This window comes from Phreatobacter sp. GW821-FHT04C01 (assembly GCF_059420385.1).
Genome location: NZ_JBWKTP010000004.1, coordinates 303,096 through 360,766 on the forward strand (window position 1 = coordinate 303,096; position 57,671 = coordinate 360,766).

Consider the following 57,671-nt stretch of genomic DNA (forward strand, 5'->3'; position numbering starts at 1 on the left):
CGTCAGCAATGTCGGCCTGCGCAATGTCACCATCAGCGGGCAGGACAACACTGGCGCCATCGCCGGCGTCAACCGCGGCACCATCACGCGGGCCTGGGCCGACGGCAAGGTCGACGGAACGTTCAACACCGGCGGCCTCGTCGGCTACAATCTGGGCACGATCAGCCAGTCGTTCTCCAATGCGGGCGTCACCGCGCGGGATCGCAACAATATCGGCGGCCTCGTGGGCCGGAACGACGGCACGCTCAGCCAGGTCTATGCGACGGGCGGGGTGATCGGCGGCGACGTCATCGGCGCCCTCGTCGGGTTGAACGGCGCCACCGGCACGATCAACATGGCCTTTGCCACGGGCGCCGTCGGCTCCACACCCGGCGCAGCCTCGCTCGGCGGCCTGATCGGCTCCAATGCCAGCGCGACCGTCACCAACGCCTTCTTCGTCACCGAGACCACCGGCCGCGGCGCGGCGGTCGGGGCAGGGACCGCCATTGTCGAGATCAGGCTTTCGCTCTCGGACTTCCTGAACGGCGGGCCGCGAACCGGCTTTGGCGGCGGCACCGGCGGGCTGATGCCCTATCTGACGAATTTCTACCCCAACGGCGCCGAGATGATCTCCGGCATCGCCTACAAGGATCTCGGCGTCACCCCGCTGGTTTCGGGCATCCCGCAACCCAATTATGCGAACAACCACGGCTATGTCGCAACGGTCATCGAGGGCATCGAATATGGCCGCGTGACGACGGGCGCCAACGGCTATTATGCGACGCTGCTGCCGGTCGGGACGCTGGCATCGGGCGCACGTGTCCTCACCTTCACCAATCTCGACCTCAGCGCCAACACATCGGGCGCCAAAAACGCGGCGACACTCACCGTCGCGACCGGGGCCGGCCTGATGACCGGTCTCAACATCTATGGCTCGATCCTGACCGCGCAGACCTCGGCGACGCTGTTCTCGCAGGTCGGCGCGATCGATGCCAGCGGCGCCGCCGGGTCCAGCCCGACGGCGCTTGCCGCGCTCGCCGGCACCACCGGGCGCGGTTATCTCGCCACCGGGGCCAGCTTCACCATCGACGTTGCGCAGAGCCTGAACGGCCAGCAATTGCTGGTGAAGACGCAGGCTGGAGCGCCGCTCACCGTCGCGGCGACCATCGACCTCAGGAATACCAGCGCGCTCGCGCTCTATTCCGGCGGTGCGCTGGCGATCAACGCCAATGTCACGACCTATGGCGCCGGCTCGGTGTCCATGTCGAACGGCGCCGGCAGCGATTACAGCTTCGGCAATACCGCGAGCATGTCGTTTTACGACGCCGGTGGCGCAAGGTTCAGCCCGCCGCCCGGTTTCGGCGCCATTTACGATCAGCTCACGCACCAGTATCTCACGATCAACGGCGCGAAATATTACATCGCCTATTCGAAGTTCCAGATCGACGAGATCGACGGCCAATATGCCCATAGCGGCGCCGCCATCGCGGCCTATGGCACCGGCCTCGGCGGCAATTTCGCGCTCGCCTACAATCTGGATCTGGCCGGCACCACGTATAGCCGGACACTGGTGGGGCGTGACGCCGGAACGGCCTTCTCAGGCAAGTTCACCGGTCTCGGCCACACGATCAGCAATTTCGCCATGTCGGTGGCCGCCGATAATGTCGGGCTGTTCGGCTATGTCGACGGCGGCACGATCCGCGATATCGGCATCGTCAACGGCACTGTGATAGGCGGGCGCCTGACCGGCTCGCTGATCGGCTACATGGTCAATGGCACGGTGCTGAACGCCTATTCCTACGCCAATGTCACGGGGAGCACCTCTGTCGGAGGGCTGGTCGGCAGCGCCTCCGGCGCGAGCGTGATCGCCGGGGCCTATGCGCGTGGTTCGGTTGCGGGCGATGCGCTGCTCGGCGGTCTCGTCGGCTATAGCGAAGCAAGCATCAGCAACAGCTACGCCACCGGCACGGTGACCGCGAGCGGCACGATGCAGCTCTCCCAAGTGGGGGGCCTGGCCGGGCGGTCGCTGGGCCAGATCTCCGGCTCTTTCGCCACGGGTTCGGTGTCGGGCGTCGACAATGTCGGCGGCCTCGTCGGCTCCTCGTCCGGGACGATCGTCGAGAGCTATGCCTCGGGCGGCGTTCGCGGATCGACCGCGGTGGGAGGGCTCATCGGCAGCAATGGCGGCGGGGTGACGGAGACCTTCGCGACCGGCGCGGTGATCGGGCAGGCGGCGGTCGGCGGGCTGATCGGCGGGCAGTCCGCCGGGATGGTTACGGCTTCTTTCTTCGACATGGGAACGACGGGCCAGACCGTTGCCGTCGGCGTGATCGATTCCGGATTTGTCTCCGCGGCTGGCCGGACGACGGCGCAGCTCCAGACCGGTGGTCCCGCGGCGCTCGGCTTCGATCCAGCCGTCTGGGGTGGCGCGGCCGGCGGGCTCTATCCCTATCTCAAGAGCTTCTACGGCAGCGGCGTCCAGGCGATCTCGGGCACGGCCTATCGGAGCGACGGAACGACCGGCTTCGGTTCGGACGCGACAGGTTTCGTCACCGTTTCACTGGCGAGCGGCGGCGGCGTCAGCGGCAGCGCCGCGACCGGCGCCAACGGCTATTATTACATCCTGCTGCCGGCCGGTGCGTTGTCCGGCAATGCCGTCGCCTATATGACGACGAATGCCGCGACCGGCGCGCAAAACAGCGCGACGGTGAAAATGGGCATCAGCGGCACGACCGCCGGTGTCGATCTGCAGAACGGCTGGCGCATCGTCGGCGCCGACGCGTCGATCGGTGCGTTGTCGGCGGTCAACAGCCTCTATACGGCCGCGACATCGGGCACGCCGATCGCGGCGGCGAGCTTCATCAACCAGCGGATCGACAGCGCAGCGTCTGGTTTCATCATCGACCAGGCCGTGTCGCTGACCGGCACGCTGGCCCTCACGTCGAACGGCAGCGTCACCCAGACCGCGGCCGTCAGCGCGGGCAGCCTGCAGCTCGGCGGCACCGGCACGTTCACCCTGGCCAATGCCGGCAACCAGGTCGGCACGCTTGCCGCCGATGTCGGCAAACTGACCTTCGCCAATAGCGGCGACCTGACGATCGGCAGGATCGCCAGCGCCGGCTTCGTCACGGCCGGGATCGCCTCCGGCGATACGGTGTCGGTCAGCGCCGGCGGCGCCATCACCATCGCGGCGGATGCGACGGTTTCGGGCGTTTCGCCGGTGCTCGCCGCCAGCGGCGCCTTCATCAACCTGCGTGGCGCGGACGCCGTGTCGGCGACCTCGGGCCGCTGGCTGATCTATTCCAGCGCGCCGTCTGCCGGTACCTTCGCCGGGCTCGACAGCGGCAATACCGCGATCTTCAACCAGACGGCGGCAAGCCTTCCACCCGGCAGCGTCGGCCAGTCCGGCAACCGCTACATCTTCGCCTATCAGCCGAGCCTGACCTTCACCTCGATCGACAGCACCAAGGCCTATGGTGACGACGGCGCCGCCGCGCTCGCCAGCCGCTATCAGGTCAGCGGCCTCGAGGGCGTCAGCGGCGCCTATCTCGCCACCGACCCCGGCAGCGTCTTCTCCGGCGCGCCGGTGCTCACCTCGGCGGGCACCGCGGCCTCGGTCGCGGCCGGCGGCGGCTATGCCATCTCGATCGCGCAGGGCACGCTGGTATCGACCGCCGGCTACACCTTCAGCTTTGCCAGCTCGGGCACGCTGACGGTCACCCAGCGCGCCATCACGGTGACGGCGGACGGCAAGAGCCGTATCTATGGCGATGCCAATCCGGCGCTGACCTATGCGATCACCAGCGGCAGCCTGGTCTCCGGCGACATGCTGGCCGGCGCGCTCACGACGGCCGCGACCACGACCTCGAATGTCGGCATTTACGCGATCGGGCAGGGCACGCTCGCCAATGCCAATTATGCGATCACCTATGCCAGCGCCGACCTGACGGTGACGCCGCGCGCCATCACGGTGACGGCGGACACCAGGAGCCGTGTCTATGGCGACGCCAATCCGGCGCTGACCTATGCGGCGCCGGGCCTCCTGTTCTCGGACACGCTGAGCGGATCGCTCGCGACGGCTGCGACCAACACCTCGGGCGTCGGCACCTACGGCATCACCCTGGGCACGCTCGCCAACGCCAATTACACGATCACCTATGCCGGCGCCGACCTGACGGTGACGCCACGCGCCATCACGGTGGTGGCGGATGCCAAAGCCCGTGTCTATGGCGACGCCAATCCGGCGCTGACCTATACCCCGACGGGCTTGCTGTTCTCCGACACGCTGACCGGATCGCTGGCGACCGGCGCGTCGGCGACCTCGGGCGTCGGTTCCTATGCGATCACGCAGGGGACGCTGGCCAATGCCAATTACGCGATCAGCTATACCGGCGCGAACCTGGCGGTTACCCAGCGCGCCATCACGGTGACGGCGGATGCCAAGAGCCGCGCCTATGGCGATGCCAATCCTGGCCTCAGCTATCAGGTGACCGCGGGCAGCCTCGTCAATGGCGACGGCCTCGCGGGCGCACTCGCGACCGGTGCGACCGTGACGTCCGGCGTCGGCACCTATGCGATCGGCCAGGGCACGCTCGGCAATGCCAATTACGCCATCACCTATGCGGATGCCAACCTGACCATCACCCAGCGCGCCATCACGGTGGCGGCGGACGGCAAGAGCCGCGTCTATGGCGATGCCAATCCGGCGCTATCCTATGCGATCACCAGCGGCAATCTGGTGACCGGCGACGTGCTGGCCGGCGCGCTCACGACGGCGGCGACCACGACCTCGAATGTCGGCACTTACGCGATCGGGCAGGGCACGCTCGCCAATGCCAACTACGCGATCACCTATGCCAGCGCCGACCTGACGGTGACGCCGCGCGCCATCACGGTGACGGCGGACGCCAGGAGCCGTGTCTATGGCGACGCCAATCCGGCGCTGACCTATGCGGCGCCGGGCCTCCTGTTCTCGGACACGCTGAGCGGATCGCTCGCGACGGCTGCGACCAACACCTCGGGCGTCGGCACCTACGGCATCACCCTGGGCACGCTCGCCAACGCCAATTACACGATCACCTATGCCGGCGCCGACCTGACGGTGACGCCACGCGCCATCACGGTGGTGGCGGATGCCAAAGCCCGTGTCTATGGCGACGCCGATCCGGCGCTGACCTATACCCCGACGGGCTTGCTGTTCTCCGACACGCTGACCGGATCGCTGGCGACCGGCGCGACGGCCACCTCCGGCGTCGGCTCCTATGCGATCACGCAGGGGACGCTCGCCAATGCCAATTACGCAATCAGCTATACCGGCGCGAACCTGGCGGTGACCCAGCGCGCCATCACCATCACGGCGCATGATCTCAGCCGTGTCTATGGCGATGCCAATCCGGCCCTGACCTTCAGCGTCGGCGGTTCCGGCCTGGTCAACGGCGATGTCCTGTCCGGCGCTCTGGCGACGGCTGCGGGCACCTCTTCGAATGTCGGCGGCTACGCCATCGGCCAGGGCACCCTCGGCGGCGCCAACTACACGATCACCGGCTTCACCGGCGCCACCCTGACGGTGGCGGCGCGGCCGGTGACCATCACCGCAGTGGACGTGACCAAGAGCTTCGGCCAGCCGGATCCGGCGCTCGGTTATGTCGTCGGCGGCATGGGCCTGGTCAATGGCGACCAGCCGACCGGCCGCCTGACCCGCGACGCCGGCGAGACCATCGGTTCCTACGCGATCCTCGCCGGCTCGCTCGCCTTGTCCGCCAATTACCAGCTGAGCTTCAGCCAAGGCCGCTTCACGGTCGCGCCGACCCCGGCGGCGGTGGCGATCAGCCAACTCGCGACGCTGTTCGCGCCGCCGCCTTCGCCTGTTGGCGCCGGCGGCGATGCGGTGCTGGCCGGGCTGACGGCGGCCGGCCCCGATGGCGGGGCCAGTTGCCGGCCACAGCCGGCGGGAGGGCTGACCTGTCCTTGACCATGACCATGGCCTTTGAAATGTCAGTCGTACAAGCGTCCCCGGTCCGCAAGGCAAGGCGTCCGCATGCGCGTGCAGCCGGTGTCCTGCTCGTCGCCGCGATGGCGGCCGGCGTGCCCATGTTCGCCTATGCGCAGGTGCCGTCTCCCAGCCAGGTCACGCCGCGCAGCCTCGCGCCCGATATCCAGCGCAGTCCCACCGGCGTGGTGTTGCCGGAGGCGCCGGCCGGGCAGGTGCCGCCCGGTGCCGCCGGCGTGACCCTGCGGGTCGGTGGCGTCGCCGTCGAGGGCGGCGATCCGGCGCTCGCGGCCGAGACCGCCGCCATCACGGCTCCGCTGCGCGGGCGCACGGTTTCGATCGCGGCGATCTATGCCGCGGCGGCGGCCATCGAGCAGCTTTACGCCGCGCGCGGCTACTTCCTGACCCGCGTGGTCATACCGCCGCAGGATGCGCGCCATGGCGGCACGCTGCGCCTCAGGGTCGTCGAAGGTTTCGTCGAAGCTATCGATACCTCGCGGCTGTCGCCCCGCGTGCGCGGCCGCGTCGACGCCGTCACCGCAAGCCTCGTCGGCATCCGCCGGCTGACGCTCGCCATGTTCGAGCGCAAGCTGCTGCTCGCCGGCGATACGCCCGGCCTTGCGCTACGCTCGACGCTCGAGCCCGGTGGCAGCCCCGGCGCGGTGAGGCTGATCCTCAACGGCGCGCACCGGCCGCTCGGGGCCGATCTCTCGATCGACAATTCCCTGCCGAAATCGCTCGGAACGACCTCGGCGACACTCTCCGCCGCGTTCCAGTCGGTCGCTGGCCTGGGCGAGCTCGCCTATGTCACCGCCTCCGGCTCGCCGTCGAACGGCTGGCTGGCCTCGGAAGGACCGCGGCGCCTGGTGGCGGCCGGCATCATCCTGCCGATCGGCGCCGACGGACTGACTTTCAACGCCGAAGGGACGCTGTCCGACACCCATCCGCGGACCGCCCCGGGCATGCTCGAAACGGCGAGCACCTTGCGCCGCCTGGCGTTCCGGCTGGCCTATCCGCTGATCCGCAGCCGCAGCACGAACCTGACCCTGCGCGGTGCCCTCGAAGTCACGGATGAGCGGCAGAGCGCGCCGCTCTTCGACCTCACGCTCTATGACGATCGGCTTCGCCCGATCCGTATCGGCGCCGATCTTGTCCATGTCGTCGCGTTGACCGGGACCAGTGTCAGTTTCAGCCTGGATTTCTCGCAAGGTTTCCATTGGCTGGGCAGCCGCGGCCGGGCCGATGCGACGTTCAACCAGCCGCTTTCCAGGGCGCTCGGCAACGACGTGTTCAGCAAGCTGGAATTCCGCGCCCGGCTGAACCAGGCGCTGCCATGGAGTTTCGCGCTGGAACTCAGCGGCCGCGCCCAATATGCCCTGACCGGGCCGCTGCTCAACAGCGAGCGCTTCACGCTCGGCGGGCCGCGCAGCCTCAGCGCGCTCGATTCCGGTCTGCTCGCCGGGGACAGCGGCTGGCTGGTACGCGCCGAACTGCAATATTCGGCCTTGATCCCGCCGGGACCGGCCGGGCAGGGCGCCGTGGTGCCCTATCTCTTCGCCTCCCGGGGCCAGGCGGTCAACCTGCGGCCGACGGCGGTCGAGCACCGCACGGTCGGCGCCACCAACCTGGGCGCGGGTGTGCGCTCGACCGTGATCCCGGGCGACCTGCCCTTTGCGCCGCGCGCGATCGACCTGGGGCTCGAAGGCGCGCGCGAGATCGCCGACGGCCCGGGCAATGACGGCTGGCGCGTCAATGCCAACGCGTCCTTGAAATTCTGACCAGCGCGGGATCGGCGGCGCGCACCCTGCACGCCGCGGCCCGTTCATGAAAGACGACAGTGATGACAGTTTCCATGCCATGCCACAGCCTTCGCACCGTCCTGTCCACCGCGGCCGCTTGCGCGATGCTCGCCATGCCGGCTTTCGCCCAGGCGCCCCGGCCGGCGGAAGCACCACGGCCGGCAGCAGCCACCGCCGCTGCCGCGCCGGCCGCGCCGGCGCCGACGCTGCCGGGCGGCGCGACCTCCTTGCAGGAGAGCCACGGCGACTGGGTGGTGGGCTGCGCGGTACAGGGCAATGCCAAGCGCTGCGGGCTCACCCAGGAGCAGACCAATCAGCAGACGCGACAGCGTGTCCTGGCGATGGAAGTGACGCTGGTCGGCGATCGCATCGAGGGCGTTCTGCTGCTGCCCTTCGGCCTGGTTCTGGACCAGGGCGTCGTGCTCCAGGTCGACGAACTGCCGCAGGGCCAGCCGCTGCGGTTTCGCACCTGCCTGCCGGCCGGTTGCGTCGTCCCGGTCAGCTTCGATGCGCGCCAGACCGCGGCGCTCAGATCCGCCACGGCGCTGAAGGCGAGGGTTCTGCCCGAAGGCGGTCAGGCGACCGTGCTGACGATTTCGCTGAAGGGGCTGGGCTCGGGGCTCGATCGCAGCGCGGCGCTCGCCCGGTAGGCGGCTGGCGCCTCGCGCCGAACTCTTGCGTCGAAGGCCGGCTGTCCCCGATGCAATGTCTCGATCCGCGGCGGTTCAGTCCGCCGGGCGGAGGCCCGCGCGCGACAGTCGGATGATGCGGCAGGGGCTGCCGGCGGGTGCCGCCGGGGCATGAGGCGCGCGCAGCACCAGGGCGTCGGCTTCGGCCAGCACGCGGATCATCGACGAATCCTGGACCGGGAAGGGGGTCGCCAGCAGCCGGCCGTCGCGCCAGTCGAGCCTGGCGCGCAAATAGTCGGCACGCAGGTCGTTCGGCCCGACATCGACGCCGAACACGGCCTCTTCCGTTGCCGTCTCGATATCGCCGCGGCCGGCGAGCCGGCGGATCAGCGGCAGCAGGAAAATCGTCGAGCAGACGAAGGATGCGACCGGGTTGCCGGGCAGGCCGAGCAGCCGCAGGGGGCCGAGATCGGCCATCATCAAGGGCTTGCCGGGCCGCATGGCGATCTTCCAGAAGCCGAGGGTGGCGCCCTCGTGCTCGATCACGTCGCGCATCAGGTCGTATTCGCCGACCGAGGCGCCGCCCGAGGTTACCAGGATGTCGTAGCCGGCCCGGCGCGCGCCGCGCACGGCGGCCAGCGTCGCGTCCAGCCGGTCGGGGCAAATGCCGAGATCGGTGGCGATGCCGCCTTCGCGGCGGACCAGCGCGGCGACCGCCAGCGCGTTGGAAGAGACGATCTGGCCCGGTCCGGGCACGGTTCCCGCTTCGACCAGTTCGTCGCCGGTGGACAGGATCGCGACGCGGGGCACGCGATGTACCGGCACGCGCCCATGGTTCATGGCGGCGGCGAGCGCCAGCTTGCGCGGGTCGAGCCGGGTGCCGGCCGTCAGGCCGACAAGGCCTTCGGCGAAATCGAGGCCCTTGGCACGGATATGCCGGCCAGGGGCGGCGGCAGCCGCCACGGCGACGCGGTCGCCCTGACGCTCGGTGTCTTCCTGGATGACGATGGTGTCGGCGCCATCGGGCAGTTCGGCGCCGGTGAAGATGCGCAGGGCCGCGCCTGGCGGCAGGGTGCCGGAGAACGGCCGCCCGGCCGCGCTCTCGCCGATGACCGGCAGGCTGCCGGGAAGATCGGCGGCGCGGACGGCATAGCCGTCCATGGCCGACACGTCAGCCGGCGGCTGGGTGCGGGTGGCGACGAGATCGCGGCTCAGCACCCGTCCGTCGGCTTCGGTCAGCGGCAGCCATTCCTCGGGCAGGGCTTTCGCGCCATCGAGGACACGGGCCAGGGCATCGGCAACCGGCAGCAGTCCCGCCATGTCATTCGACCCGATAGCTGCCGGAGGCGCCGCCGGTCTTCTCGACCACGCGCAGGCCTTCGATGCGCATGCCGCGGTCGACCGCCTTGACCATGTCATAGACGGTCAGGCAAGCCACCGAGACTGCGGTCAAGGCCTCCATCTCGACGCCGGTCTGGCCGGATACCTTGACGGTGGCGGTCACCGTGACGCCCGGCAAGGCGTCATCGGGCGCGATGTCGACCACCACCTTGGTGATCAGCAGGGGATGGCAGAGCGGGATCAGGTCGTGGGTGCGCTTGGCGGCCATGATGCCGGCGAGCCGGGCGGTGCCGAGCACATCGCCCTTCTTGGCCTCGCCGGCCTTGACGAGGGCCAATGTCTCCGGGCGCATCACCACGCGCCCCTCGGCCACGGCGATCCGTTCGGTCACGGGTTTGGCAGAGACGTCGACCATGTTGGCCTGGCCGCTCGCGTCGAGATGGGTGAGGGTCTGTCCTTGCGCCATGAAGCGGGCTTAGCTCGTCACGACCGCCGCCGCAACGGCGAGTTCGCCTACTCGGCGGCCGACCTGCTTTCGCCCGCCGCCTGGCCGGCTTCCTTGGCGGCCTGGCGGATCGCCTCGGCGATGGTCTCCGCGGCTTCGGCCCCGGCGATGCCGTAACGCTCGGCGATGATGAAGAAGGGCACGCCGGTGACGCCGATGCGCTGCGCCGAGGCGATCTCTCGACGGGTGCGCTCGACATCGGCATCCGACTGGAACAGCTCGGCCAGCAGGCTCTCTTCCAGGCCGTTGGCGACGCCGATATCGATCAGGGTCCGGCGATCCGCCAGATTCTTGCCCTCGAGGAAATAGGCCCGGAACAGGTCTTCGACGACCGCGTCCTGGGCCGGCCCGGACCGCGCCCAGAGGACGAGACGATGGGCGTCCAGTGTGTTCGGCGAAACCTGGATCTTGTCGAAGGCGAAGGCGATGCCTTCGGCGACGCCGACGCCGGCGACCCGGCCGAACATGTCCTTGGTGCGATCCAGGCTGCCGAATTTCTCGATGAGATACTGGTCGCGCGGCACGCCCTCGGGCGGCAGATCCGGCGCCAGCTGATAAGGCCGCCAGCGGACCTCGACCGCGATCTCGGGAACCAGGGCCAGGGCCTTTTCCAGCCTGCGCTTGCCGATGAAGCACCATGGGCAGACGACATCGGAGATGACGTCGACGGAAAGCGTTGGACCCGGCATGGCGGTCTCCCTGGCAAGCGATACGAGACTATGACGCGGGCTCGTTCAGGTCCACTTGGGGATTGGCGCGGGCGCCGGCAAGGCGGTCGGGTGCGATCGCCCGGCGCTCACCGCGTCGTCGTCGGGGAGGCCGCGGCCGGCTGCGCGGCCGCGGCCGTCGCCGCCGTCCGGGTGAATTCGATCCGTTTCGACAGGCCCAGCTGCACGTTGAAGCTGGAAACCGGGACATTGCCGGTCTCCTGGGTATAACGCCACGATCCCGCGACGATCGCGGTCAACCCGCCGTCGAATGCATAGGAATATTCGGCCCCCAGCGTGGTCGTCACGGCGCGCGCACCGAGACCGACATATTCGTCGTTCTTGCGCCGGGCGAAGACGGCGAGGGTGTTGTTGGCGTTGACCTTGGCGACCACCTTGGCATCGCTCAGGGTCGAGACATTGATCACCGAGAACGGCAAGGTGGTGTCCTCGAGCGTGCGGGCCGACGACAGCTCGAGCGTCAGCTTCTCGATCGGCAGCCTGAAGATGTCGAGGGGGATCGTCGCCCTTGCCGTATAGAGAAGGCGCTGCAGGTCGTCGAAGTCGCGCGCCGGAAAGGTCACCCGCGCATAGGACAGCGAGCCCTCGACCTTCATGCCGAGAAAGGTCGCCGAGGCGAACAGGTTCGGCTGAAGCCGGTCGTTGTTGCGGCGCAGTCCCAGATAGTCGGTCTCGAAGCGGAAGAGGTTGCGCGAGGCGGTCAGGGATACGCCGACCTCGCCGAAGGACAGCCGATAGAGAATGCCGGGCAGGACCGACAGCGTGACGAAGCTCTCGGGGTAGGGAAGAAAGCTGCCGAGCGCGAAGATATTGCGCTCGTTGAGCGTCGTGACCTTGGTATCGACGCTGGTGAACAGGCGGAACTGACCGATGTCGTAGTCGATCCGTTCACGCCAGAGCAGCTGGTCGTTGCGGCGCGACCAGGTCTGCTCGTGGACCGCGCTGATCGAGCTGCGCAACAACAGGTTGTCGGCCAGGCTCGTCGCATGCCGGAAGGTGATGCCGAGCGCGGTTGCCGGGTCGACCTCGCGGCTCTCGTAGACGGTGTTGTTGGTGGCGATCGCGATGGCATAGCCTTCCTTGTCGCTGCCCCGCAGATAATCCCAGGTCGCGCTCTGATTGATGAAGGCGCTGCTCGGTCCACCAAGGTAATTCATCGGATTTGAATCGAATCCGCCGCGCAATCCGAAGGTCGCGACCGAGTATTCCTGGGCTGGCGCATCGGTGGCCGCGGCCGGAGTCATGCCGGCCAGGACCCAGCCCGTCAGGGCCAGGATCATCGCAATGGAATGCCGCATGAACTCACCCGTTCTGGACTGTGAATCCGCCAATTCCCGGGGCAATGATCAGTCATTCATTGCTAATTCTTGGTAAACGATCAGTTATCGGAATTTTCCGGGGAGGCCTCTGACGGCCGCTGCCATGCTTCGGATCAGTGGATATTTCTTACGTATAGTAATGCCCGCAGCATTAACAATACGAAGTATGGTTAAAAAGATCCGAAGATTGTAGTCTTCAATGTATCAAATTAGAACAAAAGTCATCGACCGGATTGGTCCGGCGATTACCTGGAGGAATGTCATGAAACGCACTCTTGTTCTCGTTACTCTGGCGACTCTCGCAGCATCCCCGGCATTCGCTGGCGGCCGTGGTGGCTCGTCGGGCGGCGGCTTGCTGAATCTGGGCAACATCAACGTCACCGCCCTGAACGGCATCGCCAGCGGCAATACCGTCAACGTGCCGGTGTTGAATGGCAGCAAGACCAACGTCCTCAGCGGCATCCTGAACATCAAGGCGCTGAACGGCGTCACCGGCATCGTCGGTGGTCTTCTGGGTGGCGGCCACGGCTGCGGCTGCAACTGAACCTCTGCAAATTTGGGCATTGAGGGGGTCGGCTCGTCCGGCCCCCTTTTTTTGTGCCGGGGCCGGTCTTGACGGTCAGCGCGCGGTGGCGGCGCGGGCCATGGTGAGAAGCTGTTCCAGTGCCGCTTGTGTCTCGGTCAGCGGATCGCGCGCCGGTTGCTGGTCCGGCGGCCGGGTGTCCTCGAAGGGCAGGGGCCCGGCTTGGCGCTGGCCGCCGGGAATGCCGAGCGCGGTCAGGCCGGTTTCGGCGAGGCGCCCGGCGAGCCCGACAATGGCGCGGCCGTCGCCGACGATCCCGGCCACCCGCTGGCCGAGCACGGCATCGGCGCGCAGCACCGGCGCGATCTCGCCCCCGGCCTCGACATAGGCGGCGCGGATGTCGATCTCGGCGAAGCGCCGGCCGCCGATCGCGACGACGCCTTCAGGTCCGTCGCCGATGACCAGCGCGCGGCTGGCCTTGTCGGCGCTGACCGGCAATCCGGTATCGAAGAAGCCCTCGGCATCGGTCGACCAGAATGGCGGCAAGCCGTGTTCCGCGCCGGGCGGAAAGGCGAAGGCCGGCACCATGGCGCCGCGCAGCGCCAGCGTGCCGGCCGGGCTCGCGCGGGTCTCGACCAGAACCGGGGCCTGGCCGGCGCCGGTGGCGAAGGTGTCGGGGCCGAGCGGCACGCCACCGGCCTGGGTCGCGACGGTCGTTCTGGTCAGCCCGGCCTCGCCGGGGCCGAAAAAGACATCGACGGCGACCGCCTCGGGCCGGATGTCGTGGGCCAGGACGATGTCGGCGCCGCGGCGCGCCAGCAGCGTCAGATGGCGCAGCGCCGGACGGTCCTGCGGGCCGAGCTCGCACAGGCCGCCGGCCGCGGCCACCGGCAGCACGGCGTGGCTGATCCGGCTGGCGCCGAGGTCGTCGGCGAAAACCCGCGGCGCGAAGGGCGGGTGCGCGATCAGCGTGCCGCCGCACATCAGCCAGGGCACCAGCTGCAGCGCAATGCCGGCAAAGGCGTCGAGCGCCAGCGTGGCGGCGAAGATCGAGGCCTCGTCGGGCACCCCGGCCATGAAGGCGGCGAGACCGCCGGCAATGACTTCGTTGTGGCTGCGCGGCACGGCGAGATGGCCTTCGGCGCTGGCGTCGACAGTGACCACCGCGACGTGATCGGCGGCATTGGCGGTGCGCGGCGTCTCGACCCGCTCGACCGGACCGGCGATGTCGAAGACATCGTCGAGCGGCACGACGCCGTCGAGCACGGGCGCGCCGATCGACATGACGAAGCGGACCGAGAAGGTTTCGGCGGCGGCGAAACGCATCATGTCGGCGCAGTCGACCGGCCCCGCGCGGCCGGCGGTGAGGATGGCGCGGGCGCCGAGCCGCTGGAGATGGGCCACCGCTTCACGCCGGCCCCAGCCGAGCGGCAGGGGCGCGGCGATCATGCCGGCGCGGGCAATGGCGAGCAAGGCGACGATGCCGTCCGAACTCAGCGGAAACTGCGTGGCGATCACGCTGTCGGTGGGAAAGCCGAGTTGCTTCAGGCGCCCGGCAAGCGCATCGACCGTCTCGTCGAGCCTTGCCCAGTCGAAGCTGCGGACGCCGCCGCCGATCAGCTGCGGCCGGTTCGAGGCGTCGCGCAACGCGGTCGCGTGGGGACGGATTTCGGCGGCCCGGCGCAGCAGGCCATCGAGCGTAGCCCGGCCCGCCATGCCGGTCTGTACGCCCGTCGCAGTCCTGGTTCGCCCACCGGTCAAGATCACTGCCGCGTCGCCCCTCCAGGCTCTTCGCGCCACCATGTTTCCGAGAGATAGCCGGAAACAGATGATTCGGCAGGAATTCCGACATGGTTCCAACGGGCGATCCACTGCGCCGGCTGATGGAACAGGGGCACCCAGTAGAAACCTGAGATCAGCACGCGGTCGAGCGCGCGCGCGGCGGTGACCAGGTCCTGGCGCGAGCGGGCCTCGATGATGGTGGCGATCAACTGGTCCGCGGCGGGATCGGCGATGCCGGCGACATTGCGGCTGCCGGGCGACCGGCCCGCCTCGCCGCCCCAATAGAATGCCTGTTCATTGCCCGGCGACAGCGAGACGTTCCACCAGCGATAGTCGATCATGTCGAAATCGTAGTCGCGCACACGCCGGTCATATTGCACGGCGTCGACGGTGCGGACGCGCATGGCGATGCCGGCGCGGCGCAGGAAGCGCTGATAGGTCAGCGCCAGGCGCTCCTGGTCCCTGGTGACCACCAGCAGTTCGAAACCGAAAGGAGCGCCTGTCGCGCGGTTGCGCAGCACGCCGTCCTTCAGGTCCCAGCCGGCGGCGCGGAACAGGCCGATCGCCTCGCGCAGCCGGTTGCGGTCGCTGCCCGAGCCGTCGGAAACCGGGGCGTCGTAGCGGCCGTCCAGGATGTCCGGGCGGATCGTGGCGCCGACCTTGGCGAGCAGCGCCCGTTCCTCCGGCGGGGCAGGGCGCAGCCGCGCCGACAGCTCGGAATCCTCGAAGATCGACAGCGTTCGCGCGAAGCCGCCGGCGTAGAGCGTGCGGTCGGTCCATTCGAAGTCGAACAGCAGCCCCAGGGCCTCACGGACGCGCACGTCCTGGAACACCGGCCGGCGGATGTTCATCGCCAGGCCCCGGATGCCCTTGGGCGTGCCGGGATGAATGGTGTCGCGCGTCACCCGGCCGTCGCGCATGGCCGGGAAATCATATCCCGCGGCCCACAGGCCGGGATCGGTCTCGGACCGGAAATCGACCAGCCCCTTCTTGAAGGCTTCGAACAGGGTGTTGGAATCCCGGTAGAAATCGAACCGCACCTCGTCGAAATTGTACAGGCCGCGATTGATCGGCAGATCACGGCCCCACCAGTTCGGGTCTCGCTTCAGCGTCACGCTCTCTCCGGGCCGGACCTCCGCGACGGTATAGGGGCCGGAGCCGAGCAGCGGCGTCAGCGTGGTGTCCTCGAAGGTCGCGGGATCGATGGCGTGGCGCGGCAGGATCGGCATGAGGCCGAGAATCAGCGGCAGCTCGCGGTCCTGCGCGCCGGCCAGGTCGAACCGCACGGTCAGGTCGTCGATGCGATCGGCGCGCACCACCTTGCGATAATAGGTCCGGTGGTTGGGCCGGCCGCGATCGCGCAGGAGTTCCCAGGAAAACAGGACGTCGTCGGCGGTGATCGGCCGGCCGTCCGAAAACCGTGCGCGGGGATCGACGTGGAAGATCACCCAGGAGCGGTCGTCGGGAACCTCCAGGCCGCGCGCGATCTGCGGATAGAGCGTGAACGGCTCGTCATAGGAGCGCGTCAGCAAGGTCTCGTGCAGATAAGTCCGCGCGCCCGCGATGGCGAGGCCGCGGACCACGAAGGGATTGAGCGTGTCGAAGGTGCCGGCGACCCCGGTGACCAGCCGGCCGCCCTTGGGGGCATCCGGGTTGACGTAGCGGCGATGGGCCAGGTCCGGCACGGTGGCGGGATCGCCATGCATGGCGATGCCGGCGCGAATCTCGGCGCGCGGCCACCCGGTCGCGGGCTGCGCCTGCGCAACCGGGTGCGGGATGAGGAGGCAGATCGCGACGGCGAGGCTGCGAAAGTTCATCGAGTTCAGGAGTTGTATCATCGACGCCGATGCTTATCACGTTGGGCCGGTGATTCCCGCTTTCCAAGCGTCAATCGAGCCGCTATCTACCGCCACCGGAGGTCGCGCCCAAGTGTCGCCACGTTCAATGGCGAAAGAGCGCGTCCCGATTCCGTTTCCTGCCGTTCCGATCCACCGCGTTTCGCGCGTGCGCCGCCGGGACAACGACCGAAAGGACTCTTTCCATGTCCCGTCTCTCTGTTCCGGCTCGCCTCGGGCTCGGCGCCGCCCTGCTGCTGCTGCCAACGCTGGCCCTCGCGCAGCAGCCGCGCCCGGCCCAGCGCCCGGCCCAGCCGGCACCGGCTCAGCCGGCGGCGCCTGCCGCTCCGGCCGCCGCCGAACCGCAGCTGCAGGCGATCCAGACGCCCTGGGTGAAGCTTTGCGACAACGTGCCGGTCGACGAGCGTACGCCGCCGACCACCAAGAAGCTCTGCATGGTCGTGCAGGAGACGCGCGCCGAGAACGGCCAGATGCTCGCCTCGGTGCAGATTCGTGAACTCGAAGGCGAGAAGCCGCGCCTGATCATCGCCGTGCCGGTCGGCATGTCGCTGCAGCCGGGCATCCGCGTCGTGCTCGAGGGTGGCCAGGGCGCTCCGACGCCGCAGGCCATGCGCTACGAGGTCTGCCTGCCCAATGCCTGTTTCGCGCAGATGGAACTGCAGACCGATTTCCTGAACCGGATGAAGCGTTCGAACAACCTGAACATCCAGGTCGTCAACATGAACAACCGGGCGATCTCGCTCGCCATGTCGCTGAACGGTTTCCAGGCCTCCTATGACGGCCAGCCGGTCGACCCGAAGGCTTACGAAGAGAGCCAGCGCAAGCTCGCCGAAGAGCTGCAGCGCCGCGGCGAGGAGGCCCAGCGCCGCCTGCAGCAACAGCAGCAGCAGGGTGGTGCTCCGGGCGCACCGACGCTGCCCGGCGCTCCGGCTCCCGGCGCGCCGCTCGGCGCCCCGCCGGCCGGTGCCGCGCCGCTGGCGCCGCCGACGCGCTGATCCCGCGATCGCTCCATCTCTTGAGATTGCCGAACGGCGCGGGATTTTCCCGCGCCGTTTTCATTTTTGCAGTGCATCATAGGCCCTTCGACGGATGGCCGGCCGGCTCGGTCTCGGCTACAGAATTTCCTGCGTCCGCGCGAATAAAGCGCGACATGCCAATGAGATAGCGGGTGTTTCCTGGGGCAGGCGAAGGCCCCGACGGGCCGCCCGCCACTTGGTTCGGACTTCCGGAGGGCCCGATGAAACTGCCGCGCAACGTCTACAAGCCGCTCGCCATCGGCGCGCCCGAGCCCTATCGGGAGCTGCCGGTCCGGCTCGAGCGGATGATCCATTTCGTGCCGCCGCATATCGAGAAGGTGCGGGCCAAGGTCCCGGAACTCGCCGGATCGGTCGATGTCGTGCTCGGCAACCTGGAAGACGCCATTCCGCTCGATGCCAAGGAGGCGGCGCGCCGCGGCTTCATCGCGATGGTCGAGGCCACCGATTTCGGCACGACCGGCGTGTGGACCCGCGTCAATGCCTTGAACTCGCCCTGGATCCTCGATGACCTCACCGAGATCGTGGCGGCGGTCGGCAACAAGCTCGACGTCGTCATGCTGCCCAAGGTCGAGGGGGCCTGGGACATTCACTATCTCGACCAGTTGCTGGCGCAGCTCGAGGCGAAACACGCCGTCACCAAGCCGATCCTGATCCACGCCATCCTGGAGACCGCCGAGGGCGTGAAGAATGTCGACGACATCGCGCAGGCCTCGCCGCGCATGCACGGCATGAGCCTCGGGCCGGCGGATCTCGCCGCCTCGCGCGCCATGAAGACCACGCGTGTCGGCGGCGGTCATCCCGAATACAAGGTCGTCGCGGATGCGGCGGGCGCGGGGGCGGCCAGGGCCTCCTACCAGCAGGACCTCTGGCACTACACCATCGCCAAGATGGTCGATGCCTGCGCCGCCAACGGCCTGAAAGCCTTTTACGGCCCGTTCGGCGACTTCTCCGATCCGGTCGCCTGCGAGACGCAGTTCCGCAACGCCTTCCTGATGGGCTGTGCCGGCGCCTGGACGCTGCATCCGAGCCAGATCGACATCGCCAAGCGGGTCTATTCGCCCGACCCGGCCGAGGTCGCCTTCGCCGCGAAGATCCTCGCGGCCATGCCCGACGGCACCGGCGCGGTGATGATCGACGGCAAGATGCAGGACGACGCCACCTGGAAACAGGCCAAGGTGATGGTCGACCTGGCCAAGATCGTCGCCGCCAAGGATCCGGATTTCGCGGCCCGCTACGCGTTCTGAGCGATCTGTCGCCGCCGGTCGCACCAATCAAAAACCGGCCATGCCGCGCGCGGATACTGAACCGGGCGCGGCCGCCGCACGTATCTTCAATGCAACCCAGCCGGGGCGAAGGGTCGCGACCGGCGCCTGTTCTGCGTCCGCCGCGCGATCTTTCGTCCCGTTTGTGACGTTTTCCTGAAGCTTTGGTTGACACGACGGCATGTTGGCGTTCTTGTCGCGCGCCTCAAATCACCCCCAACCCTTCGCGAGACGCCGAGTGAGCCTGATGGATAAGCCCCGGGTCGCCAAGTTCAAGATCGGCCAGGTCGTCCGGCATCGGTTCTATCCGTTCCGGGGGGTGGTGTTCGACGTCGATCCGACCTTTTCGAACACCGACGAGTGGTATGATTCCATCCCGACCGAGATCCGCCCCTCGAAGGACCAGCCGTTCTATCATCTGTTCGCCGAGAACGCCGAAACCGAATATGTCGCCTATGTTTCCGAGCAGAACCTGGAAGCCGACATGAGCGGCGACCCGGTGCGCCATCCGCAGGTCGACGAGGTGTTCGAGCGCGACGAGACCGGCGAATATCACGCCCGCCGTTCCGGCCTGCATTGAGCCCCCGGGGGGCCGTTCCCTGCATCCAGCCGGAAGCGGCCGCCTTTCGAGATTTCGCAGTGGAAGCACCATCTTCACCTCTTCCCCGCCGGGGCGAGGTCAGAGGTGGAGCTTCACGCGCGAGCCCCAGGGGCGACTGACCCTGCTGCAAGGCACTCTCCGCCTGCATTGAGCCCAGGCCTGCATCGAACCTGTGCGCCGGGCCGCGTTGACCCCCGGGCATCGTACCGCTAGCGCTCAGGCGGGCTCACTTCGAGGCGCGGGCGGTTTCACCGCATGATTCAGGTTCTCAATCTCGCGATGCCGTTTTTCGGGCTGATCGCGCTCGGCTTCTTCACGGCCCGGTTCAAGGCCTGGCGCGGCACGCCGATCCCCGAAGCCGGGCTCGCCTGGATGAACTTCTTCCTGATCTATGTGGCCTTGCCGGCGCTGTTCTACCGGATCCTGGCCCAGACGCCGCTGGAAAAGCTCAATAACGTGCCCTTCGTCGCCGGCACGACGCTGGCGACGCTGACGGTCTTCGTGCTCGGTTTCGCCTATGTCATGTGGCGGTCGGACGGCAATATGCGGTTCGCGACCATTGCCGGCCTGTCGGCGGCCTATGGCAATATCGGCTATATGGGGCCGGGCCTGGCACTGTCGACCATCGGGCCGGATGCGGCGGTGCCGGTCGCGCTGATCTTCTGCTTCGACAATATCCTGCTGTTCTCGCTGGCGCCGCTCCTGATGGCGCTTTCGGGCGGGCGCCGGCGCTCGATCGCCGCGGTGCTGCGCGAGACGGTGGTCAAGATCGTCACCCATCCCTTCATCCTGGCGACCGTCATCGGGGTCATCTCGGCGGTGGTGAAGTTTCAGCCGCCCGAGATGCTCGACCGGCTCCTGGTGTTCCTGCAGTCGGCCGCGGCGCCCGTGGCCCTGTTCACGCTCGGCGTGACGGTGGCGCTGCGCATGGAGAGCTTCGCCGCGCTCGGCCGGGTCGCCGCGTCGATTTCGCCGATCCTGATCCTGAAGCTGATCATCCACCCGGTCCTGGTGATCCTGCTGTTATCGCTGCTCGGCCATTTCGAGCCCTATTGGATCTTCACCGCGGCGCTGATGGCCTGCCTGCCGCCGGCGCTCAACGTCTTCATCATCGCCCGGCAATATGACACCTGGGTCGAAGAGGCCTCGAACGCGGTCCTGCTCGGCACGGTCATCTCGGTGGTGACGCTGACCAGCGTGCTCTACCTGGTGAAGCACGAGATGCTGCCGATCAACCTGTTTCCCGCCTAGGCGGCCTGGTCCGGCCGCTCGCCGCGCATCAGGCGCGGCTGGGCATGGCCGGGCTGCAGGCCTTCGCGCATGAAGGCGCGCCGCAGCGGGCCGATCTGGTCCATCAGCCAGAGGCCGAAGCCGCGCAGGCCATGCACCGGCATGAAACCCGACAGCAGCGAGCGGTTGAGGGCATGGATGGCGAAGGAGCGGCTAACGATGTCGGCGCGCCGGGCGCGATCGTAAGCCGCCATGGCAGTCTCGCCGCCAATGTCTTCGCCGCGCATCCGGGCGTCGGCGAGGCAGTCGGCCAGTGCCGCGCCATCGCGCAATCCGAGATTGAGGCCCTGGGCGCCGATCGGCGGCACGACATGGGCGGCTTCGCCGATCAGGGCGGCCCTGAACACGCCGAAGTGCCTGGGGGTCACCACCGACAGATCGAAGCGGCCGCGACCGGGTTCGACCGTGACCTTGCCGAGGATGGCCTGAGCGCGCCGTTCGATCTCGCGCGAAAAGGCGGCATCGTCGAGCGCCAGCATCTGCGCGGCCTCCTCGGGGGTGACGACGCAGACCAGGCTGGAGCGGTCGCCGGGCAGCGGCACCAGGGTAAAGGGCCCGGTCTTGGTGTGGAATTCGGTCGAAACGTCGAAATGTGGCCGGGAATGGCCGAAATTCGCGGTGACGGCGGTTTGCGGATAGCGCGTCTCGACCGTCTCGATGGCGGCGGCCTTGCGCACCAGGGAGTGCCGGCCGTCGGCGCCGGCGACCAGGGCGGCCGTGATGATCCGGCCGGAATCGAGCGTCACCGTGACGCCGCCGGGGCCGATTTCGACCGCGGTCGCGGCTTCCTCGATCACCGCGATGCCGGCCTTGTCGACCGCCGCCCGGAGGCCGGCATTGAGATCGGCATTGGCGATGTTGTAGCCGAAGGCGTCGAGCCCGATCTCGTCGGAGCGGCCCTCGAACAGCGGCGCGCGGATCAGGCGGCCGGTGTCGTCGACGAGCCGCATGACGCGCAGCGGCGCCGCCTTGGACACGAGGGCCTGCCAGACACCGAGCGTCTCGAGCGCCTTGACCGAGCCGTCGAGCAGGGCGCTGGTCCGCTGGTCGAGGCCGGTGGGTCGCGGGCCGGCGGCGATGACGGCGCCGAGGCCGGCCGCGTGCAGCGCGAGCGCCGCGAACAGGCCGGCCGGCCCGGCACCGACGATCACGACATCGGACCGATCGCCGGGCGCGGCGATCTCTTGGGTCGGCTTGGGCGATTTGGCGGTCGGGCTCATCATGCGTTTCCAGCTGCCCGAGACCTAGCACCGGCCGGCATCGCGTCAAAGCGGTCGATCGTCGCGTTGACGGTTGGCCCGTGCCACGATCTAACTCGCATGACGCGAGGAGCCCGGCGCCCGATGACCGACAATGCGTTGCCCGAGGGGTGTCAGGGGTGAGCGATCCAGGCGGCTCCGGCGGCCGATGGCTGGCGGCCTTCGCCGTTCACGTGTTCACGGCCTCGGGCGCGGTCGTCGGCCTTCTGGCCCTGCAGGCGGCCTCCGAACGCCGCTGGGCCGTGATGTTCGCCTGGCTGGCGGTCGCCTTGCTGATCGATGGTGTCGATGGAACGCTGGCGCGCGCCGCGCGGGTCAAGCAGGTGCTGCCGCGCTTTTCCGGCGACATTCTCGATCTCGTCGTGGACTTCCTGACCTATGTCGTGGTGCCGACCTATGCCCTGGTCGCCGGCGGCCTGCTGCCGCCTGGCTATGAGCTCGGGTTCGCCGCGATGATCCTGGTCTCCTCGGCCTTCTATTTCGCCGATGCCGACATGAAGACCGCGGAAGGCGGGTTTCGCGGCTTTCCGGCGGTCTGGAACGCCGCGGTCTTCCTCATCTTCGTGTTTCATCCCGGCCCCTGGGCAACCGGTCTGGTGATCGCCGTGCTGGTGGCGGCGACCTTCGCGCCGGTCGTGATGATCCATCCGTTCAGGGTGGCCCGCTATCGCGTTGTCACCCTCGCGGTCCTGGCTCTGTGGGTACTGGCCTCGGCGCTGACACTGCTGGCGGATCTCGCGCCCAGCCTCTGGATCAAGGCCGTGCTGGCCCTGACGAGTGCCTATTTCCTCACGGTCGGATTGCTGTTTGGCCGTGCCCGGCCCCTAGCTTAGAGCTTGATCATCCCGAATTGAAGCGAATGGCATCAAGGTCAGTCGTCCTTCGAGGCTCGCAAGGGCTCGCACCTCAGGATGAGGAGTGTGGAGTTTTGCAATAATGGCGGTGCGAATGCGCGGTGCGTTCAAGGTTTCATAAGCAACATTGATGCAATATCCCGCGCTCCTCATCCTGGGGTGCGAGCGAGGCGAGCCTCGAAGGACGGCTGATCTTGATGCAATCGTCGATCTGACACGATCACGTCTCGCCCCCGCCGAGCGCCAGGCGGGCGTCGGCGGCGGTCATCGCCGCCTCCAGCGTTTCGGTCATCAGCACCCTGGGTTCGCGCAGGTCGAAATGGCCGAGCGCCTTGGCGATGGAAGGCCTGGCGCCGGCGATGATCACCGCCGTGCCGGCACGTTCCAGCTTGTGCACGAAGGTTTCCAGCGTATAGGCGCCGGTCGTATCGAGGAACGGCACGCCGGTCACATCGAGGATGAACACCCGGGGCATGCGGCCGAGGCGGTCGAACACCGCCCCGACCGTGCCGGCGGCGCCAAAGAAAAAGGCGCCGTTCAGCCGGTAGATGGCGACATCCTTGTCGCTGGCGATCGACGCGTCATAGGCCGGGGCGGCCTGGCTGCTGTCGGCGACGTCCTCGTCGACCATGGGCAGTTCGGTCTCGACCTGGATGGCCTCGGCCATGCGATGCATGAACAGGAGCGCGCCGAGCACGATGCCGACCCCGATGCCGGCGGTCAGATCGACGAAGACGGTGAGCAGGAATGCCGCGAGCAGCACGAGGGCGTCGCCCCGCGAGGCGTTCACAAGCGACCAGAAATCGCGCTTCTCGGCCATGTTCCAGGCGACGACCGCGAGCACGGCGGCCAGCGTCGCCAGCGGCACATAGGCCATCAAGGCGCCGGCGAAAGCGAGGAAGACGAACAGGAAGAGCGCGTGCAGCATGCCGGCGACCGGGCCGCGGGCGCCGGCGCGGACATTGGTGGCGGTGCGCGCGATGGTGCCGGTCACCGGCAGGCCGCCGAACAAGGCGGAGGCCATGTTGCCGATGCCCTGGGCCACCAGCTCGCAGTTCGAGCGGTGACGCCGGCCGGTCATGCCGTCGGCGACGACGGCGGAGAGCAGCGATTCGATGCCGCCGAGCATGGCGATGGCGATGGCCGGCACCAGCAATTCGCGGATGCGGCCGAGCGACAGGCCGGGCAGGCCGTGAAAGGCGATGCCTGACGGCAGGGCGCCGAAGCGCGAGCCGATGGTCTCTACCGGCAGGTGGAAGAGGGCGGCGGCGAGGGCTCCGACGGCCACCGCGATCAGCAGGCCGGGCCAGGCGGGCCGGAGCCGCCGGATGCCGAGAATGAGGCCGAGCGAGACGAGCGTGACGGCGATGGCGAAGCCGTTGACGGTCGGCAGGGCGGCCCAGAGCACCGGCAGCTTGCGCAGCACGTCAGGCGGTTCCGGACCGGCGAGGCGGAGCCCGAGCAGATCGCGGAGCTGGGCGACGAAGATGATCACGGCGATGCCGGAGGTGAAGCCGACGGTGACGGGATAAGGGATATATTTGATGTAGGTGCCGAGCCGGAGCAGGCCGACGGCGATCAGCATGAGCCCGGCCATGAAGGTGGCGATGACCAGGCCGTCATAACCGTGAATGGCGATCGTGCTGGCCACCAGCGGAATGAAGGCCCCGGCGGGGCCGCCGATCTGGAAACGCGAGCCGCCGAGCGCCGAGATGATCAGGCCGCCGATGATGGCGGTGATCAGGCCCTTGTCCGGAGTTGCTCCCGAGGCGATGGCGATCGCCATGGACAGGGGCAGGGCGACGATCGCCACGGTCAGGCCGGCGATCGCGTCGGTGCGCAGATCCTTGAGGCCGTAGCCCTCGCGCAGCACGGTCACGAGTTTCGGCGTGAACAGGTCGGCAAAGGATGGCTGGACCGGCTGAACTGGGGTCATGGCGCGAATCGATCGGGGCTACCGGCGAGCCTAGCCGCCGGCGCCGGGGCGCCGCTTCCGGGTCATCCCGGAGGATGGCGCGTGACCGGGGGCCGGGGAGAGCGCGGCCGGGCGCGGTCTTTGGTCGCCGGAGATTCCGCTTTGCGCGGCCCCTGAACTCCGGCACATTTTGTGGCGAGGGGAATGACATGCCGGGACATCTGACGACCCACGTGCTCGACACCGCCACCGGCAGGCCGGGGGCCGGCATTGCCTATCGGCTGTACCGGCTGGACGGTCAGGACCGCGACCTGGTGGCGGAGGGCAGGACCAATGGCGACGGGCGCGCCGATCAGCCGCTCCTGACGCCCGGGACGATCGCCCCCGGCGCCTATGCCCTGCAATATGATGTCGCGGATTACCACCGCTCGATCGGGCTGACGCTGCTCGATCCGCCCTTCCTCGACGTGGTCGAGCTGCGTTTCGGCATTTCCGCGCTCGACCAGCATTATCATGTGCCGTTGCTGCTTTCGCCCTACGGCTATTCGACCTATCGGGGATCATGACGCGCATAGCCCGCCCGCTCCGCTTCCTGCACCGGGGCCAGACCGTCGCGATCGACCGGTTCGAGCCCATGACCACCTTGCTGGACTGGCTGCGCATCGAACGGCGGCTGACCGGCACCAAGGAGGGCTGCGGCGAAGGCGATTGCGGCGCCTGCACCGTGGCGCTCGGCCGCCTGAAGGGCGGCCGGCTCGTCTATGAGCCGGTCAATGCTTGCATTCTGCTGCTCGGCCAGGTCGACGGCTGCGAGGTCGTGACGGTCGAAGATCTGGCCGAAGGCGATCAACTGCACCCGGTTCAGGACGCTATGGTGCGCCATCACGGCTCGCAATGCGGCTTCTGCACGCCGGGTTTCGTCATGAGCCTGTTCACGCTCTACCAGGAGGGTGCGAGCGGCGCGGCGGATCGCGGCGCGGTGCTGACGCGGATCGCCGGCAATCTCTGCCGCTGCACCGGTTATCGGCCAATCGTCGAGGCGGCGCTGGAAGCCTGTTCGATGCCACCCGGCGATCGTTTCAGCAGCATGCGCGGCGCAACCGCCGCGGCGCTGGCGGCACTGCGCGACAATGAGGACCTGATCGTCGGCGACGCGACCTCGTTTTTTGCCGCGCCGGCCTCGCTGGAAAGCCTTTGCCGGCTGATGACCGGCCATCCCGATGCCGTGCTGGTCGGCGGCGCGACCGATGTCGGCCTGTGGATCACCAAGCAGCTCAGGACCTTGCCGAAGCTCGTTCACACCGGACGGGTGGCCGAGCTTCGCCAGATCATCGAGAGGCCCGAGGCGATTTCGATCGGCGCGGCGGCGACCTATGCCGAGGCGGAGCAGGCGCTTGCCGGTTTCGATCCGGACGTGGCCGTCTGGGCCGACCGCCTGGGTTCGGCCCAGGTCCGCGCCACCGGCACGCTCGGCGGCAATATCGCCAATGGCTCGCCGATCGGCGACAGCCCGCCCTTGCTGATCGCGCTCGGCGCGACGCTGCATCTCAGACGCGGCGCGGCCGAACGGGCGCTGCCGCTGGAGGACTTCTTCCTGGCCTATGGCCGGCAGGATCGCGCGGCCGACGAGATCGTCACCCATGTCAGCGTGCCGCGGCCCGGGCCGGACGACCATTTGCGTGCCTTCAAGATCGCCAAGCGCAACGACCAGGACATTTCCGCGGTCATGGGCGCGGTGAAGATCAGCCTCGATGGTCGCCGCATCCAGGGTGCCCGGGTGGCTTTCGGCGGCATGGCCGGGGTGCCCAAGCGCGCGGCGGCGGTCGAGACGGCCCTGGCCGGCCTGGACATCGACGATCGCGCCGCCTGCGATGCGGCGGCAGCCAGGCTCGCCGATGATTTCCAGCCGATGGACGATCACCGGGCCTCGGCCCGCTATCGCCGCCTCGTCGCGGTCAATCTGCTGCGCAAGGCCCTGATGGAGATCGCTTCGGGCCGGCGCGACGGGACGCGGATCGTGCATCTTCGGGAGGCCGGCCATGACGCCTGAACCCGCCGCCGGCGAGTTCCCGGAAAGCCAGGCCGGGGAACGCCACGTCCATCGCACGGTGAAACATGACGCTGCCGAGCGGCATGTGCAGGGTTCCGCCCCCTATATCGACGATATCAGGGAGCCGCAGGGCACGCTGCATGTCGCGCCCGGCGGTTCGCCGGCCGCGCGCGGGCGGATCACCAGGCTCGATCTGGCCGCGGTCGCGGCCTCGCCCGATGTCGTGGCGGTCCTGACCGCCAAGGACGTGCCCGCGGTCAACGATGTCAGTCCGGTCGCCGGCGACGACCCGCTCTTCGCCGCGGAGCGGGTGGAGTTCCACGGCCAGGTGATGTTCGCCGTGGTCGCGCGGACGCGCGACGCGGCGCGCCGGGCGGCGGCCCGCGCGGTGATCGAGATCGACGAGGAGGCGCCGCTCGTCTCGGTCGACGACGCGCTCGCGGCCAATGCCGACATCATGGCCGACTATGCGTTCCGGCGCGGCGACGTCGCGGCGGCGCTGGCCGAGGGGCCGTGCCGGCTCGAAGGACGTTTAAAGATCGGCGGCCAGGAGCATTTCTACCTGGAAGGCCAGGCGGCGCTGGCCGTGCCGGAGGAGGGCGGTTCCTATACCGTTCATTCCTCGACCCAGCATCCGAGCGAGGTGCAGCATGTGGTGGCGCGCGTGCTCGGCATCGCCGATGCCGCCGTGACGGTCGAGGTCCGGCGCATGGGCGGCGGCTTCGGCGGCAAGGAGAGCCAGGCCAGCGGCTGGGCGGCCATGGCGGCGCTGGCGGCCAGGGCGACCGGGCGGCCCTGCAAGGTCCGGCTCGACCGCGACGACGATTTCGCCATGACCGGCAAGCGGCACGACTTCATCGCCGGCTATCGCTGTTCCCATGATCTCGATGGCCGGGTCGTCGGCGTCGACATGCAGTTCGCCAGCCGCTGCGGCTACAGCCATGACCTGTCGTCGTCGATCAACGACCGGACCATGTTCCACGCCGACAATGCCTATTATTATCCCGATGTGGCGATCCATTCGCGCCGGATGAAGACCAATACCGTGTCGAACACGGCGTTCCGCGGTTTCGGCGGGCCGCAGGGCATGCTGCTGGCCGAACGCATGATGGACCGGATCGCCTGGGCGCTGGACCTCGATCCGCTCGATGTCCGCTACCGCAACCTCTATGGCACGACGGAGCGCAACGTTACGCCCTATGGCATGACGGTGGAGGACAATATCGCCGGCGACGTGATGCGCCAGCTCGAGGCCTCATCGGATTATCGCCGGCGCCGGACCGACATCGCCGCCTTCAATGCCGGCAATGCGGTGCTGAAGAAGGGGCTGGCGCTGACGCCGGTCAAGTTCGGCATCTCCTTCACCACCACCTTCCTCAACCAGGCCGGCGCGCTGGTCCATGTCTACCAGGACGGCTCGGTACACCTGAACCATGGCGGCACCGAAATGGGGCAGGGCCTGTTCATCAAGGTGGCGCAGGTGGTGGCCGAAGAGTTCGGCATCGGGCTCGACGGCGTGAAGATATCGGCGACCCATACCGGCAAGGTGCCGAACACCTCGCCGACCGCGGCCTCCTCGGGCACCGACATGAACGGCATGGCGGCGAGGAATGCGGCCGCCGAGATCAAGGCCCGGCTCGCCGAGTTCATCGCCCGCGACTGGCAGGTGCCGGTTGGCAGCATCTCCTTCCGTGACGACCAGGTGCGCTCGGGCGAGCATGTCCTGTCCTTCGCCGAGGTGGTGAAAAAGGCCTATCTGGCGCGCACCCATCTTTCCGCCGCCGGCTTCTACGCCACGCCGAAGATCACCTGGGACCGGGCCAAGGCGACCGGCCGGCCGTTCTTCTATTTCGCTTATGGCGCGGCCTGCGCCGAGGTGACGGTCGATACCTGGACCGGCGAATTCACCCTCGACCGCGTCGACATCCTGCATGATGTCGGCAAGTCGCTGAACCCGGCGATCGATCTCGGCCAGATCGAGGGCGGTTTCGTCCAGGGCATGGGCTGGCTGACCATGGAAGAACTGGTCTACGACGCCAGGGGCCGGCTCAGGACGCATGCGCCGTCGACCTATAAGATTCCGACCGCGCGCGACGTGCCGGCCGATTTCCGCGTCGCCTTTTTCGACGGCGCCAACCGCGAGGCGACGATCTATCGCTCCAAGGCGGTGGGCGAGCCGCCGCTGATGCTGGCCAATGCGGTGTTTTCGGCCATTGCCGACGCTATTCATGCCTTGAATCCGGCGCATGCTGTCGAGCTTGACGCCCCCGCCACGCCCGAGGCCATCCTGTTCGCCTGCGAGGCGCAGCGTGCGGCACAGGGAGCCTGAGGTCATGGAGGTCTGGCCGCGGATCAAGGCGATGGTCGAGGCGCATGGCGCATGCGCCCTGGTCAGCCTTGTCGCGGCCCGCGGCTCGACCCCGCGCGAGGCCGGCGTGCGCATGATCGTCCGGCCGGACGGCGCCTTTCACGGCACGATCGGCGGCGGCGCCCTGGAATGGCAGGCGCTCGCCAAGGCGCAGGCCGTGCTGGCGCGTGGCGAGCGCTCCGTGGTGATCATCGACCAGGCGCTGGGTCCCGATCTCGGTCAATGCTGCGGTGGCCATGTGCGGCTGGCGATCGAGGCCTTCGACGCCGACGACCTCGACGACATCGCCATGCTCGCGGCGGCCGAGCGCGCCGGGCCTTTTGCCGTTGTCACCCGGCGCCATGCCGGTGGACGCATGATCCGCCGCATCGTCGATCCCCAGGCCGGTCCCGGTCCGGTGATCGCCGGCCAGCAGATCGAGCATTTCGGTGAACGGCTGGCGACGATCCTGCTGTTCGGGGCGGGCCATGTCGGCCGCGCCCTGGTGCTGGCCCTGGCGCCGCTGCCTTTTCATGTGGTCTGGTGCGACGAGCGGCCAGGCGCCTTTCCGGGATCGATCCCGGGCCATGTCGCGCCGACCGCCGGGCCGGCGCAGGCGGTGCTGGCCGAAGCGGGGGCGGGCGCCCAGGTGCTGGTGATGACCCATAGCCATCAGCTCGATCTCGACATCGTCGCGGCCGCGCTCGTCCATCCCGGCGTCGCCGGCGTCGGCCTGATCGGCTCGGCCACCAAGAAGGCGCGTTTCGTCCGGCGGTTGGCCGAGATGGGCGTGCCGGCGGCGCGGATCCACGCGTTGCGCTGCCCGGTTGGCCTCGCGGGGATAACGGGCAAGGAGCCGGCGGTGATCGCCGCCGCAATCGCGGCCGAATGCCTCATGCTGCGCGAGGCGCGCGCCGCGCCCGCCCATGCCAAAGTTCACGCAGGCCGCCGCGCCTGAGTCTTCTCGTCCCGCCAGCCGTTCCCGGACCCATCATGGATTTCGCCCTCGCCGCCGATTGGCTCAACCTGCTGTCGCGCTGGTTCCACATGACCGTGGGCATCACCTGGATCGGCACGAGCTTCTATTTCATGTCGCTCGACTACCAGCTGAAGGCCAAGGCGGCCGGGTCGCCGGGGCCCGACGGCACGGCCTGGGAGGTCCATGGCGGCGGTTTCTATCATGTCGACAAATATCTGGTGGCGCCGGCCAACCTGCCGCCGGACCTGATCTGGCACCGCTTCGCGGCCTATCTCACCTGGGTCTCCGGTTTCGTGCTGCTCGCGGTGCAATATTACTGGAACGCCCGCGGCTTCCTGATCGATCCCTCCGTGGCGGCGCTTGTGCCCTGGCAGGCGATCGGCCTGTCGCTCGGCTCCATCGTCGCCGGCTGGCTGGTCTATGACGCGCTCTGCCGCTCACCGGTGGCCAACCACCCGACGCTGCTGTCGGTCATCGTCTTTGCCCTGATCGTCGCCGCGTCCTGGGCCTTCTCGAACGTCTTTTCCGGACGTGGCGCCTTCATTCATGTCGGGGTGTTCATCGGCACGATCATGGCGGCCAATGTCTTCCTGGTGATCATTCCGAACCAGAAGATCGTGGTCGGCGACCTCATTGCCGGGCGCAAGCCGGACCCGAAATACGGCAAGATCGGCAAGACCCGCTCGACCCACAACAATTACCTGACGCTGCCGGTGCTGCTGATGATGGTGTCGAACCATTATCCCATGCTCTACGGCCATCCGGCGCAGTGGCTGGTGGTCGCCTTCATCGTCGTCTGCGGCGCGCTGGTGCAGCACACGATCAACCGTCACGAGGCGGGTGACCCCTGGCAGAACTATGGCTGGGCGGTGCCGGTGGCGGCCGTCGCGCTCGTCTGCATGATCTTCGTCACCGCGCAGCGGCCGCGGCTCGACCTCGCCGGCGCCGGCCAGGTCAGCGAGGCGCGCGCGCTGGAGCTCGCCGCCCGGCACTGCGGCGCCTGTCATGCGCGCCAGCCCAAACATGCGGGCTTCACCGAGGCGCCCAAAGGCGTCACGCTGGAGACCACAGCCGACCTCAGACGTTTCTCGGGAGCCATCGTGCAGCAATCCGTGCAATCCAAGGCCATGCCGCTCGGCAACGAAACCGGCATGACCGACACCGAACGCGCCGAGCTCGGCGCCTTTCTGGCGAGCACCAAGTGATGCCGGCGGACATCCTGATGGCCATGCCCGATATCGAACGGCTCGGCGCGCGCGCCGAGGCCATGCTGGAAGAGCTGGCGGCGATTTCCGAAGAGCCGGACCGGCTGACCCGGCGCTTCCTGACGCCGGAGCACAAGCGGGCGGCGCACCTGGTGGGGCAGTGGATGGCCGAAGCCGGCATGAGCGTCGCCGAGGATGGGCTCGGCACCATGCGCGGCCACTATGCCAGGGCTGGCGAGACGGCGGGAAGCAATGCCGTGCCGCGGCTGCTGATCGGCTCGCATATCGATACGGTGATCAATGCCGGCAAATATGACGGCATGCTCGGCGTTGTCGCGGGCATCCTGGCGATCGAACACTTTCGCGACCAGGACCGGCGCCTTGCCTTCGCTGTCGACGTGCTGGCCTTCGGCGACGAGGAGGGCAGCCGCTTTCCCACCGTGCTGTCGTCATCGGCCGCGGTCGCCGGCCAGTTCGAGGAGCGCTGGCTGCCCGGTGTCGACGGCGACGGCATCGCCCTGGAGCGCGCGATGCGCGACTATGGCCTCGACCCGCAGGCCGTCGCATCGGCCGCCCTGCCGCGCGAGGAGGCTCTCGCCTATGTCGAGGTCCATATCGAGCAGGGACCGGTGCTGGAACACCAGGACGCGCCGCTCGGCGTGGTGACCTCCATCGCCGGACAGTTCCGCACCCGCGTCACCGTGCGCGGCATGGCAGGCCACGCCGGTACCGTGCCGATGGCGATGCGCCAGGACGCGCTGGTCGCCGCCTCCGAGATGGTGATATCAGCCGAAGCCATTGCCAAGGCGCATCCCGAAGCGGCGATGGTCGCCACCGTCGGCACCATGAAGGTGATGCCCGGAGCCGCCAATGTAGTGCCCGACATGGTCGAGTTCGTGCTCGACCTCAGGGCTTCCTCGGATCAGCCGCGGTTCAAGGCGCTGGCCGAATTCACCCATCGGGTCGAAAAGATCGCCGCCGCGCGCGGCTGCACCGTCACGCTCGAAACCTATCACGACTGCGCCACGGCGGCCTGCGCGCCCTGGCTGCAGGACGGGTTGGCGCGAAGCCTCGAAACCCTTGGCCTGCCGGCGCCGCGGCTGGTCTCGGGTGCCGGTCACGACGGCCAGTCGATGAGCAAGCTCACCGATTTCGCCATGCTGTTCGTGCGCTGCAAGGGCGGCATCAGCCATAACCCGGCGGAATTCGCGAGCGTCCGCGACATGGGCCTGGCGGTCGCCGCGCTGATCCGTTTCATCGAGACGTTCGACCCGGCGCGCCGTCAGTGACGTTCCGCGGCGTGAATTGAACGGCTGGAGCCGGCGGGCAATCTTCGCCGCCGAAAGCGCCGGGGAGGAGCCGGCATGCCCACCATTCGGGGCGCTGTCCGGGCGCGACCGATATGATCCGGCGGGGCCGGTCTATCGGCAATTTTCGGTCGCCGGACCGGCTTTCCGCCGCGGGCAGCGCAGCCCTGATCGCCGAACCGGCCGGCGGGTCTTGCGAAATCGCCCCCAAGCCGCCTAATGAGACACGATAGTCGCGTCGGGATGAGCCATGGCCACGCTGATCGATACCCTGAAGCGGGACGCCCGCCCCAGGCACCCTGAAAAGGCGCACCGCCCGGACCAGCCGATCCAGCGCAAGCCGGACTGGATCCGCGTCAAGGCGCCGGGCTCGCCCAAATGGGCCGAGACCAACCGCATCGTGAAGGAAAACGGCCTCGTCACCGTCTGCGAGGAGGCCGGCTGCCCGAATATCGGCGAGTGCTGGGAAAAGAAGCACGCCACCTTCATGATCATGGGCGACACCTGCACACGCGCCTGCTCGTTCTGCAACGTCAAGACCGGCATGCCCGGCGCCCTCGACCCGCATGAGCCCGAGCACACCGCGATCGCGGTGGAAAAGCTCGGCCTGGAACATGTCGTCATCACCTCGGTCGACCGCGACGATCTCGCCGATGGCGGCGCCGAGCATTTCGCCCAGGTGATCCGCGCCATCCGCGCGCGCTCGCCGAAGACGACGATCGAGATCCTCACGCCCGACTTCCTGCGCAAGGACGGCGCGCTGGAAGTGGTGGTGGCGGCCCGTCCCGACGTGTTCAACCACAACCTCGAAACGGTGCCGTCGAAATATCTGAAGGTGCGCCCGGGCGCGCGCTATTTCCACTCGATCCGGCTGCTGCAGCGGGTCAAGGAGCTCGATCCGACCATTTTCACCAAGTCCGGCATCATGGTTGGCCTCGGCGAGGAGCGCAACGAAGTGCTCCAGCTGATGGACGATCTGCGTTCGGCGGAGGTCGATTTCCTGACCATCGGCCAATATCTGCAGCCGACCCGCAAGCACCATGAAGTGATCCGCTTCCTGACCCCTGACGAGTTCAAGGGCTTCGAGACGATCGCCAGCGCCAAGGGCTTCCTTTTGGTGTCGTCGAGCCCGCTGACCCGCTCGTCGCACCATGCCGGCGAGGATTTCGCGCGGTTGAAGGCGGCCCGTTTCGCCAAGCTCGGCCGCTGAGCGGTTCGACGGCGATGCAGCGGGTGCTGGTGATGGGCTGTTCGGGCTCGGGCAAGACGACCTTCGCGCGGGCGCTCGCCGACAAGCTCGGCGCGCCTTTCGTGTCGCTCGATGCGCTGTTCTGGAAGCCCGGCTGGCGCGAATCGGAGCCGGCCGAATTCTCGGCCAGGGTGACCGCGGCGGCCGCCGGGCCGGCCTGGGTGATGGACGGCAACTATACCAGGCATGGCGCCGGCGAATTGCGCCGGTCGCGCGCCGATGCGGTCTTCTGGTTCGACCTGCCGCGCCTGACCTGCCTCACCGGCGTCGCCAGGCGGATCGCCGCCAGCCATGGCCGGGTCCGGCCCGAAATGGCGCCGGGCTGCCCCGAGCGGATCGATCTGGCGTTCCTGCGCTATGTCTGGACCTACCGGCGGCTGCAGCGGCCGAAACTGCTTGCCTATTTCGCCGGATTGCGTGCCGATCAGCGGCTCGTCGGCTTCACGACACGGAGCCAGGCGGCCGACGTCCTGGCCGCCGTTCCCGCCAGCGCAAGAGCCTGAGGCCATGCCGGTTTTCAAGACGGAACGGCGGGTCGGGCACTTGCCGGCGCAGATGTTCGACCTGGTGGCGGATGTCGAGAAATATCCGGAATTCGTGCCGCTCTGCCAGCAATTGCGGGTGCGCCGGCGGGTCAATGCCGGCGATGGCGGCATCGAGATCCTGGTGACCGACATGACGGTGGCCTACAAGATGCTGCGCGAGACCTTCACCAGCCGGGTGACGCTCGACCGGCCGCGCCTGCACATCCTGGCCGAATATCTCGACGGTCCGTTCTCGCGCCTGGAGAACCACTGGCATTTCGCCGCCGACGGCGCGGATTCGACCGTCGTCGGTTTTTCCATCGATTACGAATTTCGCAGCCGGGCGCTCGCCCTGGTGATGGGAGCGGTGTTCGACGCGGCGTTCCGGCGTTTCGCCGAGGCCTTCGAGGCGCGCGCCGACGTGGTTTATGGGAACAAACCGGCGGCGGAGGCGCGCTGACGGCAGGTCGGCCTGTCTACCGCGCACGCATCGCAAGCCGTTCGTTTGACCGCTCAGCCGGCCGCCAGCCGCTTCAACAGCCCGAGCGCGACGGCAACACTTGCCGCCCGCACGGCGTCCCGGCCGATCGCGCCGAAGCGGTGTTCTTCGGCGACGATCCGGCCGTTGCTGGACGCCGCGGCGAAATGGACGAGCCCGACGGGCTTGGTCGCGCTGCCGCCGCCCGGGCCGGCAATGCCGGTGATCGATACGGCGAGATGGGCCCTCGACCGTCCGAGCGCGCCGCGCGCCATGGCCTCCGCCGTCTCGCGGGAGACGGCGCCGACGCTCGCCAGCACCGCCTCGGGCACGCCGAGCATCTCGTGTTTGGCCTCGTTGGTATAGGTGACGAAGCCGCGGTCGACCACGTCGGATGAGCCGGCGATCGCGGTCAGCGCGCCGGCGACCAGGCCGCCGGTGCAGCTTTCCGCCGTCGCCACCATCCATCCCCTGGCGCGGCAGAGCGCCAGCACTTCGGTCGCCGCCGCGCGGATCGTCGCCTCGTCCATGTTACTCTCCCGGAAGCCTGACGGTCGCCACCGCCAGGGCGGCAAGGCCCTCGCGCCGGCCGATGAACCCCATTTGCTCGCTGGTCGTCGCCTTGATGGCGACGCGCTCCGCCGGCAATCCGAGGATCTCCGCGATGCGGCCGCGCATGGCGTCGCGATGCGGCCCGACCTTCGGCGCCTCGCAGACGATGGTGATGTCGATATTGCCGATCCGGCCGCCGCGCGCCGCGATGCGCTGGCCGGCATGGCTCAGGAACCGGTCGGACGAGGCGCCGCGCCATTGCGGGTCGCTCGGCGGGAAATGGCTGCCGATATCGCCATCGGCAATGGCGCCGAGCAGCGCGTCGGTCACCGCGTGCAGCACCACGTCGCCGTCCGAATGGGCCACCACGCCGCGATCATGCGCGATCCTGACGCCGCCGAGCCAGACATGGTCGCCCGGGCCGAAGGCATGGACGTCATAACCCTGGCCGATCCGCAGGTCGTTCATGGCGACGGTCCGGGTCATCAGGCGCTCCGCGGCTTCGAAATCCGGTGGATAGGTCAGCTTCATATTGGCCGGGTCGCCGGCAAAGACCCGCACGGGATGGCCGGCCCATTCCATCACCGCGGCATCGTCGGTGGCCGCGATATCCGATGCGGCGGCCGCGCGGCGGTGGGCGGCGAGCAGGGCGGCGAAGTCGAAGATCTGCGGTGTCTGGATGGCGCGCAGGCGAGGCCGGTCGGGCGTGCCGGTGACCGCTTCGGCGTGGTCGACGGTCTTGATCGTGTCGACGACCGGGGTGCCGGGCACGGCGGCGACAATGCCGGTTTCGCGGATGGCGGCCAAGGCGCGGTCGATCAGGCCGGCGGAGACGAAGGGGCGGGCCGCATCGTGAATCAGCACGATGTCGGGGGAGAGCTGCGCCAGCGCCTCGAGCCCCGCCAGGACGGAGGCCTGGCGCGTCGCGCCGCCGCGGAGCGCCGGGCCGAGCGAGGCGGCCGGAGTGATCGCGGCGTCGTAATGGGCCGTGTCTGCCGGATCGATCACCACCCGGACGGTCGAGATCCGGGGATGCTCCAGGAAGGCCGCCAGGGAATGGGTGAGCAGCGGCTTGCCGCCGACAAGCCGGTATTGCTTGGGAGGGCCGTCGCCCGCGCGGCTGCCGCGTCCGGCAGCGACGATCAGCGCGGCAATCAGTCCGGTCGGTCTCGTCATTCGTCTGGTCGCTCGCTCCTGACCCGAGGGCCGTCCGGTCCAGCATGAACCGGCCGGCCGCGAAACAGAATGGTTCCCCCCGGGCGGCAACGCTCTAATGTTGCTGCATGGGGATGTGATGGCTTGATTCCCGCGAGTGGATAAATTCGTGAATGCCCGGGACAAGCCCGGGCAAGACGAGAATTGTCCTTGGAGCGACAGGTGCTGGATCGGCTGGGAACAGAACCCGCGCCGTGGCCCTGCACACAGCGCGGTCAACACATCGTCTTGCCCGGGCTTGTCCCGGGCATCCACGAATTGTTGCACCAGAATCAACCGGTCAAAATCACAGTGCAACGATACTAGCCCGGATTCCGGCGGCGGGGTAGGCAGCAAGGTCGCCGCCGACGGACGTTGGCCGCCGGCCTCCATGGACGATATCGCTTGCTGGCGCGCCGGGGCTCGGCTCGAGAAACGCCCGCCACCTGGCCGGCGGGCCGTGGCGAAAGTCGGAAATGCAGTTTCGGGCCCCTGATCTATATTTGCCGCGAGGGTGTCGGGACGACGGCTCGCAAGCAGCCGCACCGTCGACCCTCAGCACCGAGGCCGTGCCCTCGATCCGGCCGCGATTTTCAGGAGGAAGCCAATGAAACAGACCATGGACATCCAGGAGCGACCGGTCCTGCACCATGTCACGCTGAAGACCGTCCGGCTCGACGAGATGCTGCAATGGTACAAGTCGGTCGTCGGTTGCGTGCCGAATTTCAAGTTCGAGGGCGGCGCCTGGACCACCAATGACGAGGCCAACCATCGCGTCGCCTTGCTGCAGACGCCGGCGCTCAGCGATGATCCCGACAAGCTCGTTCATACCGGTATGCATCACATGGCTTTCGAATTTTCGAGCCTGGATGCGCTGCTGCAGAACTATTCGCGGCTGGCCCTCGGCGACATTCTGCCCCATGCCTGCCTGGATCACGGCCTGACCACGTCGTTCTATTATCTCGACCCCGACGGAAACAGCGTCGAGCTCCAGAGCGACAATTTCGGCGACTGGTCGCAATCCAGCGCGTGGATGCGCACCTCGCCGGATTTCGCCGAAAATCCGATTGGCGTCGCGATCGATCCGCCGAAAATGATCGCCGCCCGCGCGGCGGGAGTCACGATCGCGGATCTTCACAAGCGGTCGCGGGCCGGGGAGTTCCTTCCCGAAAAACCAGGTGACCTGCGCCTGCCGGTCTGACCCCATGGATGTCGGGCGGGCCGGCGCCGGCGGCGCTCCCGCCCCCAAGGCGGCGCGTCCGGGAACCGCTGGGGCATGGCGGATCCCGGACCGCGACCGATCCGGTCGAGAGGATGCCGCACCGACGGCGCCTGTCGATCCGATCAGCATTCCTCTTGTGCGGTGCGGCAAAGATGTCTAAACTGTAGGCATTCGATTGGGCGCACAGGAAATAGGCATTCGAATGGCGCAGATTTCGACCACGACGCCTTCGGCCGTGGCTCTTTCGATTGGCCAGCATCGGATCGCCAGCCCAGTGGCGCTTGCGCCCATGTCCGGTATCACCGACGCCCCGTTCCGCCGCATGGTGGCGCGGTTCGGTGCCGGCTGGGTGGTGTCGGAGATGGTGCCGAGCGACGATCTGGCGCTTGGCGAAGAGGAGGCGCGGCTGCGCGCCGAGGGCGACGGGCTGGATTTGCACGTCGTCCAGATCGCCGGCTGCGAAGCGCATTGGATGGCGGAGGGCGCCAAGGTGGCGGCCGGCGCCGGCGCCAAGGTCATCGACATCAACATGGGCTGCCCGGCGAAGCGCGTCACCGGCGGCTATGCCGGCTCGGCCCTGATGCGCGATCTCGATCATGCTGAAAATTTAATCAAGGCGACGGTCGCGGCAGTGGACGTGCCGGTGACGCTGAAGATGCGACTCGGCTGGGACGAGGCCTCGATCAACGCTCCCGAGCTGGCGCGGCGCGCCGAGGCGGCGGGCATTCAGCTGATCACCGTTCACGGACGGACGCGCCAGCAATTCTACAAGGGGCAGGCCAACTGGTCGCTGATCGCCAGAGTGCGCGCCGCGATCGGCGTGCCGCTGGTGGCCAATGGCGACGTCACGACGGCCGAGCACGCGTCGGATTGCCTGGAGAAGGCCCGGGCCGATGCGGTGATGATCGGCCGCGGCGCGCAGGGCAAGCCCTGGTTCCTGGCCCAAGTCGGCGCCCATCTGGTCGGTGCGCCGGTGCCGGCCGATCCGGATCTCGCCACCCAGCGGGCCGTGGTCGTCGAGCTCTATGAGGCCCAGCTCGGGCACTACGGCATCGCCGTCGGCGTGCGCCATGCCCGCAAGCATCTCGGCTGGGCGCTGGACGCGGCGGCCGATCATGCCGGAGCCAGCGCCGCGACGCTTGCCACGGTGCGCCAGCGGGTGCTGACCCTCGACCAGCCGCAACAGGTGATCGCGGCGCTCGGCGAAGCCTACGACACGCTGGCCTGGAGGGCGGCGGCATGACACTCGCAGCCAAACCCGCCGCGATGGCCGCAGACAGCCATGATTCGATCCTCAACGCCCTGCCGCATCCGGTGGTGAGCGTGTCGTCCGACGGGACGATTCTCGACGGAAACGCGGCGGCCGAAGCCTTTTTCCAGGCGTCGATCCCGGTTCTCAGGCGCCATGCCCTGCGCGAGCTGGTCCCCTTCGGCAGCCCCTTGCTCGCCTTGATCGAGCAGGTGCGCGATCGTGGCGCGCCGGTCAATGAATACAAGGTCGACCTCGGCACGCCGCGCAACGGCGCCGAACGGGTGGTCGATATCTATGTCGCGCCGATGCCGGAGCGCCCGGGCGCCGTCGTCGTGATGCTTCAGGAACGCACTATCGCCGACAAGATGGACCGGCAGCTGACCCATCGCGGCGCGGCCCGTTCGGTGACGGCCCTTGCCGCCATGCTGGCGCATGAGATCAAGAATCCGCTGTCGGGCATCCGCGGCGCCGCGCAGCTGCTGGAAACCTCGGTCGACGATCAGGATCGGACCTTGACCCGGCTGATCTGCGACGAGGCCGACCGCATCGTGAAGTTGGTCGACCGCATGGAGGTGTTCTCCGACGAGCGGCCGGTCGAGCGCGAGCCGGTCAATATCCATGTCGTCCTGGAACATGTGAAGAAGCTGTCGCAGTCGGGTTTCGCCCGGCATATCCGCTTCGCCGAGGAATATGACCCGTCGCTGCCGCCGGTCTTCGGCAATCGCGACCAGTTGATCCAGGTCTTCCTCAACCTGGTGAAGAACGCGGCGGAAGCGATCGGCGATCATACCGGCGAGGGCGAGATCATGCTCTCGACCGCGTTCCGGCCGGGCGTGCGCCTGACCATGCCGGGCACCGCGAGCCGGGTGGCGCTGCCGCTCGAGGTCTGCGTCCGCGACAATGGTCCAGGCGTGCCGGACGACCTGCTGCCGCATCTTTTCGATCCGTTCGTCACCACCAAGAGCTCCGGCTCCGGCCTCGGGCTCGCCCTGGTCGCCAAGATCGTCGGCGATCATGGCGGCATCGTCGAATGCGACAGTCAGCCCCGGAAGACGGTGTTCCGGATTCTCCTGCCCATGGCGCGCGTGTCGCATAACGACATCAACGGCCGCAAAGCTCTTTGACGAGGTTCACCTATGCCGACGGGAACGATCCTGGTCGCCGATGACGACGCCGCGATCCGGACGGTGCTGAACCAGGCGCTGTCGCGGGCCGGCTACGACGTCCGGCTGACCGGCAATGCGACGACGCTGTGGCGCTGGGTGGCCCAGGGTGACGGCGACATCGTCATCACCGACGTGGTGATGCCCGACGAAAACGCCTTCGACCTGCTGCCGCGCATCAAGAAGCTCCGGCCCGAGCTGCCGGTCGTGGTGATGAGCGCGCAGAACACGTTCATGACCGCGATCAAGGCCTCCGAGCGGGGCGCCTATGACTACCTGCCGAAACCGTTCGACCTGAAGGAACTGGTGTCGATCGTCGGGCGGGCGCTGGCCGAACCGAAAGGCAAGCTCGGCGGCAAGGCGCCGCTGGCCGATGCCGACACCATTCCGCTGGTCGGCCGGTCGCCGGCCATGCAGGACATCTACCGGGTCCTGGCCCGCCTGATGCAGACCGATCTGACCGTGATGATCGTCGGCGAAAGCGGCACCGGCAAGGAACTGGTGGCGCGCGCGCTGCATGATTACGGCAAGCGCCGCGCCGGGCCCTTCGTCGCCATCAACATGGCGGCGATCCCGCGTGACCTGATCGAAAGCGAATTGTTCGGCCATGAGAAAGGCGCCTTCACCGGCGCCCAGGCGCGCAATCCCGGCCGGTTCGAGCAGGCCGAGGGCGGCACGCTGTTTCTCGACGAGATCGGCGACATGCCGATGGAGGCCCAGACCCGCCTGCTGCGCGTGCTGCAGCAGGGTGAATATACCACGGTCGGCGGCCGCACGCCGATCAAGGCCGATGTCCGTATCGTCGCCGCGACCAACAAGGACCTGCGCCAGCAGATCCAGCAGGGCATGTTCCGCGAAGACCTGTTCTTCCGCCTGAACGTGGTGCCGCTGCGGCTGCCGCCGCTGCGCGAGCGCAGCGACGACGTGCCGGACCTGGTCCGCCATTTCTTCGCCCAGGCCGAACGCGAAGGCCTGCCGGCCAAGCAGATCGACGCCGGCGCGATGGAGAAGCTGAAGCGCTATCGCTGGCCGGGCAATGTCCGCGAGCTGGAGAACATGATCCGGCGGCTGACCGCGCTCTACCCGCAGGAGATCATCACCGGGCCGATCATCGACAACGAATTGTCGACGCCCGAGCCGATGTCGGCGCGCGAGGCCGCGCGCGAGGACGAAACGCTGATGGCCTCGGTCGAGCGCCACATGGGCACCTATTTCAAATCGTTCGGCGACGACGTGCCGCCGCCCGGCCTCTATCACCGGGTGCTGCGCGAAGTGGAGATCCCCTTGATCTCGGCGGCGCTCGCCGCCACCCGCGGCAACCAGATCAAGGCGGCGGACCTGCTCGGGGTCAATCGCAATACCCTGCGCAAGAAGGTGCGCGATCTGGATATCCAGGTGATCCGCACCTCGCGGTGAGGGCTGGCGCGTCAACGCTCGCCCGCGTCGTCGCGGGAGAGGGTTTACGCGTTGACCTCACCTCGCGGTGACGTGAAGGCCAATTACGTGACTTTTCGGTCACAGTTGTTGTAAGAGGGCCGCAGGATTCCTTTGCGATCGGGTTGTTTGGCTGCCAATGCGGGTGGCCCGGCACGCCGTCCGGAGAGCATTCACTGCATGACGGCTCAAGCAACGCCCGATCCCGTGACCCACACCGTCGGCGACGCGGCGACCATGCCGCGGCTTCGATCCGGCCGGGCCGGGCCGGTCATGGTCGCGGTCGCGCTGCTGGCAGGCCTCGTCACCTTCCTGCTGGTCACCGGCCTCGCGCCGATCGCGCCGACACACGAGGTCGTGCTCAGCGTGCTGGCGGTCGATGCCGCGCTGGTGCTGGCGCTGACGCTGATGATCGTCCGGGAGATCCTGGCGCTTCGGCGCGCCCGGCGCAGCGGCCAGGCGGCCTCGCGCCTGCACGAGCGGGTCGTGCGCCTGTTCGCCTTCGTCGCCTCGATCCCGGTGGCGGTGCTGGCGGTCGCGGCGTCGGTCACGCTCGATCGCGGCCTGGAAAGCATTTTCTCGGGCGGCGTGAAGCGGGCGGTCGAGGCCTCCGCGCAGGTCGCCAACGCCTATATCGGCGAACAGATCGAACTGGTGCGGGCGGAAGCCGGCGCCCTGACGCAGGATATCGAGCGCATCCGGGCGCTCGACAGCCGCCAGGTCGATTTCAAGCGCTTCCTGACCGCCCAGGCGCTGGTGCGCGGTTTTGTCGTGGTCCGGCTGGTCCGCCCCGACGGCAGCGTGGTGGAGGCGGCCGACCTGCCGGTGCAGGTCGATTTCAGCATTCCCGCGACGATCCTCGACGAGGTCGGCAAGACCGACGACATCATCGTCAACGTCTCGTCGCGCGGCGAGCGCGACTTCATCGAAGCGATCCTCCGGCTCAAGCGCGGCGTCGACGAGTTCCTCTATATCGTTCGCCCGATCAATCCGCGGATCGGCGAGCATCTCCGGGCGACCCAGTTCGGGCTGTTCGAATATCAGCAGCTGCAGGACCGGCGGCTCGGCCTGCAGATCGCCTTTGCCTTGATGTTCGCGCTGATCGCGCTCCTGGTGACGCTGTCGGCGGTGTTCCTGGGGCTGAGCTTCGCCAATCGCCTGGTCCAGCCGATCCGGCGGCTGATCGGTGCGGCCGGCCAGGTCGCGGCCGGCGATCTCGGCGTCGAGGTCCATATCCGCAAATCGGAAGGCGATCTCGCCAATCTCGGCGACACTTTCAACAAGATGACCGCGCAGTTGCGCCAGCAGCGCGAGGACCTGATCAGCGCCCGCGACCAGATCGACAGCCGCAGGCGTTTCACCGAAGCCGTGCTGTCGGGGGTCACCGCCGGCGTTCTCGGCCTGGACGAAGCCGGCCACGTGACGCTGATGAACCGCTCGGCCTCGGATATTCTCGGTGTGCCGGCCACCGAACTCTCGGGCGTGACGCTCGCCGAAAAAGTTCCGGAACTGGCCGAACTGATCGGCCGGGCCGGGCAGGGGGGCGCCAACCTCGTGCAGGGCCAGGTCATGCTGGTGCGGGGCGGCCGGGAACGGACGCTGGTGGTGCGGGTCGCCCTCGAAGCGGACGAGGAGGGCGCCCATGGCGCGGTCGTCACCATCGACGACGTGACCGACCTGGTGGTGGCCCAGCGCACCTCGGCCTGGGCCGACATCGCGCGCCGGATCGCCCATGAGATCAAGAACCCGCTGACTCCGATCCAGCTGTCCGCCGAGCGCCTGAAGCGGCGTTACGGCCGGGTGATCACCGAGGACCGCGAGGTTTTCGACCAGTGCACCGATACGATCATCCGCCAGGTTGGCGATATCGGCCGGATGGTCGATGAATTCTCATCCTTCGCGCGCATGCCGAAGCCGGTCTTCGAGCGCGAGGATGTCGCCGACACCGTCCGCCAGGCGGTGTTCATGATGCGCATCGGCTATCCCGACATCGAGATCGAGACGGATGTCGCGGACGGGGTCTGGCCGGCTTCCTTCGATCGCCGGCTGATCAGCCAGGCGCTGACCAACATCATCAAGAACGCCACCGAGGCGATCGCGGCGGTTCCTGAGGATGAACGCGGCAAGGGACGCATCATGGTGCGTCTCGTCGCAAATCCGCCTTTCTTTGCGATAGACGTGATCGACAACGGAATGGGGTTACCCAAGGAGAACCGTCACCGGCTGCTCGAGCCCTATGTCACCACCCGCACCAAGGGTACGGGGCTGGGGCTCGCGATCGTCGGCAAGATCCTCGAAGAGCATGGCGGCAGCCTCGGCCTGTTCGACGCGCCGCCCGATGCCGAGGGGCGGGTCCGCGGGGCGTGCATCCGCTTGAGTTTCAAGGACCAGAAAGTCGCTGTGGCTCCCGCCACGGCGGCCGAGTGATATCGGAACAGGTTGGACGAATGGCAGGCGATATTCTGGTGGTCGATGACGAGGCCGATATTCGCGACATCGTCGCGGGTATTCTGGACGACGAAGGCTATCGTACCCGCACGGCCCGCAATTCCGACGAGGCGCTGGCGGCCATCGAGGCGCGCCGGCCCAACCTCATCTTCCTCGACATCTGGATGCAGGGCAGCCGGCTCGACGGCCTGCAACTGCTCGACGTGGTCAAGGAACGTCATCCCGACGTGCCCGTCGTGATGATCTCCGGCCACGGCAATATCGAAACCGCGGTCTCGGCGATCAAGCGCGGCGCCTATGACTATATCGAGAAGCCGTTCAAGTCGGATCGGCTGGTGCTGGTGGCCGAACGGGCCATCGAGACCTCCAGCCTCAGGCGCGAGGTCAAGGCGCTCAGGCAGATCTCCGGCCAGTCGACCGGACTGGTCGGCCGTTCCTCGGCGATGAACCAGTTGCGCCAGACGATCGAGCGGGTGGCGCCGACCAACAGCCGGATCATGATCTTCGGCGCGTCGGGAGCCGGCAAGGAGCTGACCGCCCGTACCGTGCATACGACTTCGGTGCGGGCCAACGGCCCGTTCATCGTGATCAATGCCGCGGCGATCACGCCGGAGCGCATGGAGATCGAGCTGTTCGGATCGGAAGGCGAGAACGGCCAGGGCCGCAAGGTGGGCGCGCTCGAGGAGGCCCATGGCGGCAGCCTGTTCATCGACGAGATCGCCGACATGCCGCGCGAGACGCAGAATCGCATCTTGCGCGTGCTGGTCGACCAGAGCTTCCAGCGTGTCGGCGGCACCACCCGGGTGCAGGTCGACGTCCGGATCATTTCCTCGACGGCGCGCGATATCCAGAGCGAAATCTCCGAGGGCCGCTTCCGCGAGGACCTGTTCCACCGGCTGGCGGTGGTGCCGATCCGGGTGCCGACGCTGGCCGAGCGGCGCGAGGACATTCCCGATCTGGTCGAGCATTTCCTCGACCAGATCTCGGCGAGCACCGGACTGACCAAGCGCAAGATCGGCAATGACGCCATGGCCGTGCTGCAGTCGCATGACTGGCCGGGCAACCTGCGCCAGCTGCGCAACAATATCGAACGCGTGCTGATCCTGGCCGGCGGCGATCCCGATGCCGTGGTCGACGTCTCGATGCTGCCGCCGGATGTCGGCTCGGCGGTGCCCTCCATGCCGCAAGGGCAGGGCGGCGAGCACCTGATGGCCTTGCCCCTGCGCGAGGCGCGCGAGGCCTTCGAGCGGGAATATCTGGCGGCCCAGATCAACCGCTTCGGCGGCAATATCTCCCGCACCGCCGAGTTCATCGGCATGGAACGCTCGGCGCTGCATCGCAAGCTGAAGGCGCTCAGCGTCGGCTGATTCGCCGCCGCGGTGCCGGGCAGGCCGCGCACCATGGCAGGTTTGTGGGTGCTGTCCCCGCAAATTCGTCAGGGCGGCTTTGCGCGAGCCGGGCATGTCCGGTCTTCGCGGGCCGGCTGAACCGTGTCAGATTGGTGTTGCAGTGCGGTGCAACCCTGCTGCTTTCAGCAATGCGTCAGGCGGCTCGCGCGAAGGCGGTGTCCCAACTGACGATCGGCAAGCCCGAACAGGAGCCCGGCCCATGTCCCGCATCGCTTATGTCAACGGCAGCTACCTGCCTCACGGCTCGGCGGCCGTTCACATCGAGGATCGCGGATATCAGTTCGCCGACGGGGTCTACGAGGTCTGCGAGGTCAAGGGCGGCTGGCTGGTCGATGAGACGCGCCACCTCGACCGGCTCGAGCGTTCGCTCACCGAATTGAAGATCGCATCGCCCATGTCGCGCGGCGCGCTCGGCGTGGTGCTGCGCGAGACCGTGCGCCGCAACCGGGTGCGCGAAGGCCTGGTCTATATGCAGGTGACCCGTGGCGTGGCCCGCCGCGATCATGCCTTCCCGAAGCCCGGCACGCCGCCGGCTTTGGTGATCACCGCGAAATCGGTCGACATGACCAAGGGCGAGGCCAATGCCGCCAAGGGCGTCAAGGTCATCACGCTGCCCGACAATCGCTGGGAGCGGGTCGACATCAAGTCGGTCGGCCTCCTGCCCAATTGCCTGGCCAAGCAGGCCGCGCGCGAAGCCGGGGCCTATGAGGCCTGGCTGGTCGACAAGGACGGCTTCGTCACCGAGGGCTCGTCGACCAATGCCTGGATCGTCACCAAGGACGGCGTGCTGGTCACCCGCTACGCCGACAACGGCATCCTGAAGGGCATTACCCGCACCACCCTGTTCGATCTCTGCGCCCGCGAGGGCATCCGGATCGAGGAGCGCCAGTTCAGCGTGGCCGAAGCCCAGGAGGCGCGTGAATGCTTCCTGACCTCGGCAACCACCATCGTCATGCCCATCGTGGCGATCGACGGCCGGCCGGTCGGCAACGGCGCGCCGGGGTCGATCGCGACCGATCTTCGCTCGAAATTTCATGAGGTTGCGGAGATCGCGTAAGAGGCGCGGTGAAGGACCACACGAGGCCGTGAGGGCCGCGCGGCTTGCGCTGCGGGGACCGATCAGCCTCTAATAGGCAGTCAAGAAGAAGCTCGGAACCGGTCAAAAGCCGGTTCATCAACCTTCGCGGCGCACTTTCTGCCGCGGCAACAACGGAAAAACACAATGGCGGATCGAGCCCAGAACCTCCAGGACACCTTTCTCAATCACGTCCGCAAGAACAAAGTCCCTCTGACCATCTTCCTCGTCAACGGCGTCAAGCTTCAGGGCGTCGTCACCTGGTTCGATAATTTCTGCGTGCTTCTGCGTCGTGATGGCCACTCGCAATTGGTCTATAAGCACGCCATATCCACGATCATGCCCGGCGCGCCGGTCCAGCTGTTCGAACCGACGGACGGAGAGGGCGACAAGGGTTAAAGACCACATTCGAGGCTTGGCTTGGACATAAGGCGTCCCGACATCATCTCGCTTTCGCAGTCCGGTGCGCCGGAAGAGCCGCGAGGTGAGCCGACCCGCGTGCTGGTCGTGGTTCCCGTGCGGCCGCTGCGCGGCCGTGCGGGCGAGGCGCCCGAAACCATGCGCTCGGCCGAGGCCAAGCGGGACGAGGCGGTGGGCCTTGCCGCCGCCATCGATCTCGAGGTGGCGCTGTCGCTGATCGTCACGCTGGCTTTGCCGCGCCCGGCGACCTTGCTCGGCAAGGGCAAGGTCGAGGAGATCGCGGGCCTCGTCACGGCGCACGAGACCGGCCTGGTCTTTGTCGACGCGGCGCTGTCGCCGGTGCAGCAGCGCAATCTGGAAAAGGCCTGGAAGGCCAAGGTGGTCGACCGCACCGGCCTGATCCTCGAGATCTTCGGCCGGCGCGCGCGCACCAAGGAAGGCGCGCTGCAGGTCGAGCTCGCCCATCTCAGCTATCAGAAGAGCCGGCTGGTGCGGTCCTGGACCCACCTCGAACGCCAGCGCGGCGGCTTCGGCTTCCTCGGCGGTCCCGGCGAAACCCAGATCGAGGCCGACCGGCGGATGATCCAGGAGCGGATCACCCGGATCGAGCGCGAGCTCGCCCAGGTGACGCGGACGCGCCGGCTGCATCGGGAAAGCCGCAAGCGCGTGCCCTATCCGATCGTCGCCCTGGTCGGTTACACCAATGCCGGCAAGTCGACTTTGTTCAACGCGCTGACCACCGGCGGCGTGCTGGCGCAGGACATGCTGTTCGCAACGCTCGATCCGACGCTCCGGCAGTTGCGCCTGCCGCATGGCGCCAAGGCGATCCTGTCCGATACGGTCGGCTTCATCTCGGATCTGCCGACCATGCTGGTCGCGGCGTTCCGCGCGACGCTGGAAGAGGTGATCGAGGCGGATGTCATCCTGCATGTGCGCGATGTCAGCCATGGCGACACCGAGGCGCAGGCGGCCGATGTCGCGACCATCCTCGCCGAACTCGGCATCGCCGAGACCCGTGCGCTGGTCGAGGTCTGGAACAAGGTCGACCTGCTCGACGGCGAGGCCCGCACCGAGGCCTTGAACCGCGCGACCCGCAACGATCAGGAGAAGCGCCCCTATCTCGTCTCGGCGCTCTCGGGCGAAGGCTTGCCGGAGCTCCTGGCGGCGATCGAGGAACGGGTGGTGGCCGGGCACGACCGGCTGACCGTGACGGTGCCGGCGGCCGACGGGCGCACGCTCAACTGGATCCACGAGAATGCCGAGGTGGAAAGCCGGCAGGCCCTGGAGAACGGCGAGACCCTGGTGACGCTGAGGATCGCTCCGGCCAAGCGCTCGCAGCTCGAGCGGCGGCTCGGCCGGCCCGGTGAGGCGGCCTAGATTCTCTCAGACTGAAGCGATCCTGCAACCAGCCAGTTTCGCCGCGAGCCGGCCTGATCCGACCCACCGCTGCTGCCAATCCCTGCTTCCCTCACCCCGCGACGAGCTCATTTTCGTGCTGAAGCAACCAGAGCGGTGAAGCCGATGCCGGCGGCCGCACCGGCCTGATCGTGGGCGAGGATGACGCCGCCGACATTGGTCGGGCGAAGCCCACGCGCCGCGGCAGCAGGGCCCGCGCGAATTCACGCTGAACTCACGCTGGGGTTGATAATGTCCTGTAGATCGCCACGGCAGCCGCGAACCGGCTGGGGGCGATTTTGACGAGATGGGGGCCTGTTTCGCGGGTTGGCGGACGATGAGGGGACGGGCGTCCAGTGACCCATGCGGATTGATCAATTTCGACGTCTCGAAGATCCAATCGTTCGGCGGTCGGCATAGATATAAATGTATTCTCTGAAATAGAGCTGAGTATCGATCTTTTCATTGAAAATAGTAGCTAAGAATTTATGGTGATACTGGCGTGGCGTGCCCGACATGGGTGAATAGAAGGGGTGCTTGGAGGGGGACATGCACAATTTCTTCCGGCGGCGCGATGGTCGTCCCTTCGAGATCCCATCGCGAATGTATGCTCTGATAGTCGACGGTGAGGACGGCGAATTTGTCCTGTTCGACGCGGTCGACGCGCGATTTTTCGACTCTGTCTATCCGGTCAATCATGACCCCGCGCCTGGCAACTGGCGCAGCCACGTCGACCGCGCGCCGGTCTATGCGGTCGAGATCAACGCCTTGGACGGCAGGCCGGACGCGATTGCCTGGCACAAGCGCTACCCGCGGGACATCTTGCCGGACTGGTCGCAGATCGATCTGGTTGCCGACCCGAAAGGCGAAGCCGAGGTCTACGACAATATCGCCGGGCCACCGATGCGCGCCAGGATTTCGGTCCAGCCGCTGTCCGAGAGGCTCGCGAAGGCGCTGGAGGACGCCACGGACCTAGCCCCGGATATCAGATCGGAAGCAGATATCGAGCAGGCGCTGCCCACATCCGCGATTGACCAGGTGTTCGTGCTCGACGTGGGGCAGGGGGCTGCCAACGCCCTGGTCACCTCCGCAGGCGAGGTGGTTGGCTATGTCGATCTCGGCGCCGGCGTGCTTCGGGATGCCGGGACCTGGCCGAAGTCGATGCGCGGCATCTGTCTCTGTCACCGGCCCAAGGTGATCCTCACCCACTGGCACTACGATCATTTCGAGGCCGCCAACATCTATCCGGCCGCGCAACAGCTGACGTGGATAGCGCCGTTCCAGAGGCTCGGCCCGGGGCCGCAATCGGCAATGGCCAGCTCCATCACCGGTGCCGGAGGCACGCTGATGGTCTGGAATGGCAGCGGGATCCTTTCCGCGGGCCAGATCGTTCTCGAACGTTGCACCGGCCCGGTGGGCAATCAGAACAGGACCGGCATCTCCGTGTGGGTGCGGGGGCCGGTGGGCAGGGATCCGATCCTGCTGCCGGGAGACGCAGGTTACATCGATGTCCCGACACTCGCCGCTGGACAGATGATGGAGGGTGCCGGAAAGGCGGTCGAGGCCTTAGCCGTTGCCCATCACGGCGGACACTCTCCGGGCAGGCCTCCGGCAAAGTCGGGCGGCGGCATCCCACGCGCGGCACTCTCCTACGGTCACACCAATGGCTACGGGCACCCGCTGAAGAGCGCGCTGACAGGGCTGACCGCGTCGGGATGGGGCATTGGCCATCCCACAGCCGGTCTGGACGAGCGCCGCACCGAAGACCGGCCGGGCGGCGCCGGCGGCGCGGGCCTTGGCCACATCAGGCTGAATTGGGCTGGCGGCAGCGGCCCTGCGCATAGTTGCGCGTGCGGCTGCACGCTCGACCCGACGCAATGACTGTTCAAGGGGGAGGGCAAACATGAAATGCGTGGTGTTCGTTCCGGGAACGATGGGTTCCATCCTCTCGACACCCGATGGCGAGGAGGTCTGGCCGCCGACGCCGCTGGAGGTCGCGCTTGGCTATAAGCGCAAGGACAAGCTGCTGCGGAACGATCTCGTCGTCGGCGACATCGTGCGCGAGGTGTCCTGTTTCGACGTCTACAAGCCGCTGCTCGACACTTTTGGGGCGATGGGCTTCAAGGAGAGCGGGCCGGGCGACCGCCTGCACCTCTTTGCCTATGACTGGCGGCGCGATCTCGAGGGACTCGCCACGCAACTGGCCGCCCGGCTCGACGCCGTGCCCGCCGACGCGACGTCGATCACCCTGGTCGCCCACAGCATGGGCGGCCTCATCGGCCGCCTGATGCTGGAGACCGGCAAGTTCGATACCAGGCCCTGGTTCAAGAAGGTCAATGGCTTCATGACGCTGGCGACGCCGCATCTCGGCGCGCCGCTGGCCTTGGCGCGCATCCTCGGTCTCGACAGCGCCATGGGGATCAGTGCTGCCGACTTTCGGGAGATCGCCGCCGACAGGCGTTATCCCTCCGGGTACCAGCTCCTGCCGGCACCCGGGGAGGCCGCGTGCTGGGACATCAAGGCCGGCGGTACGCTCGGTGAACTCAATATCTACGATGCGGCGGTCGCCGCCAGCCTCGGGCTCGATCCCGTCCTGGTGGCCCGCGCGGCCTGGGTTCATGCCACGCTCGCCAAGGCCAAGGCGCCGGCCCATATCCGCTACTTCTACTTCGCCGGCACCGGTCACAAGACGGCGACCCGCGTCAATATCGCCAGCAGCGCGAAGCAGGTGACCCGTTCCGAAGATGCGGGCGACGGCACGGTGCCGATGTGGAGTGCGCTGCCGAAATCGGGCCAGAAGCAGCTCGTCGTCGGCGAACATGCCGGCTTCTTTGCCGAGACGACGTTCAAAGCCGTCTTCTTCCGGCTCTTCGGCAAGAATTTCCCGACCCCGCCGGTCGGCGCCGCGGGAACGGAAACCGCGACGCTTTCGGTACAGTCGCTGACCATTCGCAAGACCGACGAGATCGAGCTGGTGATCCTGCCCTCGGCCGCGGTCGGCGCCGTCAAGGGCAAGGTGGTGCTGGAGCGCACGGACGCGCCCGGCAAACCTTTCGCGGCCTTCGGCGAGCCGATGAAGGTCAGTTATGGCGGGCCGCCGATCCCGGTCCTGAAGCTGCGTCTGCCGGCCATCGGCACGCCGGGCTTCTACCGGCTGCGCTTTGTCGGCAAGCCATCCGGGCAAAAGCCGGTCCAGTTCGCGGTGACCGACAGGTAGGGAGCGATGCCCATGGCCGCGAAGAAGCCGCCGGTGCCCGACACCAACGTCGTCAAGCTGAAATACATGGATACCGAACCCGGCCATGCCGCGGCGGACGCAACGACGCTGATGCAAGGTTGGGAATATGCGCCCACCGAGCCGATGCTGGATGGACCGGTGTCGCGTCGCGTCGCGGTGATCGATCTCGACCCCGACACCGGCGCGGTGATGCCGGGCGCGCGTTTCATCGCGCCGAAAGGCCGGACGCCAGGGCGCTACGTGGTCAAGAGCGAACTGGATGGCGACGCCGCCGATTTCAAGCAGGTGAGCGTGTTCACCGCGGTCATGAAGATGATGTCCATCTTCGAGACGCCTGACGTGCTCGGCCGCAAGCTGCGCTGGGCCTTCGACGGCGAACAGCTGCTGGTCGTGCCCCGCGCCGGCAAGATGGCCAATGCCTTCTACCACCGCGATTCACGCAGCCTGCAGTTCTTCTTCGTCGACGACCCGGGCAAGCCGGGCAAGCTGGTCCATACCTGCCTGTCGCCGGATATCGTCGCGCACGAGACGACCCACGCGATCCTCGACGGCATCGCGCCCGATCTCTACAACGCGACTTCGCCGCAGTCGCTGGCCATGCACGAGGCGATCGCCGATCTCGGCGCGGTCATGCTCGCGGTGCGCACCGACCGGCTGCTGCGCCAGGTGATGCAGGAGACCCGCGGCGATCTGAGGAAGGCCAAGGCCTTCAGCCGGATCGCCCAGCAGTTCGGCGCGGCGCTTTACGGCCCAGGCCGGCCATTGCGCGACCTCGTCAATACGGCGTCGATGTCGAAACCCGGAGCGCTCGACCTCAACGAGCCCCATGATCTCAGCACCGTGCTCACCGGCGCTCTCTATGCGCTGCTCCTCAACGAATACGAGACGATCCGACGGGAAGACTACGAAGCCAAGCTCGAGAAGGAGAAGTCAAAGCGCAAGCAGGAGGGAGCGGCGGCGCCGTCGAAGGCGGAAAAGGACAAGCTTCGCTTCTCCGTCTCCGGTTTCGCGCTGTTCAAGGCCAGCGAGAAATTCAAGCGGATCGCCTTTCGCGCGCTCGACTATCTGCCGCCGGGGGAGATCGCCTTCGCCGATTACGGCCGCGCCATGGTCGCCGCCGACGTCTATTCGAACCCGGACGATCCGGAGCCGCGGGAGTTCATCAAGGCGGAGTTCTTGCGGCGCGGCATGGTGGAGGAGGCGGACAAGCTCGATCCGGTCGAGCCCGGTTTCGACCTGCCGGCCGACCTCGATCTCGAGCAACTGGTGCGCAGCGACTGGGCCGCCTACCAATTCGCCGAGGCCTGGCGCAAGCAGCTGCTGATCCCGGAGCGGGTGCCGTTCGAGGTGCGGCCGCGGCTCGATGTCAGGCGCAAGACCTGGCGCAAGGACGGCGTTCAGGCGATGACGCGGGCGCTCCTGTTCAAGGTCGCCTGGCAGGCCGCGCAGGTGTTTCAGTCCGGCGATTTCTTCAGCGAGGTGGCGGTCACCCGCGGCACGATGCTGGCGGTCGACTGGGAGACGCGCAAGGTGTGCACCTTGCTGTCGACCAGCCCGGATCATCCGACCCAAGGCGACGCCGCGACCGCGCGCAACAATGCGATGCGGGAGACTTTCCTGGCCACCAGCATCGCCGAGGGTCTGTTGGAATTCGGTTCGCCCGACGTCCAGATCCAGAACGGTACGCTACGCGTGCGGGCGATGGGGCAGATGCTGCACATGATGGGGCATTGAGATGGCGAGCAAGCTCAGGGTGCGAATTTACAATGTCCTGTTCGGCGACGCGATCCTGCTGACCATCCCGGAGATCGACGAGGCCGGCAACGAGGTCAAGGTCAACGTGCTGTTCGATGTCGGCAATGCGCTTGCCGGGGAGGGCGGCCGCGACGAGGTGTTCAAGGCTGTGCTGGAGAACATCAGGGACGAGCTCGATCACGCGCCACTCGACCTCTACATCATGACGCATGAGCACATGGATCATATCCAGGGGTTGCTGCACGGCTCCAGGAAGCTCGGCATCGAGTTCAAGGCGAGGCACCTCTGGATGACGGCATCCTCGGCCGGGCCGGCCTATTACAATCGTTTCCCCAAGGCCCGGACGAAGCGCCTCGCCGCGCTGGCAGCCTATGAAGGCGTCGCGGCGTTCCTGGCGAAGAGCGCGGCGCCGGTGCCGGCCGGCATCACGGCGCTACTTGCGATCAACAACCCGCAATCCAGCAAGGATTGCGTCAAGCACATCAGCGAGCGCGGCCTCGGCGGGGTCGAGCCGCGCTACGTGCACCGCACCGCCGACGTGGCCGGGCATCACCCGTTCCGGCGCACGAAAGTTCGGCTGCTGGCGCCGGAGGAGGACACCTCGATCTACTACGGCGCCTTGCCGCCGCGCACCCTGGGCGCCGTGCTCGATGGCGCGGCCCCAGTATCGCTCGACGCGAAGGCCATTACTCCGCCGGCCGGCGTCGCCGCGGGTCATTTCTTCGACCTCGTGGCGTTCCGCTCGAGCGGCATGGCGGCCAGTCTCAAGACGATCGACAAGGCCGCCAACAATTCGAGCGTGGCGCTGGAGATCGAGTGGAACGGCTGGCGGCTGTTCTTCCCGGGCGATGCCGAGGAGAAGAGCTGGGAGATGATGGACCGGAGCAATAGGCTCCGGCCGGTGCATTTCCTGAAGATCAGCCATCACGGCAGCAAGAACGGCACGCCGAGGCTCCAGCTCGACAAGATCCTTCCCGAGCACGCGCCTGATGGCAGGCCGCGTTTCGCCGTCGTGTCGACGCGGGAGGGCGCCTATTCCGGCGTGCCGGATGCGGACACGCTGGCGCTGGTGGCAAGCCGGGCGCATCTCGACGATACCCGCTCGCTCAGCGAGGGCGGCTGGTTCGACATCACCTTTCCCGAGCGTTTCGACCAGGCGCCGGAATCCCGTCGCGGGCCGTGACGGCGGAATTCGCGTTGCACCGACACGATGAAGCGGCCGGGGCCGCGCGACCCCGCCGGCATCTTGGCGCTTGCGGTGCCGGACGGGCCACCTCATTGGTTCCGGGACAATCCCAGGCGATCGCGCCTGCCCGGAACGAGTGCTCCCATGACCTGCCGGATCGTCGATCTGCGCGATGAGGCGCGACATCTTCCCACCGTCGCGGCCTGGATCCATGACCAGTGGTGGTCCGGCTCGAGGACGTCGGTCGCGGATATCCAGGCCTGGCTGGAAATCCACCTCGACGAGGCCGCCGTTCCGACGACCTTTGTCGCGACCTCCGGGACGGAAGCGATCGGGTCGGTCTGCCTGCACGAGACCGAAGCGCCGGACCGGCCGGCCTATTGGCCTTATCTCGGCGCGCTCTACGTGCTGCCGACCGAGAGGGGGCGCGGCACAGGGGCCGAGCTCGTCCGCGCCGTCGAGGCCTATGCGCGCCGCCACGGCCATGCGGCGATCTACCTGAATGCCGCAAAGGCCATGGTCGCCTATTATGAAGCGCGCGGCTGGGCCGTCGTCGAACGCGGCTATGGCCCCAAGCGCCTCGCCATCATGCGGCGCGGGCTGGGGTGAGGGAAGGGCAGCGCGATCCCGCGTGGCGACGCCGGGCGAGGATTTGCGCGCGCGGCGCGTTTTTGCCTCATTCGCCACGCTCACGCCGTTTGGCCTCATCCCACAACGCATCCATCTCGGCGAGCGAGGCCTGTTCGGGTTTGCGTCCTTGGGCGGCCAGACTCTTTTCGATCTGGCCGAACCGGCGCTCGAACTTGGCGTTGGTCTCGCGCAGCGCCGCTTCCGGATCGATCTCCAGGTGGCGGGCGAGATTGACCACGGCGAACAGCAAATCACCAACCTCGCCTGCTATGGCATCCTGGCCCTCGCCATTGCGGCGCGCCGCGACGATCTCCTGCGCTTCCTCGACAATTTTCTCAAGAACGCTGTCCAAGTTATTCCAATCAAAGCCGACTTTCGATGCCTTCTCTTGCATCTTGAGGGCTCGTGTCAGGGCCGGGAGAATGGCGGGAATGCCCGAGAGCGCGCCGTCGCCGCCGCGCGGCGGCAAGCCGGCCTTGGCATGAGCTTCCGCCCTCAGGCGCTTTTCTTCCTGCTTGATCTCGTGCCACAGGCCCTTGACCGCCTCGGGCGACAGGTCACGCGCTCCACCGAAGACATGCGGATGCCGGCGGACCAGCTTCTCGGTAATGGCCCGCACCACGTCGGGGAAGGCGAACAGACCCTGTTCCTCGGCCATGCGGGCATGAAACACCACCTGCAGCAGCAGGTCGCCCAATTCGTCCTTGAGGTCGGCGAAATCGCCGCGCTGGATCGCGTCCGCGACCTCATAGGCCTCCTCGATCGTATAGGGGGCAATGGTCGCGAAGTTCTGCACGAGGTCCCAGGGGCAGCCTTTTTCGGGGGTCCGGAGCCAGGCCATGATTTCGATCAGCCGGTCGATATCGTCTGACGGCTGAACCTGATCGGGCGATTCGAAGGGGGCGGTCATCGGCGGCACTCGTTGCGGGGTCGATCAAGAAGGGCGGGAATTGCCGGCGGCATGCAAGCCGCACCGGCCGGCGGTCCACAGGATCGGGCCGATCGGTTCCCGATACCGCGAACTGCCCGGGCTTGCCGCGGCAATAGCATCATCAGGCCGGCGCGCCATGGCCGTTCTCGTATTGTTCCAAATTTCCCGCCTTGCTAGGCTCCGGACGGTTCGGATTCGGAGATCCCCATGCTGTCCCATCTGTCCCTCGGTGTGGCCGATCTCGCGCGCACGACCGCCTTTTACGACGCGACCATGGCGACGCTCGGCCATGCCCGGGTCTGGACAGCGGAGAAAGGCGTAGGCTACGGGCCGAACGCCCGGGAGGAGAAGCTGACGCTGTTCCTGAAGCCGGGCCCCATCGTCCTGCCGGGACCGGGCTTTCACCTGGCCTTCACGGCGCTGACGCGCGAGGCCGTGCATCTTTTCCACGCCGCCGCCCTGGCCCATGGCGGCGAGGACCGGGGGGCGCCCGGCCCGAGGCCGCATTATGGACCGACCTATTATGCGGCCTTCGTGACCGATCCGGACGGCTACCGGCTGGAAGCAGTGTTCCAGGAGCGCTGAGCCGGCCGCCGGCCCTATCAGCCGGCAGCGACCTCGGGCTCGCCGACGGCGTCGGTCTGGCCGGGGCGGGATTCCTCCAGCAGTGCGCCGGTCGCGGCATAATGCACGGCTTCGGCGATGTTGGAGACGTGGTCGCCGATCCGCTCCAGGTTCTTCGCGACGAAGACCAACTGGGTGCAGGGGGTGATGTTGCGCGGATCTTCCATCATATAGGTCAGGATGCCGCGAAACACCGAGGTGTAGAGATCGTCGACGTCGGCGTCCGACGACCAGATGCCCACGGCCTTGTCGGGATCGCGCGCGGCAAAAGCCTCGAGAACCACGTCGAGCCGCTCGATGACCAGGGCGGAAAGGCCTTCGAGGCCGGACACCAGGGGATGCGGAGCTGGCGCCTTGCCCAGCGCGACGACACGCTTGGCGATATTGTTGGCGAGGTCGCCGATGCGCTCGATATCGTTGGAGATGCGCAAGGCGCAGACCACTTCACGCAGGTCGAAGGCCACCGGCTGGCGGCGCGCGATGACCAGGATGCCGGATTCCTCGATCTCGCGCTGCAGGGCGTCGATCTGCTCGTCGATGGTGACGACCTGGCCGGCGAGATCGGGCGAGCGCTGGCCGAGCGCGCCGACCGCGATCATGACGCTCTGCCGGGCGAGCGTGCCCATCTCCTCGATGCTGCGGGCGAGGCTCTTCAGTTCGGTGTCGAACGCGGTGACGATATGGTCCTTCATGGGCGTCGCTCGGTTCCGGGCTCGCTGAAACAGGGGCTTGCCTGCGGGCTCGCAGGCGCGATGAGGTTCGGCTGGGTCAGCCGAACCGTCCGGTCACGTAGTCGAGGGTCTCGCGCTTCTTCGGATTGACGAAGATGTCGTTGGTCGGTCCCTGCTCGATCAGTTCGCCGAGCAGGAAGAAGGCGGTGACATCCGAGCAGCGCGCGGCCTGCTGCATGTTGTGCGTGACGATCACGATGGTGAA

General features: G+C 67.6%; 45 protein-coding genes and 1 pseudogene (2 of these 46 cut by a window edge). 33 read left to right on the forward strand and 13 right to left on the reverse strand.

What is annotated here, in order from left to right:
• The 3 genes from AC07WJ_RS17370 to AC07WJ_RS17380 form a co-directional block, all read left to right on the forward strand.
• On the forward strand, window positions 1-5,950 hold the 3' portion of the coding sequence (locus tag AC07WJ_RS17370) for a beta strand repeat-containing protein (RefSeq protein ID WP_494935871.1). 2,039 nt of this gene lie to the left of the window's left edge; only the last 5,950 of its 7,989 coding nucleotides appear in the window; its start codon lies beyond the left edge, outside the window; the stop codon is at window positions 5,948-5,950.
• Between the two features lie 20 nt (window positions 5,951-5,970).
• Window positions 5,971-7,746 (forward strand): ShlB/FhaC/HecB family hemolysin secretion/activation protein, encoded by a 1,776-nt coding sequence (locus AC07WJ_RS17375; RefSeq protein ID WP_494935872.1) that lies wholly within the window; start codon window positions 5,971-5,973, stop codon window positions 7,744-7,746.
• A 62-nt stretch (window positions 7,747-7,808) separates the two neighbouring features.
• Entirely contained in the window at window positions 7,809-8,417 is a 609-nt protein-coding gene (locus AC07WJ_RS17380) for an invasion associated locus B family protein (protein ID WP_494935873.1), read from the forward strand.
• 75 nt (window positions 8,418-8,492) lie between these two features.
• Here the strand turns inward: AC07WJ_RS17380 and AC07WJ_RS17385 are convergent, their stop codons facing one another.
• From AC07WJ_RS17385 to AC07WJ_RS17400, 4 genes are all read right to left on the reverse strand, one after another.
• A complete protein-coding gene (locus tag AC07WJ_RS17385) occupies window positions 8,493-9,716 on the reverse strand; it encodes a molybdopterin molybdotransferase MoeA (protein ID WP_494935874.1) in 1,224 nt (407 codons plus the stop codon).
• A gap of 1 nt (window position 9,717) precedes the next feature.
• Window positions 9,718-10,203, reverse strand: a complete 486-nt coding sequence (gene moaC / locus AC07WJ_RS17390; RefSeq protein ID WP_494935875.1) for a cyclic pyranopterin monophosphate synthase MoaC — start codon at window positions 10,201-10,203, stop codon at window positions 9,718-9,720.
• Window positions 10,204-10,250: 47 nt separating this feature from the next.
• A complete protein-coding gene (locus AC07WJ_RS17395; RefSeq protein ID WP_494935876.1) occupies window positions 10,251-10,931 on the reverse strand; it encodes a DsbA family oxidoreductase in 681 nt (226 codons plus the stop codon).
• 107 nt (window positions 10,932-11,038) lie between these two features.
• Complete coding sequence (locus AC07WJ_RS17400) at window positions 11,039-12,268, reverse strand: hypothetical protein (protein ID WP_494935877.1); 1,230 nt, start codon at window positions 12,266-12,268, stop codon at window positions 11,039-11,041.
• A gap of 283 nt (window positions 12,269-12,551) precedes the next feature.
• Here AC07WJ_RS17400 and AC07WJ_RS17405 point away from each other — a divergent pair, with 283 nt between their 5' ends.
• Window positions 12,552-12,833 carry a hypothetical protein gene (locus AC07WJ_RS17405; protein ID WP_494935878.1) on the forward strand — a complete coding sequence of 94 codons (282 nt, stop codon included), beginning with the start codon at window positions 12,552-12,554 and terminating at the stop codon, window positions 12,831-12,833.
• A gap of 75 nt (window positions 12,834-12,908) precedes the next feature.
• Here the strand turns inward: AC07WJ_RS17405 and AC07WJ_RS17410 are convergent, their stop codons facing one another.
• Together AC07WJ_RS17410 and AC07WJ_RS17415 are read right to left on the reverse strand one after the other, a co-directional pair.
• The gene (locus tag AC07WJ_RS17410) at window positions 12,909-14,528 is read right to left on the reverse strand and encodes an AMP-binding protein (protein WP_494935879.1); all 1,620 of its coding nucleotides are present in this window, start codon (window positions 14,526-14,528) and stop codon (window positions 12,909-12,911) included.
• 47 nt (window positions 14,529-14,575) lie between these two features.
• Window positions 14,576-16,432, reverse strand: coding sequence for an extracellular solute-binding protein (locus AC07WJ_RS17415; protein WP_494935880.1), 1,857 nt, complete (start codon window positions 16,430-16,432; stop codon window positions 14,576-14,578).
• A 203-nt stretch (window positions 16,433-16,635) separates the two neighbouring features.
• Between AC07WJ_RS17415 and AC07WJ_RS17420 the strand changes: the two genes are divergently transcribed.
• From AC07WJ_RS17420 to AC07WJ_RS17435, 4 genes are all read left to right on the forward strand, one after another.
• The gene (locus tag AC07WJ_RS17420) at window positions 16,636-17,445 is read left to right on the forward strand and encodes an invasion associated locus B family protein (protein WP_494935881.1); all 810 of its coding nucleotides are present in this window, start codon (window positions 16,636-16,638) and stop codon (window positions 17,443-17,445) included.
• Window positions 17,446-17,687: 242 nt separating this feature from the next.
• Complete coding sequence (locus AC07WJ_RS17425) at window positions 17,688-18,731, forward strand: HpcH/HpaI aldolase/citrate lyase family protein (RefSeq protein ID WP_494935882.1); 1,044 nt, start codon at window positions 17,688-17,690, stop codon at window positions 18,729-18,731.
• Between the two features lie 265 nt (window positions 18,732-18,996).
• Window positions 18,997-19,329 carry a heat shock protein HspQ gene (gene hspQ, locus AC07WJ_RS17430; RefSeq protein WP_494935883.1) on the forward strand — a complete coding sequence of 111 codons (333 nt, stop codon included), beginning with the start codon at window positions 18,997-18,999 and terminating at the stop codon, window positions 19,327-19,329.
• Window positions 19,330-19,605: 276 nt separating this feature from the next.
• Complete coding sequence (locus tag AC07WJ_RS17435; RefSeq protein WP_494935884.1) at window positions 19,606-20,601, forward strand: AEC family transporter; 996 nt, start codon at window positions 19,606-19,608, stop codon at window positions 20,599-20,601.
• Here AC07WJ_RS17435 and AC07WJ_RS17440 read toward each other — a convergent pair.
• Complete coding sequence (locus tag AC07WJ_RS17440; protein ID WP_494935885.1) at window positions 20,598-21,860, reverse strand: UbiH/UbiF family hydroxylase; 1,263 nt, start codon at window positions 21,858-21,860, stop codon at window positions 20,598-20,600. The genes AC07WJ_RS17435 and AC07WJ_RS17440 overlap by 4 nt on opposite strands.
• A 158-nt stretch (window positions 21,861-22,018) precedes the next feature.
• Here AC07WJ_RS17440 and AC07WJ_RS17445 point away from each other — a divergent pair, with 158 nt between their 5' ends.
• Entirely contained in the window at window positions 22,019-22,732 is a 714-nt protein-coding gene (locus AC07WJ_RS17445) for a CDP-alcohol phosphatidyltransferase family protein (protein WP_494935886.1), read from the forward strand.
• Window positions 22,733-22,973: 241 nt separating this feature from the next.
• On the opposite strand, the gene AC07WJ_RS17450 is transcribed toward AC07WJ_RS17445, so the two are convergent.
• Window positions 22,974-24,689 (reverse strand): SulP family inorganic anion transporter, encoded by a 1,716-nt coding sequence (locus AC07WJ_RS17450; protein ID WP_494935887.1) that lies wholly within the window; start codon window positions 24,687-24,689, stop codon window positions 22,974-22,976.
• A gap of 188 nt (window positions 24,690-24,877) precedes the next feature.
• On the opposite strand from AC07WJ_RS17450, the gene uraH reads away from it, so the two are divergent.
• The 9 genes from uraH (at window position 24,878) to AC07WJ_RS17495 (ending at window position 34,789) form a co-directional block, all read left to right on the forward strand.
• Complete coding sequence (uraH, locus tag AC07WJ_RS17455) at window positions 24,878-25,234, forward strand: hydroxyisourate hydrolase (RefSeq protein WP_494935888.1); 357 nt, start codon at window positions 24,878-24,880, stop codon at window positions 25,232-25,234.
• Window positions 25,231-26,718, forward strand: a complete 1,488-nt coding sequence (gene xdhA / locus AC07WJ_RS17460; RefSeq protein WP_494935889.1) for a xanthine dehydrogenase small subunit — start codon at window positions 25,231-25,233, stop codon at window positions 26,716-26,718. The genes uraH and xdhA overlap by 4 nt, the downstream gene beginning before the upstream one ends.
• Window positions 26,708-29,047: a xanthine dehydrogenase molybdopterin binding subunit gene (gene xdhB / locus AC07WJ_RS17465; protein WP_494935890.1), complete on the forward strand. Its 2,340-nt coding sequence runs from the start codon at window positions 26,708-26,710 to the stop codon at window positions 29,045-29,047. Before xdhA ends, xdhB begins: the two co-directional genes overlap by 11 nt.
• Window positions 29,048-29,051: 4 nt before the next feature.
• Entirely contained in the window at window positions 29,052-30,023 is a 972-nt protein-coding gene (xdhC, locus tag AC07WJ_RS17470) for a xanthine dehydrogenase accessory protein XdhC (RefSeq protein ID WP_494935891.1), read from the forward strand.
• 35 nt (window positions 30,024-30,058) lie between these two features.
• Entirely contained in the window at window positions 30,059-31,249 is a 1,191-nt protein-coding gene (locus AC07WJ_RS17475; protein ID WP_494935892.1) for a urate hydroxylase PuuD, read from the forward strand.
• Window positions 31,249-32,538: an allantoate amidohydrolase gene (locus AC07WJ_RS17480; RefSeq protein ID WP_494935893.1), complete on the forward strand. Its 1,290-nt coding sequence runs from the start codon at window positions 31,249-31,251 to the stop codon at window positions 32,536-32,538. The genes AC07WJ_RS17475 and AC07WJ_RS17480 overlap by 1 nt, the downstream gene beginning before the upstream one ends.
• Before the next feature lie 268 nt (window positions 32,539-32,806).
• Window positions 32,807-33,766, forward strand: coding sequence for a lipoyl synthase (lipA, locus tag AC07WJ_RS17485; protein WP_494935894.1), 960 nt, complete (start codon window positions 32,807-32,809; stop codon window positions 33,764-33,766).
• Between the two features lie 14 nt (window positions 33,767-33,780).
• Window positions 33,781-34,308, forward strand: coding sequence for an AAA family ATPase (locus AC07WJ_RS17490; protein ID WP_494935895.1), 528 nt, complete (start codon window positions 33,781-33,783; stop codon window positions 34,306-34,308).
• A 4-nt stretch (window positions 34,309-34,312) separates the two neighbouring features.
• On the forward strand, window positions 34,313-34,789 hold the full coding sequence (locus AC07WJ_RS17495) for a type II toxin-antitoxin system RatA family toxin (protein ID WP_494935896.1): 477 nt from the start codon (window positions 34,313-34,315) through the stop codon (window positions 34,787-34,789).
• A 56-nt stretch (window positions 34,790-34,845) separates the two neighbouring features.
• Here the strand turns inward: AC07WJ_RS17495 and AC07WJ_RS17500 are convergent.
• Both AC07WJ_RS17500 and AC07WJ_RS17505 read right to left on the reverse strand, forming a co-directional pair.
• Window positions 34,846-35,337, reverse strand: a pseudogene (locus AC07WJ_RS17500) (CinA family protein); the annotation flags it as partial.
• Between the two features lies 1 nt (window position 35,338).
• The gene (locus tag AC07WJ_RS17505) at window positions 35,339-36,535 is read right to left on the reverse strand and encodes a bifunctional 2-C-methyl-D-erythritol 4-phosphate cytidylyltransferase/2-C-methyl-D-erythritol 2,4-cyclodiphosphate synthase (RefSeq protein ID WP_494935897.1); all 1,197 of its coding nucleotides are present in this window, start codon (window positions 36,533-36,535) and stop codon (window positions 35,339-35,341) included.
• Window positions 36,536-37,160: 625 nt separating this feature from the next.
• Between AC07WJ_RS17505 and AC07WJ_RS17510 the strand changes: the two genes are divergently transcribed.
• The 14 genes from AC07WJ_RS17510 to AC07WJ_RS17575 all read left to right on the forward strand — a co-directional run bounded on the left by AC07WJ_RS17510 (window position 37,161) and on the right by AC07WJ_RS17575 (window position 55,159).
• Window positions 37,161-37,754, forward strand: coding sequence for a VOC family protein (locus AC07WJ_RS17510; protein WP_494935898.1), 594 nt, complete (start codon window positions 37,161-37,163; stop codon window positions 37,752-37,754).
• Window positions 37,755-37,977: 223 nt separating this feature from the next.
• Window positions 37,978-39,018: a tRNA dihydrouridine synthase DusB gene (dusB, locus tag AC07WJ_RS17515; RefSeq protein ID WP_494935899.1), complete on the forward strand. Its 1,041-nt coding sequence runs from the start codon at window positions 37,978-37,980 to the stop codon at window positions 39,016-39,018.
• Entirely contained in the window at window positions 39,015-40,151 is a 1,137-nt protein-coding gene (locus AC07WJ_RS17520; protein WP_494935900.1) for a two-component system sensor histidine kinase NtrB, read from the forward strand. The genes dusB and AC07WJ_RS17520 overlap by 4 nt, the downstream gene beginning before the upstream one ends.
• A gap of 12 nt (window positions 40,152-40,163) precedes the next feature.
• Window positions 40,164-41,606 (forward strand): nitrogen regulation protein NR(I), encoded by a 1,443-nt coding sequence (gene ntrC / locus AC07WJ_RS17525; protein WP_494935901.1) that lies wholly within the window; start codon window positions 40,164-40,166, stop codon window positions 41,604-41,606.
• 198 nt (window positions 41,607-41,804) lie between these two features.
• Window positions 41,805-44,051 carry a sensor histidine kinase NtrY-like gene (locus AC07WJ_RS17530; RefSeq protein ID WP_494935902.1) on the forward strand — a complete coding sequence of 749 codons (2,247 nt, stop codon included), beginning with the start codon at window positions 41,805-41,807 and terminating at the stop codon, window positions 44,049-44,051.
• A 20-nt stretch (window positions 44,052-44,071) separates the two neighbouring features.
• Window positions 44,072-45,439: a nitrogen assimilation response regulator NtrX gene (ntrX, locus tag AC07WJ_RS17535; RefSeq protein WP_494935903.1), complete on the forward strand. Its 1,368-nt coding sequence runs from the start codon at window positions 44,072-44,074 to the stop codon at window positions 45,437-45,439.
• Window positions 45,440-45,680: 241 nt separating this feature from the next.
• A complete protein-coding gene (locus AC07WJ_RS17540) occupies window positions 45,681-46,538 on the forward strand; it encodes a D-amino-acid transaminase (protein WP_494935904.1) in 858 nt (285 codons plus the stop codon).
• Between the two features lie 165 nt (window positions 46,539-46,703).
• On the forward strand, window positions 46,704-46,955 hold the full coding sequence (hfq, locus tag AC07WJ_RS17545; RefSeq protein WP_494935905.1) for an RNA chaperone Hfq: 252 nt from the start codon (window positions 46,704-46,706) through the stop codon (window positions 46,953-46,955).
• Window positions 46,956-46,976: 21 nt separating this feature from the next.
• Window positions 46,977-48,353 carry a GTPase HflX gene (hflX, locus tag AC07WJ_RS17550; protein ID WP_494935906.1) on the forward strand — a complete coding sequence of 459 codons (1,377 nt, stop codon included), beginning with the start codon at window positions 46,977-46,979 and terminating at the stop codon, window positions 48,351-48,353.
• 567 nt (window positions 48,354-48,920) lie between these two features.
• Window positions 48,921-50,252, forward strand: a complete 1,332-nt coding sequence (locus AC07WJ_RS17555) for a ComEC/Rec2 family competence protein (protein ID WP_494935907.1) — start codon at window positions 48,921-48,923, stop codon at window positions 50,250-50,252.
• 22 nt (window positions 50,253-50,274) lie between these two features.
• A complete protein-coding gene (locus AC07WJ_RS17560) occupies window positions 50,275-51,588 on the forward strand; it encodes an esterase/lipase family protein (protein WP_494935908.1) in 1,314 nt (437 codons plus the stop codon).
• A gap of 12 nt (window positions 51,589-51,600) precedes the next feature.
• Window positions 51,601-53,343: a gluzincin family metallopeptidase gene (locus tag AC07WJ_RS17565; protein WP_494935909.1), complete on the forward strand. Its 1,743-nt coding sequence runs from the start codon at window positions 51,601-51,603 to the stop codon at window positions 53,341-53,343.
• A 1-nt stretch (window position 53,344) separates the two neighbouring features.
• Window positions 53,345-54,547 (forward strand): ComEC/Rec2 family competence protein, encoded by a 1,203-nt coding sequence (locus AC07WJ_RS17570; RefSeq protein ID WP_494935910.1) that lies wholly within the window; start codon window positions 53,345-53,347, stop codon window positions 54,545-54,547.
• Between the two features lie 147 nt (window positions 54,548-54,694).
• Window positions 54,695-55,159, forward strand: a complete 465-nt coding sequence (locus tag AC07WJ_RS17575) for a GNAT family N-acetyltransferase (RefSeq protein WP_494935911.1) — start codon at window positions 54,695-54,697, stop codon at window positions 55,157-55,159.
• A gap of 67 nt (window positions 55,160-55,226) precedes the next feature.
• Here AC07WJ_RS17575 and mazG read toward each other — a convergent pair whose 3' ends face one another.
• Window positions 55,227-56,090, reverse strand: coding sequence for a nucleoside triphosphate pyrophosphohydrolase (mazG, locus tag AC07WJ_RS17580; RefSeq protein WP_494935912.1), 864 nt, complete (start codon window positions 56,088-56,090; stop codon window positions 55,227-55,229).
• A 228-nt stretch (window positions 56,091-56,318) separates the two neighbouring features.
• Here mazG and AC07WJ_RS17585 point away from each other — a divergent pair, with 228 nt between their 5' ends.
• Window positions 56,319-56,696 carry a VOC family protein gene (locus AC07WJ_RS17585; protein ID WP_494935913.1) on the forward strand — a complete coding sequence of 126 codons (378 nt, stop codon included), beginning with the start codon at window positions 56,319-56,321 and terminating at the stop codon, window positions 56,694-56,696.
• Window positions 56,697-56,713: 17 nt separating this feature from the next.
• Here AC07WJ_RS17585 and phoU read toward each other — a convergent pair whose 3' ends face one another.
• Entirely contained in the window at window positions 56,714-57,427 is a 714-nt protein-coding gene (gene phoU, locus AC07WJ_RS17590) for a phosphate signaling complex protein PhoU (protein ID WP_494935914.1), read from the reverse strand.
• A gap of 76 nt (window positions 57,428-57,503) precedes the next feature.
• Window positions 57,504-57,671, reverse strand: partial view of a phosphate ABC transporter ATP-binding protein PstB gene (pstB, locus tag AC07WJ_RS17595; protein WP_494935915.1) — the 3' portion only. It continues 651 nt past the right edge of the window; 168 of the gene's 819 nt are visible here — the last part of the coding sequence; its start codon lies off the right edge, out of view; it ends in the stop codon at window positions 57,504-57,506.

Coding starts and splice junctions, on each gene's coding strand:
- AC07WJ_RS17440 (WP_494935885.1), bottom strand. CDS start 21,860: ATGAGCCCGACCGCCAAATCGCCCAAGCCGACCCAAGAGATCGCCGCG.
- hspQ (WP_494935883.1), top strand. CDS start 18,997: ATGGATAAGCCCCGGGTCGCCAAGTTCAAGATCGGCCAGGTCGTCCGG.
- AC07WJ_RS17415 (WP_494935880.1), bottom strand. CDS start 16,432: ATGATACAACTCCTGAACTCGATGAACTTTCGCAGCCTCGCCGTCGCG.
- xdhC (WP_494935891.1), top strand. CDS start 29,052: ATGGAGGTCTGGCCGCGGATCAAGGCGATGGTCGAGGCGCATGGCGCA.
- AC07WJ_RS17560 (WP_494935908.1), top strand. CDS start 50,275: ATGAAATGCGTGGTGTTCGTTCCGGGAACGATGGGTTCCATCCTCTCG.
- AC07WJ_RS17395 (WP_494935876.1), bottom strand. CDS start 10,931: ATGCCGGGTCCAACGCTTTCCGTCGACGTCATCTCCGATGTCGTCTGC.
- AC07WJ_RS17420 (WP_494935881.1), top strand. CDS start 16,636: ATGTCCCGTCTCTCTGTTCCGGCTCGCCTCGGGCTCGGCGCCGCCCTG.
- AC07WJ_RS17575 (WP_494935911.1), top strand. CDS start 54,695: ATGACCTGCCGGATCGTCGATCTGCGCGATGAGGCGCGACATCTTCCC.
- AC07WJ_RS17490 (WP_494935895.1), top strand. CDS start 33,781: ATGCAGCGGGTGCTGGTGATGGGCTGTTCGGGCTCGGGCAAGACGACC.
- dusB (WP_494935899.1), top strand. CDS start 37,978: ATGGCGCAGATTTCGACCACGACGCCTTCGGCCGTGGCTCTTTCGATT.
- AC07WJ_RS17495 (WP_494935896.1), top strand. CDS start 34,313: ATGCCGGTTTTCAAGACGGAACGGCGGGTCGGGCACTTGCCGGCGCAG.
- AC07WJ_RS17380 (WP_494935873.1), top strand. CDS start 7,809: ATGACAGTTTCCATGCCATGCCACAGCCTTCGCACCGTCCTGTCCACC.
- moaC (WP_494935875.1), bottom strand. CDS start 10,203: ATGGCGCAAGGACAGACCCTCACCCATCTCGACGCGAGCGGCCAGGCC.
- hfq (WP_494935905.1), top strand. CDS start 46,704: ATGGCGGATCGAGCCCAGAACCTCCAGGACACCTTTCTCAATCACGTC.
- AC07WJ_RS17400 (WP_494935877.1), bottom strand. CDS start 12,268: ATGCGGCATTCCATTGCGATGATCCTGGCCCTGACGGGCTGGGTCCTG.
- AC07WJ_RS17585 (WP_494935913.1), top strand. CDS start 56,319: ATGCTGTCCCATCTGTCCCTCGGTGTGGCCGATCTCGCGCGCACGACC.
- AC07WJ_RS17570 (WP_494935910.1), top strand. CDS start 53,345: ATGGCGAGCAAGCTCAGGGTGCGAATTTACAATGTCCTGTTCGGCGAC.
- xdhA (WP_494935889.1), top strand. CDS start 25,231: ATGACGCGCATAGCCCGCCCGCTCCGCTTCCTGCACCGGGGCCAGACC.
- AC07WJ_RS17410 (WP_494935879.1), bottom strand. CDS start 14,528: ATGGCGGGCCGGGCTACGCTCGATGGCCTGCTGCGCCGGGCCGCCGAA.
- ntrC (WP_494935901.1), top strand. CDS start 40,164: ATGCCGACGGGAACGATCCTGGTCGCCGATGACGACGCCGCGATCCGG.
- AC07WJ_RS17385 (WP_494935874.1), bottom strand. CDS start 9,716: ATGGCGGGACTGCTGCCGGTTGCCGATGCCCTGGCCCGTGTCCTCGAT.
- AC07WJ_RS17480 (WP_494935893.1), top strand. CDS start 31,249: ATGCCGGCGGACATCCTGATGGCCATGCCCGATATCGAACGGCTCGGC.
- AC07WJ_RS17510 (WP_494935898.1), top strand. CDS start 37,161: ATGAAACAGACCATGGACATCCAGGAGCGACCGGTCCTGCACCATGTC.
- phoU (WP_494935914.1), bottom strand. CDS start 57,427: ATGAAGGACCATATCGTCACCGCGTTCGACACCGAACTGAAGAGCCTC.
- AC07WJ_RS17555 (WP_494935907.1), top strand. CDS start 48,921: ATGCACAATTTCTTCCGGCGGCGCGATGGTCGTCCCTTCGAGATCCCA.
- AC07WJ_RS17540 (WP_494935904.1), top strand. CDS start 45,681: ATGTCCCGCATCGCTTATGTCAACGGCAGCTACCTGCCTCACGGCTCG.
- xdhB (WP_494935890.1), top strand. CDS start 26,708: ATGACGCCTGAACCCGCCGCCGGCGAGTTCCCGGAAAGCCAGGCCGGG.
- AC07WJ_RS17530 (WP_494935902.1), top strand. CDS start 41,805: ATGACGGCTCAAGCAACGCCCGATCCCGTGACCCACACCGTCGGCGAC.
- ntrX (WP_494935903.1), top strand. CDS start 44,072: ATGGCAGGCGATATTCTGGTGGTCGATGACGAGGCCGATATTCGCGAC.
- lipA (WP_494935894.1), top strand. CDS start 32,807: ATGGCCACGCTGATCGATACCCTGAAGCGGGACGCCCGCCCCAGGCAC.
- mazG (WP_494935912.1), bottom strand. CDS start 56,090: ATGACCGCCCCCTTCGAATCGCCCGATCAGGTTCAGCCGTCAGACGAT.
- AC07WJ_RS17505 (WP_494935897.1), bottom strand. CDS start 36,535: ATGACGAGACCGACCGGACTGATTGCCGCGCTGATCGTCGCTGCCGGA.
- uraH (WP_494935888.1), top strand. CDS start 24,878: ATGCCGGGACATCTGACGACCCACGTGCTCGACACCGCCACCGGCAGG.
- AC07WJ_RS17405 (WP_494935878.1), top strand. CDS start 12,552: ATGAAACGCACTCTTGTTCTCGTTACTCTGGCGACTCTCGCAGCATCC.
- AC07WJ_RS17520 (WP_494935900.1), top strand. CDS start 39,015: ATGACACTCGCAGCCAAACCCGCCGCGATGGCCGCAGACAGCCATGAT.
- AC07WJ_RS17425 (WP_494935882.1), top strand. CDS start 17,688: ATGAAACTGCCGCGCAACGTCTACAAGCCGCTCGCCATCGGCGCGCCC.
- AC07WJ_RS17375 (WP_494935872.1), top strand. CDS start 5,971: ATGTCAGTCGTACAAGCGTCCCCGGTCCGCAAGGCAAGGCGTCCGCAT.
- AC07WJ_RS17450 (WP_494935887.1), bottom strand. CDS start 24,689: ATGACCCCAGTTCAGCCGGTCCAGCCATCCTTTGCCGACCTGTTCACG.
- AC07WJ_RS17475 (WP_494935892.1), top strand. CDS start 30,059: ATGGATTTCGCCCTCGCCGCCGATTGGCTCAACCTGCTGTCGCGCTGG.
- AC07WJ_RS17435 (WP_494935884.1), top strand. CDS start 19,606: ATGATTCAGGTTCTCAATCTCGCGATGCCGTTTTTCGGGCTGATCGCG.
- AC07WJ_RS17565 (WP_494935909.1), top strand. CDS start 51,601: ATGGCCGCGAAGAAGCCGCCGGTGCCCGACACCAACGTCGTCAAGCTG.